Origin of the sequence: Agrobacterium sp. CGMCC 11546 (genome assembly GCF_013365515.1) — a bacterium.
GTDB lineage: Bacteria > Pseudomonadota > Alphaproteobacteria > Rhizobiales > Rhizobiaceae > Agrobacterium > Agrobacterium fabrum.
Genome location: NZ_CP047387.1, coordinates 1243970 through 1300164, shown reverse-complemented (window position 1 = coordinate 1300164; position 56195 = coordinate 1243970). Strand labels below are relative to the sequence as shown.

Annotated in this window: 54 protein-coding genes, 3 tRNA genes and 1 pseudogene (2 of these 58 running past the window's edge); 31 read left to right on the top strand and 27 right to left on the bottom strand. The window is 58.8% G+C overall.

The window, feature by feature from the left end; translation table 11 throughout:
• The 4 genes and pseudogenes from GSF67_RS26285 to GSF67_RS06510 form a co-directional block, all read right to left on the bottom strand.
• A pseudogene (locus GSF67_RS26285) lies at positions 1 to 71 on the bottom strand (RadC family protein) (its annotated part extends 583 nt beyond the left edge of the window); the annotation flags it as partial.
• Positions 72 to 84: 13 nt separating this feature from the next.
• Positions 85 to 918: a type I methionyl aminopeptidase gene (gene map, locus GSF67_RS06520; RefSeq protein ID WP_169539112.1), complete on the bottom strand. Its 834-nt coding sequence runs from the start codon at positions 916 to 918 to the stop codon at positions 85 to 87.
• Between the two features lie 31 nt (positions 919 to 949).
• Complete coding sequence (sfsA, locus tag GSF67_RS06515) at positions 950 to 1669, bottom strand: DNA/RNA nuclease SfsA (RefSeq protein WP_006316347.1); 720 nt, start codon at positions 1667 to 1669, stop codon at positions 950 to 952.
• 31 nt (positions 1670 to 1700) lie between these two features.
• Complete coding sequence (locus tag GSF67_RS06510) at positions 1701 to 3560, bottom strand: alpha/beta hydrolase (protein ID WP_006316346.1); 1860 nt, start codon at positions 3558 to 3560, stop codon at positions 1701 to 1703.
• Positions 3561 to 3598: 38 nt separating this feature from the next.
• Here GSF67_RS06510 and GSF67_RS06505 point away from each other — a divergent pair, with 38 nt between their 5' ends.
• Entirely contained in the window at positions 3599 to 4126 is a 528-nt protein-coding gene (locus GSF67_RS06505; protein ID WP_010972659.1) for a hypothetical protein, read from the top strand.
• A gap of 463 nt (positions 4127 to 4589) precedes the next feature.
• Here GSF67_RS06505 and fnrN read toward each other — a convergent pair whose 3' ends face one another.
• Entirely contained in the window at positions 4590 to 5315 is a 726-nt protein-coding gene (fnrN, locus tag GSF67_RS06500) for a transcriptional regulator FnrN (protein WP_006316344.1), read from the bottom strand.
• Positions 5316 to 5528: 213 nt separating this feature from the next.
• Between fnrN and hemN the strand changes: the two genes are divergently transcribed.
• The 8 genes from hemN (at position 5529) to GSF67_RS06460 (ending at position 13624) form a co-directional block, all read left to right on the top strand.
• Positions 5529 to 6878: an oxygen-independent coproporphyrinogen III oxidase gene (gene hemN / locus GSF67_RS06495; protein ID WP_006316343.1), complete on the top strand. Its 1350-nt coding sequence runs from the start codon at positions 5529 to 5531 to the stop codon at positions 6876 to 6878.
• A 114-nt stretch (positions 6879 to 6992) separates the two neighbouring features.
• Complete coding sequence (locus tag GSF67_RS06490) at positions 6993 to 7277, top strand: acyl carrier protein (protein WP_003495848.1); 285 nt, start codon at positions 6993 to 6995, stop codon at positions 7275 to 7277.
• Between the two features lie 89 nt (positions 7278 to 7366).
• Positions 7367 to 7846, top strand: a complete 480-nt coding sequence (locus tag GSF67_RS06485; protein WP_006316342.1) for a 3-hydroxyacyl-ACP dehydratase FabZ family protein — start codon at positions 7367 to 7369, stop codon at positions 7844 to 7846.
• Positions 7847 to 8054: 208 nt separating this feature from the next.
• Positions 8055 to 9251, top strand: coding sequence for a beta-ketoacyl-ACP synthase (locus tag GSF67_RS06480; protein ID WP_006316339.1), 1197 nt, complete (start codon positions 8055 to 8057; stop codon positions 9249 to 9251).
• Between the two features lie 12 nt (positions 9252 to 9263).
• The gene (locus GSF67_RS06475; RefSeq protein WP_006316338.1) at positions 9264 to 10544 is read left to right on the top strand and encodes a beta-ketoacyl-ACP synthase; all 1281 of its coding nucleotides are present in this window, start codon (positions 9264 to 9266) and stop codon (positions 10542 to 10544) included.
• 142 nt (positions 10545 to 10686) lie between these two features.
• Positions 10687 to 11715: a zinc-binding dehydrogenase gene (locus GSF67_RS06470; protein ID WP_006316337.1), complete on the top strand. Its 1029-nt coding sequence runs from the start codon at positions 10687 to 10689 to the stop codon at positions 11713 to 11715.
• Between the two features lie 5 nt (positions 11716 to 11720).
• The gene (locus GSF67_RS06465; RefSeq protein ID WP_035216790.1) at positions 11721 to 12650 is read left to right on the top strand and encodes a lipid A biosynthesis lauroyl acyltransferase; all 930 of its coding nucleotides are present in this window, start codon (positions 11721 to 11723) and stop codon (positions 12648 to 12650) included.
• Positions 12651 to 12928: 278 nt separating this feature from the next.
• A complete protein-coding gene (locus GSF67_RS06460; protein ID WP_006316334.1) occupies positions 12929 to 13624 on the top strand; it encodes a hypothetical protein in 696 nt (231 codons plus the stop codon).
• A 56-nt stretch (positions 13625 to 13680) separates the two neighbouring features.
• On the opposite strand, the gene GSF67_RS06455 is transcribed toward GSF67_RS06460, so the two are convergent.
• Positions 13681 to 14484 carry a TSUP family transporter gene (locus GSF67_RS06455; protein WP_006316333.1) on the bottom strand — a complete coding sequence of 268 codons (804 nt, stop codon included), beginning with the start codon at positions 14482 to 14484 and terminating at the stop codon, positions 13681 to 13683.
• A 182-nt stretch (positions 14485 to 14666) separates the two neighbouring features.
• Here GSF67_RS06455 and GSF67_RS06450 point away from each other — a divergent pair, with 182 nt between their 5' ends.
• From GSF67_RS06450 to recJ, 5 genes are all read left to right on the top strand, one after another.
• Positions 14667 to 15626 (top strand): nucleoside hydrolase, encoded by a 960-nt coding sequence (locus GSF67_RS06450; RefSeq protein WP_035216786.1) that lies wholly within the window; start codon positions 14667 to 14669, stop codon positions 15624 to 15626.
• A gap of 303 nt (positions 15627 to 15929) precedes the next feature.
• Complete coding sequence (locus GSF67_RS06445) at positions 15930 to 17150, top strand: LL-diaminopimelate aminotransferase (protein WP_035216734.1); 1221 nt, start codon at positions 15930 to 15932, stop codon at positions 17148 to 17150.
• A 61-nt stretch (positions 17151 to 17211) separates the two neighbouring features.
• A complete protein-coding gene (locus GSF67_RS06440) occupies positions 17212 to 18522 on the top strand; it encodes a homoserine dehydrogenase (protein WP_006316330.1) in 1311 nt (436 codons plus the stop codon).
• Positions 18523 to 18731: 209 nt separating this feature from the next.
• Complete coding sequence (locus GSF67_RS06435) at positions 18732 to 18956, top strand: hypothetical protein (protein ID WP_006316329.1); 225 nt, start codon at positions 18732 to 18734, stop codon at positions 18954 to 18956.
• Positions 18957 to 19053: 97 nt separating this feature from the next.
• The gene (gene recJ / locus GSF67_RS06430; protein WP_006316328.1) at positions 19054 to 20862 is read left to right on the top strand and encodes a single-stranded-DNA-specific exonuclease RecJ; all 1809 of its coding nucleotides are present in this window, start codon (positions 19054 to 19056) and stop codon (positions 20860 to 20862) included.
• A gap of 128 nt (positions 20863 to 20990) precedes the next feature.
• On the opposite strand, the gene GSF67_RS06425 is transcribed toward recJ, so the two are convergent.
• The 6 genes from GSF67_RS06425 to GSF67_RS06400 form a co-directional block, all read right to left on the bottom strand.
• Positions 20991 to 21065 (bottom strand) — tRNA-Glu (locus GSF67_RS06425).
• A gap of 451 nt (positions 21066 to 21516) precedes the next feature.
• Positions 21517 to 21591, bottom strand: a tRNA-Glu gene (locus GSF67_RS06420).
• Positions 21592 to 22195: 604 nt separating this feature from the next.
• The gene (locus GSF67_RS06415; protein ID WP_006316326.1) at positions 22196 to 22969 is read right to left on the bottom strand and encodes an amino acid ABC transporter ATP-binding protein; all 774 of its coding nucleotides are present in this window, start codon (positions 22967 to 22969) and stop codon (positions 22196 to 22198) included.
• Between the two features lie 12 nt (positions 22970 to 22981).
• A complete protein-coding gene (locus GSF67_RS06410) occupies positions 22982 to 24139 on the bottom strand; it encodes an amino acid ABC transporter permease (RefSeq protein WP_006316325.1) in 1158 nt (385 codons plus the stop codon).
• Between the two features lie 2 nt (positions 24140 to 24141).
• Positions 24142 to 25338 carry an amino acid ABC transporter permease gene (locus GSF67_RS06405; RefSeq protein ID WP_006316324.1) on the bottom strand — a complete coding sequence of 399 codons (1197 nt, stop codon included), beginning with the start codon at positions 25336 to 25338 and terminating at the stop codon, positions 24142 to 24144.
• 109 nt (positions 25339 to 25447) lie between these two features.
• Positions 25448 to 26470 carry an amino acid ABC transporter substrate-binding protein gene (locus tag GSF67_RS06400; protein ID WP_035216729.1) on the bottom strand — a complete coding sequence of 341 codons (1023 nt, stop codon included), beginning with the start codon at positions 26468 to 26470 and terminating at the stop codon, positions 25448 to 25450.
• Between the two features lie 377 nt (positions 26471 to 26847).
• Here GSF67_RS06400 and GSF67_RS06395 point away from each other — a divergent pair, with 377 nt between their 5' ends.
• Positions 26848 to 28035, top strand: coding sequence for a cystathionine beta-lyase (locus tag GSF67_RS06395; protein WP_006316321.1), 1188 nt, complete (start codon positions 26848 to 26850; stop codon positions 28033 to 28035).
• 9 nt (positions 28036 to 28044) lie between these two features.
• Here GSF67_RS06395 and GSF67_RS06390 read toward each other — a convergent pair whose 3' ends face one another.
• Together GSF67_RS06390 and GSF67_RS06385 are read right to left on the bottom strand one after the other, a co-directional pair.
• Complete coding sequence (locus GSF67_RS06390) at positions 28045 to 29226, bottom strand: FAD-dependent monooxygenase (protein ID WP_006316320.1); 1182 nt, start codon at positions 29224 to 29226, stop codon at positions 28045 to 28047.
• Positions 29227 to 29255: 29 nt separating this feature from the next.
• Entirely contained in the window at positions 29256 to 29501 is a 246-nt protein-coding gene (locus GSF67_RS06385) for a zinc-finger domain-containing protein (protein WP_003495891.1), read from the bottom strand.
• A gap of 170 nt (positions 29502 to 29671) precedes the next feature.
• On the opposite strand from GSF67_RS06385, the gene GSF67_RS06380 reads away from it, so the two are divergent.
• From GSF67_RS06380 to GSF67_RS06370, 3 genes are all read left to right on the top strand, one after another.
• A complete protein-coding gene (locus GSF67_RS06380) occupies positions 29672 to 30448 on the top strand; it encodes an alpha/beta fold hydrolase (protein ID WP_035216782.1) in 777 nt (258 codons plus the stop codon).
• Between the two features lie 200 nt (positions 30449 to 30648).
• Complete coding sequence (gene cysE, locus GSF67_RS06375) at positions 30649 to 31473, top strand: serine O-acetyltransferase (protein ID WP_006316316.1); 825 nt, start codon at positions 30649 to 30651, stop codon at positions 31471 to 31473.
• Positions 31474 to 31593: 120 nt separating this feature from the next.
• Positions 31594 to 31797: a DUF3126 family protein gene (locus GSF67_RS06370; RefSeq protein WP_003502851.1), complete on the top strand. Its 204-nt coding sequence runs from the start codon at positions 31594 to 31596 to the stop codon at positions 31795 to 31797.
• A 58-nt stretch (positions 31798 to 31855) separates the two neighbouring features.
• Here the strand turns inward: GSF67_RS06370 and GSF67_RS06365 are convergent, their stop codons facing one another.
• On the bottom strand, positions 31856 to 33250 hold the full coding sequence (locus GSF67_RS06365) for a cytochrome P450 (protein WP_006316315.1): 1395 nt from the start codon (positions 33248 to 33250) through the stop codon (positions 31856 to 31858).
• Between the two features lie 115 nt (positions 33251 to 33365).
• Here GSF67_RS06365 and GSF67_RS06360 point away from each other — a divergent pair, with 115 nt between their 5' ends.
• The gene (locus GSF67_RS06360) at positions 33366 to 34028 is read left to right on the top strand and encodes a TetR/AcrR family transcriptional regulator (protein WP_006316314.1); all 663 of its coding nucleotides are present in this window, start codon (positions 33366 to 33368) and stop codon (positions 34026 to 34028) included.
• An 87-nt stretch (positions 34029 to 34115) separates the two neighbouring features.
• Here GSF67_RS06360 and fdhA read toward each other — a convergent pair whose 3' ends face one another.
• Positions 34116 to 35306 (bottom strand): formaldehyde dehydrogenase, glutathione-independent, encoded by a 1191-nt coding sequence (fdhA, locus tag GSF67_RS06355; RefSeq protein ID WP_035216779.1) that lies wholly within the window; start codon positions 35304 to 35306, stop codon positions 34116 to 34118.
• A gap of 490 nt (positions 35307 to 35796) precedes the next feature.
• Between fdhA and GSF67_RS06350 the strand changes: the two genes are divergently transcribed.
• Positions 35797 to 36399, top strand: coding sequence for a serine O-acetyltransferase (locus tag GSF67_RS06350; protein WP_035216777.1), 603 nt, complete (start codon positions 35797 to 35799; stop codon positions 36397 to 36399).
• 5 nt (positions 36400 to 36404) lie between these two features.
• Here the strand turns inward: GSF67_RS06350 and GSF67_RS06345 are convergent, their stop codons facing one another.
• Complete coding sequence (locus GSF67_RS06345; RefSeq protein WP_006316309.1) at positions 36405 to 37277, bottom strand: ATP-binding protein; 873 nt, start codon at positions 37275 to 37277, stop codon at positions 36405 to 36407.
• A gap of 207 nt (positions 37278 to 37484) precedes the next feature.
• Here GSF67_RS06345 and yajC point away from each other — a divergent pair, with 207 nt between their 5' ends.
• The 5 genes from yajC (at position 37485) to GSF67_RS06320 (ending at position 42331) form a co-directional block, all read left to right on the top strand.
• Complete coding sequence (yajC, locus tag GSF67_RS06340) at positions 37485 to 37832, top strand: preprotein translocase subunit YajC (RefSeq protein ID WP_006316308.1); 348 nt, start codon at positions 37485 to 37487, stop codon at positions 37830 to 37832.
• An 82-nt stretch (positions 37833 to 37914) separates the two neighbouring features.
• Positions 37915 to 40488: a protein translocase subunit SecDF gene (secDF, locus tag GSF67_RS06335; RefSeq protein WP_006316307.1), complete on the top strand. Its 2574-nt coding sequence runs from the start codon at positions 37915 to 37917 to the stop codon at positions 40486 to 40488.
• On the top strand, positions 40488 to 40880 hold the full coding sequence (locus tag GSF67_RS06330; protein ID WP_006316306.1) for an Mth938-like domain-containing protein: 393 nt from the start codon (positions 40488 to 40490) through the stop codon (positions 40878 to 40880). The genes secDF and GSF67_RS06330 overlap by 1 nt, the downstream gene beginning before the upstream one ends.
• A gap of 23 nt (positions 40881 to 40903) precedes the next feature.
• The gene (locus tag GSF67_RS06325) at positions 40904 to 41749 is read left to right on the top strand and encodes a phytoene/squalene synthase family protein (RefSeq protein ID WP_006316305.1); all 846 of its coding nucleotides are present in this window, start codon (positions 40904 to 40906) and stop codon (positions 41747 to 41749) included.
• A 123-nt stretch (positions 41750 to 41872) separates the two neighbouring features.
• On the top strand, positions 41873 to 42331 hold the full coding sequence (locus GSF67_RS06320; protein WP_006316304.1) for a hypothetical protein: 459 nt from the start codon (positions 41873 to 41875) through the stop codon (positions 42329 to 42331).
• A gap of 11 nt (positions 42332 to 42342) precedes the next feature.
• Here the strand turns inward: GSF67_RS06320 and GSF67_RS06315 are convergent, their stop codons facing one another.
• From GSF67_RS06315 to lipB, 3 genes are all read right to left on the bottom strand, one after another.
• Positions 42343 to 43278 (bottom strand): DMT family transporter, encoded by a 936-nt coding sequence (locus GSF67_RS06315; protein WP_006316303.1) that lies wholly within the window; start codon positions 43276 to 43278, stop codon positions 42343 to 42345.
• Between the two features lie 71 nt (positions 43279 to 43349).
• Positions 43350 to 44417, bottom strand: a complete 1068-nt coding sequence (locus GSF67_RS06310) for an NAD(P)-dependent alcohol dehydrogenase (protein ID WP_006316302.1) — start codon at positions 44415 to 44417, stop codon at positions 43350 to 43352.
• A gap of 66 nt (positions 44418 to 44483) precedes the next feature.
• Entirely contained in the window at positions 44484 to 45215 is a 732-nt protein-coding gene (gene lipB, locus GSF67_RS06305) for a lipoyl(octanoyl) transferase LipB (protein WP_035216775.1), read from the bottom strand.
• A 189-nt stretch (positions 45216 to 45404) separates the two neighbouring features.
• Here lipB and GSF67_RS06300 point away from each other — a divergent pair.
• Both GSF67_RS06300 and GSF67_RS06295 read left to right on the top strand, forming a co-directional pair.
• Positions 45405 to 45489: transfer RNA gene (locus GSF67_RS06300), tRNA-Leu, on the top strand.
• 564 nt (positions 45490 to 46053) lie between these two features.
• Positions 46054 to 46479, top strand: a complete 426-nt coding sequence (locus tag GSF67_RS06295) for a PAS domain-containing protein (RefSeq protein ID WP_006316300.1) — start codon at positions 46054 to 46056, stop codon at positions 46477 to 46479.
• A 71-nt stretch (positions 46480 to 46550) separates the two neighbouring features.
• Here GSF67_RS06295 and GSF67_RS06290 read toward each other — a convergent pair whose 3' ends face one another.
• The gene (locus tag GSF67_RS06290) at positions 46551 to 46718 is read right to left on the bottom strand and encodes a Thivi_2564 family membrane protein (protein ID WP_003502827.1); all 168 of its coding nucleotides are present in this window, start codon (positions 46716 to 46718) and stop codon (positions 46551 to 46553) included.
• A gap of 121 nt (positions 46719 to 46839) precedes the next feature.
• On the opposite strand from GSF67_RS06290, the gene GSF67_RS06285 reads away from it, so the two are divergent.
• Positions 46840 to 47268 (top strand): OsmC family protein, encoded by a 429-nt coding sequence (locus tag GSF67_RS06285; protein WP_006316299.1) that lies wholly within the window; start codon positions 46840 to 46842, stop codon positions 47266 to 47268.
• Between the two features lie 3 nt (positions 47269 to 47271).
• On the opposite strand, the gene GSF67_RS06280 is transcribed toward GSF67_RS06285, so the two are convergent.
• Genes GSF67_RS06280 through GSF67_RS06270 form a run of 3 tightly spaced genes read right to left on the bottom strand, consistent with a single transcriptional unit; the run spans position 47272 to position 50399 of the window.
• Positions 47272 to 47766: a peptide deformylase gene (locus tag GSF67_RS06280; protein WP_006316298.1), complete on the bottom strand. Its 495-nt coding sequence runs from the start codon at positions 47764 to 47766 to the stop codon at positions 47272 to 47274.
• A gap of 16 nt (positions 47767 to 47782) precedes the next feature.
• Positions 47783 to 48082: a hypothetical protein gene (locus tag GSF67_RS06275; protein ID WP_035216770.1), complete on the bottom strand. Its 300-nt coding sequence runs from the start codon at positions 48080 to 48082 to the stop codon at positions 47783 to 47785.
• Between the two features lie 16 nt (positions 48083 to 48098).
• Positions 48099 to 50399: an FdhF/YdeP family oxidoreductase gene (locus GSF67_RS06270; protein ID WP_006316296.1), complete on the bottom strand. Its 2301-nt coding sequence runs from the start codon at positions 50397 to 50399 to the stop codon at positions 48099 to 48101.
• A gap of 392 nt (positions 50400 to 50791) precedes the next feature.
• On the opposite strand from GSF67_RS06270, the gene mgtE reads away from it, so the two are divergent.
• Together mgtE and GSF67_RS06260 are read left to right on the top strand one after the other, a co-directional pair.
• Positions 50792 to 52219, top strand: a complete 1428-nt coding sequence (gene mgtE, locus GSF67_RS06265; protein WP_006316295.1) for a magnesium transporter — start codon at positions 50792 to 50794, stop codon at positions 52217 to 52219.
• Positions 52220 to 52290: 71 nt separating this feature from the next.
• Entirely contained in the window at positions 52291 to 52677 is a 387-nt protein-coding gene (locus tag GSF67_RS06260) for a MerR family DNA-binding transcriptional regulator (protein ID WP_003515319.1), read from the top strand.
• 188 nt (positions 52678 to 52865) lie between these two features.
• Here GSF67_RS06260 and GSF67_RS06255 read toward each other — a convergent pair whose 3' ends face one another.
• Complete coding sequence (locus GSF67_RS06255) at positions 52866 to 53831, bottom strand: heparan-alpha-glucosaminide N-acetyltransferase (RefSeq protein WP_006316294.1); 966 nt, start codon at positions 53829 to 53831, stop codon at positions 52866 to 52868.
• 93 nt (positions 53832 to 53924) lie between these two features.
• On the bottom strand, positions 53925 to 54617 hold the full coding sequence (locus GSF67_RS06250; RefSeq protein WP_010971700.1) for a DUF599 domain-containing protein: 693 nt from the start codon (positions 54615 to 54617) through the stop codon (positions 53925 to 53927).
• A gap of 501 nt (positions 54618 to 55118) precedes the next feature.
• On the opposite strand from GSF67_RS06250, the gene cobU reads away from it, so the two are divergent.
• Positions 55119 to 55640, top strand: a complete 522-nt coding sequence (gene cobU / locus GSF67_RS06245) for a bifunctional adenosylcobinamide kinase/adenosylcobinamide-phosphate guanylyltransferase (protein ID WP_006316292.1) — start codon at positions 55119 to 55121, stop codon at positions 55638 to 55640.
• Between the two features lie 55 nt (positions 55641 to 55695).
• Here cobU and GSF67_RS06240 read toward each other — a convergent pair whose 3' ends face one another.
• Positions 55696 to 56195, bottom strand: partial view of a mechanosensitive ion channel family protein gene (locus tag GSF67_RS06240; RefSeq protein WP_006316289.1) — the 3' portion only. Its footprint extends 1576 nt past the window's final position; only the last 500 of its 2076 coding nucleotides appear in the window; the start codon falls outside the window, past its right edge; the stop codon is at positions 55696 to 55698.

Sequence of the window (56195 nt, the reverse complement as noted above, 5' to 3'; positions counted from 1 at the left end):
TCGCCTTCGCCAGCCTCAAAGCCTGACGTCGGGGAAAGATCGGCGGAAGGCAGGGCAGGGCGTTTTGCCATAGGCGGTCTGGCCTTATGCGAGCGGCGGCAGGCCCGGGCGATCGAAGCCGCCCGGCGACAACGTGAAGATTTCACAGCCGGTGGCCGTGACGCCGACGGCATGTTCATATTGCGCGGAGAGGGAGCGGTCGCGGGTCACCGCCGTCCAGCCGTCGGAGAGAACCTTCACATGCGGCTTGCCGAGATTGATCATCGGCTCGATGGTGAAGATCATGCCCTCGCGGATTTCCGGGCCTTCATTCGGCTGGCCGTAATGCAGGATATTGGGCGTGTCGTGGAACAGACGCCCGACGCCGTGGCCGCAGAAATCACGCACCACGGAGCAGCGTTCCGCTTCCGCATAGGCCTGGATCGCCGCGCCGATCGCGCCGGTGCGTGTGCCGGGCTTCACTGCCGCGATACCGCGCATCAGGCATTCATAGGTCACTTCCATCAGCCGCTCGGCGGCGCGCTTGATCTGGCCGACAGGATACATGCGGCTCGAATCGCCATGCCAACCATCAAGTACATAGGTGACGTCGATATTGACGATATCGCCATCACGCAGCGGCTTTTCATCCGGAATGCCGTGGCAGACGACGTGGTTGATCGAGGTGCAGACGGATTTCGTGTAACCGCGATAATTCAGCGTGGCCGGCAGCGCGCCGTGGTCGGCGCCGAATTCGAAGACGAAACGGTCGATGGCGTCGGTCGTCACGCCGGGCTTGACGATCGCCGCCAGCTCATCGAGGCACCGCGCCGTCAACTGGCACGCCTTGCGCATGCCATCGAAATCCTCAGGGGTATAGAGGCGGATGACGCCCGTGTTCTTGAGGGGGGCGGAGGCTGCGTCGATATAGGTGACCATCATAGTGCTTTCTGTGTCTTTACGTCCCTGTTCATAAAACAGCCGGACGCCATTCGTCCATCTTAACCGTTCCGCTGACCGAAATTTGTGTCGGCGAGACCGCGCATTTCACCGCATAGGCCTCCACACCGCGTGCCATCGCCCGCTGAAACGCCAGTGCATAGATGGGGTCGAGATCGGCGCAGATGCGCATCCGCTCGCAATCGTCGCGCTGGATGAGATAGAGCATCACTGAGCGGTAACCAGCTTCCGCTGCGTCACCCAGTTCCTCCAGATGTTTGGCGCCACGTTTGGTGGCTGTATCAGGAAATTCGGCAAGACCCTTCTCGCGCATGAAATGCACGTTCTTCACTTCCACATAGGCATCCGGCCGACCAGGTTCCGACAGCAGGAAATCGATGCGGGAATTGCGGCCGTATTTCTGTTCGCGGCGGATTGTCGAATAGCCGGCCAGTTCCGGGATGCGGCCATTCAGGATCGCTTCTTCCGCCAGCCGGTTCGGCATGCCGGTATTGATACCGACCACGGTGCCATCGGCCTCGACCATTTCAAACATGTGCCGGTACTTGCGGGTCGGGCTGTCATGCTCGGAGAGCCAGATACGGGAGCCCGGTGTCGTCAGCCCACGCATGGAGCCGGTATTGGGGCAGGAGCCGGTAATCGCCGTGCCGTCCTCCAGAACGGCATCGAACAGGAAACGCTTGTAGCGGGAAATCAGTGTGGCGGGAATGAGCGGAGGCGTGAAGAGCATGTGGCCTGAAAAATGAGAGTGGTGGATGAGATCAGGAAAGGACGTAGGTTCCCGGCGCGTCGCCGAGCACCGGGCGCTTGCCGTCTCCCGGCTTACGCGCCTTCACCTTCTCGGTGCTCTGGCTTTCGATCCAGTTCTGCCAGTGCATCCACCAGGAACCCTTATGGGCCGTGGCGGCCGCCTGCCAGGCCTCGAAGTCTCCTGATGGTGACGGGCCTGTCCAATATTGGTATTTCTCAAGCTGCGGCGGGTTGATGACACCGGCAATGTGGCCTGACGCGCCGAGCACGAATTCCACCGGCCCGCCGAACAGCGCGGCACCCGTGAAGACCGATTTGGCGGGCGCGATATGATCGTCGCAGGTGGCGAGATCATAGACGGGTATGGTGATATCACCGAGATTGATGCGCTTGCCGGCAACGCGCATCAGCCCGCGGGCGAGATTGTTCTCGAGGTAACAATTGCGCAGATAGAAGGAATGACTGGCGGCCGTCACCCGGGTCGAATCGGAATTCCAGTAGAGGAGATCGAAGGGGAGGGGCTCGGCGCCGCGCAGGTAATTATCGACCACATAGGGCCAGATGAGGTCGGAAGCGCGCAACATGTTGAAGACGGTGGCCATGATCGAGCCATCGAGATAACCGACCGCCTGCATGTGCTTGTCCAGCGCCGCCAGCTGGCCTTCATCGATGAAGACCTTGAGATCGCCGGCATGGATGAAATCGGTCTGGGCGGCGAGCAGCGTGGCGCTGCGGATACGCTCATTGCCCTGCTGCGCATGCAGCGCCAGCGCCGAGGATAACAGCGTGCCGCCGACGCAATAACCGATGGCGTTGATTTGCTTCTCGCCGGTGCGCTCCTCGATGGTGTCGAGGGCAAAATCGATGCCCTCATTGATGTAATCGTCCCAGCCCTTGTTGGCGAGGCCGGCGTCCGGGTTGATCCAGGAGACCATGAACACGCTGTGGCCCTGCTCGAGGCACCAGCCGACGAAGGATTTCTGCGGGTTGAGATCGAGAATGTAGAATTTGTTGATCCAGGGCGGCACGATCAGCAGCGGCGGTTTGAAGACCTTTTCCGTCGTCGGCGCATAATGGATGATTTCGCAGAGCGGGCTTTTCGCCACGACCTTCCCAGGCGTGACGGCAATGTTCTGGCCGATGACGAATTTGCTGTAATCGGTCTGGCGCAGTTTCAGATGGCCATTGCCGGCCGCGACATCCTCGGCCAGCTGCGCCATACCCTTGACAAGATTGGCGCCACTGGAGGCCACCGTCTCGCGAAAAACCTGCGGGTTGGTGAAGACGAAATTGGCCGGCGAAAGCGCCTCCGTCACCTGTCGCATGTAGAACAGCGCCTTGGTGCGGGTATGCTCATCCAGCCCATCGGCTTCCGTCACCATCCGGTCGGCGAAACCGACGGTGGTCTGGTAGGCTTTCAGCAGGAAATCGAAGAACGGATTGGTCTGCCAGTCGGCATCGGCAAAACGCTTGCTTCTGCGCTGTGCAGGGCCGCTTTCGGTCGCATTTTCCGGGGGCGAATCGGCGTCATTGGAAAACTGCACCAGCGACTTCGTCCAAAGATCGTAATAGCTGGAGAGAAGATGGGTCTGCGCCTCCAGCGACCGCTTCGGTTCGGCCATCCAATATTCGGCGACATCCGACAGCGTCTTGACCAGATCGGTTACCGGATCGGCGCTTGCCTGTGGAATTTCGCCGCGTTCGCGCGGCGCCAGCCATTCGGAGGCGGCCTTGCCGAGGTTTTCGAGCGCGCGGGCGACATTGATCGCGAAGGTTTCGGGGTCGCGGATCAGGTAGGCCTCGGCGGTACTGGCGTCGAAGCCGGGCGTTTTGCCACCCTTTTTCCCAGCCCCGCCGTCAACACCTGCCATGCACGATCCTCCACCAAATTTGTGTTTGCACATTCTGCATGAAAACGAATACAAGTTCCACCAGCAAGGGGAGGCTCGTAAAGCGCCGAACCGCAGTCGAATTCGATATCGGAAGATATCCTTACAGGCGGAACATGACGATGGGCAAGCAGATGGGCACATTCGGAACATATGCGGAAAATGCCGCGAGAATCGCTGTGCTTTCGCTTTCCTGCGCCATGCTCGCCACCACGCTTGCGGCCTGCAAGGCCCCGGAGCCGATCGTCGCACCCGCCCATATGCGCCGCCCAACGACCGAAATCGTTGGCCCGCGCCCCGTCAGCGACAACGCAGTCAGCCAGAAGCGCGATACGGGCACCTATCCGACCTTTTCCCAGCCGCTGACGGCCGCAGGCAGCCAGATGGGCGATGACGAGGCCTCCAAGATGGAAAAAAGCCTTTCGAACCTTGGTGCGGCACGGCGCAACGGCCAGATTTCGGAAGCCGAATACAAACGCCGGGTGGCCGAGCTGCGGGCGCTTGTCGAAAACCAGAAGCCGGTTGCGACGCCTGCTGCTTCGCAGTGAGATTTGACCGCGCATTTTGAACGGTTCCCGGGACTGCTCCTTGCCGTCCTCCAATACCCAAACGGACCCTTTGTCATGAGCAAGGGGCTGCATATGAAGCGAGCGGGTGCATCCTGTTTCTTCTCCCCGGCGGGGAGAAGAAACAAGCGGCGATGCCGAGCCTGCCATAGCGACATTAAAGGCTAAGGGTGCTGCCGTTCTCGGCAATCCTAACCCCTTCTTTACCCTGCCTCTGAACCATCCGCTTACCCAAGATGTTAAGCGGATGGAGGCGGTTTGTCGCTTAGGATGCGGCCATAACAAACAGGCCGCTGAAACAGCGGGGCACGGGGTGAAATATCATGAAATGCATCGCCGCTTTGCTGGTTCTTGCCGGTTTTGCGCTCGCACCCGCTCAGGCGCGGGCGCCACACATCGATTTCGGGGCATCCGCACTTCACGGGCGGTGAAAGGGCTAGTTTCGTCAGTCGTTACCAGCGGCTTCGCTCAGAACCTCGAGATCCGGCACCGTGATATGGCGGTTGTTCTCGATGCGGATGGTGCCCTCCTTGCGCAACTTAGTCATTTGCCGGCTAACGGTCTCGATGGTGAGGCCGAGGAAGTCAGCGATATCGGCGCGTGAAAGCGGCAGATCGAAGCATGATTTGTCGTCATTTTCCGGGTCGATATGGGTGGCGATCATATAAAGGAAGCTGGCAACCTTTTCCTGCGCCGATTTGCGCCCCAGCGTCAGCATCCAGTCGCGCGCCTCGTCCAGTTCTTTCAGGGACTGGCTGTGCAGCTTGCGTTCCATATCAGGCACTTCGGTGACCATACGGTCGACGATACGGCGCGGAAAAAGGCAGATCTCCACATCGGTCGCAGCTTCCGCCGTCATCTTGCTTTCCGCCATAAACGGGCGGCCAAGAAAATCCGGTGCGAATTGCAGGCCGACGATCTGCTGGCGACCGTCTGACATCATTTTCGAAAGCTTCACCACGCCGTTGAGGATGTTGCCATAGGAGGTGACGAGCTCCCCCTGGCCAAGCAGCTCATTGCCGGCTTCCAGTTTTTTGCGGCTGGAGTGACGGTTCAGGTCGCAGAGCTGCTGCGGCGTCAACGTGCTGCAGAGACCGCCGTGACGCGCCTCGCAGGAGCGGCATACGACGGGATATTCCGAATTGTGGATGGTCTTCTGCAGCGTGTCCATAAGCCTTTTCCAATGCTGGCTTTTAGGGACGAAATGCGACCTTGGATATCAAATCCGGTCTCTTTAAGGGCGTGAGCCATGTAGCCGTCGTCCCCGCGTCTACTTTAGCAAGAACTTATGGCGCAATTTGATTGAAGTCAAAGTTGCAAACTGTCGCAGCCGCTACTGAAAGGAAGGAAATCGACATTTTCTTGATAAAAGGCAAATCCGGTGATGAATACGGAACTTCTTCGCAAATATTCGGGTGCAGTGCCGCGTTACACCAGCTATCCGACCGCTCCGCATTTCCACGAGGGAATCGATGACACGACCTATCGCGGCTGGCTCGGCGCGCTCAACCACAGGAACCGGATATCGCTTTACCTGCACATTCCCTATTGCGACCGGCTCTGCTGGTTCTGTGCCTGTCACACCAAGCACACGCTGAAATACGAGCCGATTGCCGTGTATCTGGAAGCACTTAAGCAGGAGATTGCCGCCGTTGGCGCACTTGTTTCGCCCGATGCGGTGGTGAGTGCCGTGCATTTCGGCGGCGGCTCGCCCACCATGCTCAAGCCTGATGACATGGTCAGCCTGATGGACTGTCTGCGGCGCCATTTCACCTTCGGGCTAGACCCCGAAATCAGCGTCGAGATGGACCCGAACGATCTGGATGACGGCCGTTACGATGCGCTTGCCGCCGTCGGCATGTCGCGGGCAAGCCTCGGTGTGCAGGACTTCGATGACAAAGTGCAAAAAACCATCAACCGTATCCAGTCCTTCCAACAGACGAAATCCGTCGTTGATGCGGTGCGGGCGAGGGGCGTGCACTCGGTCAATTGCGACATTCTTTATGGCCTGCCGTTCCAGACCTGCGAGACATTGAAGAAGACGGTTGGTCAGATCGTCTCTCTCAATCCGGACCGGGTGGCGCTTTTCGGTTATGCCCATGTGCCGTGGATGAAAAAACACCAGTCGCTGATCCCCGAACACGCGCTGCCTGATATTGCCGAACGTTACCGCCAGATGACGATGGCGGGCGAGATGCTGAGGCAGGCCGGATACGGCCAAATCGGGATCGATCATTTCGCCAAGCCGGCGGATACCTTATGCCAGGCCGCCGAAGCGGGTGCCCTGCGCCGAAATTTCCAAGGCTATACGACCGACACGGCCGATGCGCTTATCGGGCTTGGTGCATCATCCGTTGGTCGGTTGCCGCAGGGCTATGTGCAGAACATGGTGGCAACGGGCGAATATCAGCGCATGGTGGGTGACGGCGGTCTTGCTGCCGTGAAGGGTATAGAATTATCGCAGGATGATCATTTGCGCTCGCATGTCATCGAAAGGCTGATGTGCGATTTCTCTATCGATCTTTCGGACATGCAGCACCGTTTCGGCAAGGTGAGCCATTCCGTGAGGGATCAGGCGCAACAGTTTGCCGCAGGCGACAGGGATGGTGTGGTGCGTCTGGACGCCGATGTTTTTGCCGTGACCGAGGTTGGAAAACCCTTCGTGCGTCATATCGCGGCAATCTTCGACACCTATCTCGGCAATGGACGCGGCCGTCATTCGGTTGCTGTTTAGGCAACAGTTTTGGGGCAAATTTCAAAGTTACGTCACGAAACCATTGGCTTTTTTGTGCGACTTGCCTATGTGGTGCGTCAGAAAGAACAATTCATACGAACGACAATAAGGATTATGGGCGTGACAGCTACATTCGACAAGGTTGCCGACATTATCGCCGAAACCAGCGAAATCGACCGCGAAACCATTACGCCGGAGAGCCACACGATCGACGATCTGGGCATCGACAGCCTCGACTTTCTCGATATCGTTTTTGCCATCGACAAGGAATTCGGCATCAAGATTCCGCTCGAGCAGTGGACGCAGGAAGTCAACGAAGGCAAGGTTTCCACCGAAGAATACTTCGTGCTGAAGAACCTCTGCGCCAAGATCGACGAATTGCGCGCCGCCAAGGGCTGATCTGACAATGCCCGCGTCAAGCGGGCATTTCTTTTTCCGAACCCGGCCCTGTTGGGCGGGTCGCAACCGACCAGAGACAGGCCGGACCGATGCTGCTTGAATATTTTCAGATGATCGACAAGGTCGAATCCGTGGATATGGCGACGCGCACGCTGAAGGCGCAGTCGGTCGTTCCGGACCATAGCCCGGTTTTCGAAGGCCACTTTCCCGGCATGCCGCTGGTTCCGGGTGTACTCCTGATCGAGACCATGGCGCAGGCTTCCGGCATGATGGTTCTGGCATTTTCCGATTTTGCGTCCATGCCGTTCCTGATGTCGGTCGATGGCGCCAAGATGCGCACCTTCGTGGAGCCGGGCGCCGTTCTCGACATCGAGGCGGTGCTGGAGCATGACGGTTCGGGCTTTGCCGTTACCAAGGCGAAGATCACCTCTGCTGGCAAGAAGGTCTGCGACGCGCAGCTGAAACTGCGCACCATGCCGTTCAGCGAAATTCCGCTCGGTCCCATCGTCAAGAAGCGGGCCGAGGAAGTTGGCCTGATGGCGGCCATTGCCGCGGACGCGCAGAAATAAGCGCTTCCGCCCGTTTCAAAAGAGGGCGTTTTTTCCGTCGGCCCGGTTTCGATGCATGAAAATCGTGGTCTCGCGACGGCGGATCGGGCCTTCGCCATTGCCAATCCGCATCGCGCGCTTTATTCCGCAACGCATGAAGTGGTTGTTCGCAACCGCTGTGGATAGCCGTGACCGTTTCGGCGGGGCCGGCTGCAAAGGATGACAGACGATGAAATCTGACAATGATGTGGTGATAACAGGGGTCGGCATCGTGACCTGTCACGGCGTTGGCAGCCAGGCGCATGTGGCGCTTCTTTCTGGAGCCGCCGTGCCGGAGCCGGTTGTCGAGACCGAAAAATTCAAACCCTACCCGGTCCATCCCATGCCGGAAATCGACTGGTCGGCACAGATTGCCAAGCGCGGGGACCAGCGCCAGATGGAAAACTGGCAGCGTCTCGGCGTTTTCGCCGCCGGTCTTGCGCTTGATGATGCCGGGCTGAAGGAAAATACCGAAGCCTGCGCCACCATGGACATGATCGTTGCCGCCGGCGGCGGCGAGCGCGACATCAATGTCGACACGCTGATCGTCGATGAGGCGCTGAAGCGCAACGACCGTGAAAAGCTGCTGAACGAGAAGCTGACGACGGAACTGCGCCCGACGCTGTTTCTCGCCCAGCTTTCCAACCTGATGGCCGGCAACATCTCCATCGTGCACAAGGTCACCGGTTCGTCCCGCACCTTCATGGGCGAAGAAGCGGCCGGCATTTCCGCCGTCGAAACCGCGTTCCATCGCATTCGTTCCGGTGAATCGAGCCACGCCCTTGTCGGCGGCGCCTTCTCGGCTGAACGTCCCGACATGATCCTGCTGTTCGAAGCCATCGGCGCACATGCACAGGGCGGCTGGCAGCCGCTTTGGTCGCGTGGCGACCAGGACGGCGGCGGCATGATTTCCGGTTCGCTCGGTGCATTCCTAGTGCTGGAATCGCGCAAGCATGCCAGCGAGCGTGGCGCGCGCATCTATGCCCGCATCGACGCCATTGAGGGCGACCGTGGCAGCCGCGATGACGGCAAGATGGAAAAGCGCATGGAGCGCCTGCTTGCGCCTGCAAAGGACAGCGCTGGGACCGTCGTGTTTTCTGGCGCGAGCGGTTATGACGCGGTAACGGTCCGCGAGAAGGATATTCTCGAAAAGGTGCTGCCAAATTCGGTCATTCGTGGTTTCGGTGGTGTCACCGGCCATGGACTTGAGGCGCAGTTTCCGCTCGGGCTGGCTCTGGCGGCGCTGACGCTTGAAAGCGGCGCGAAGGTTCCTACCTTCGATGCGGCTGCGGAAAAGCCGATGGGCGAAGCGGCCACAGAGGCTGTCGTCACCACCGTCGGGCATGTGCGCGGCGAAGGTGTCGCCGTCCTGTCCCGTGACGTGTGAGGAGAAAAGACCATGACCAATTTTAAGGATCATCTCGGTCGCCCGATCGTTGCCGTGACCGGCATGGGCATCATCACCTCGCTCGGTCAGGGACTTGCCGATAACTGGGCAGCGCTGACATCAGGCAAGTCGGGTATTCACAAGATCACCCGCTTCCCGACTGAAGGGCTCTCGACCCGCATCAGCGGCACGGTCGATTTCATCGATATTCCGGTTCCCAACTCCGTCGAGCGTTCTTATGCCTTCGCCCGAGAAACCACCATCGAGGCCCTGGCGCAGGCGGGTATATCGGGTGATTTCGATGGGCCGCTGTTTCTCGCAGCACCGCCGATCGAGCCGGAATGGAGCGCCCGTTTCGAGCTTGCCGACCGTTCGCCGCCAGCCGCAAAGCCGGGTGACGCTTATGAACGTTTCATGACGGCGTTGCGCCAGCGTCCCGATCCGGCATTCCAGGAAGCCGCACTTTTCGGGGCGATTTCCGAACGTCTTTCCGACCGTTTTGGCACACGCGGTTTGCCAGTCACTCTGTCCACCGCCTGTGCTTCGGGTGCGACTGCGATCCAGCTCGGCGTCGAGGCGATCCGCCAGGGCCGCACGGAGCGCGCTCTGACGGTTGCGACTGACGGTTCTGTCAGCGCCGAGGCGCTGATCCGCTTTTCGCTTCTGTCTGCGCTTTCGACCCAGAACGATCCGCCCGAAAAGGCCTCCAAGCCGTTCAGCAAGGATCGCGATGGTTTCGTGATCGCTGAAGGTGCGGCGACGCTGGTGCTGGAATCGCTTGAAGCCGCCGTCGCCCGTGGCGCCAAGGTTCTCGGCATCATCAAGGGCGCCGGTGAAAAGGCCGACAGCTTCCACCGCACGCGTTCTTCGCCCGATGGCGGCCCGGCGATCGCGACGATCCGCGCGGCACTTGCCGATGCGGGCGTGGCCGAAAGCGACATTGGTTATATCAACGCTCACGGCACCTCGACGCCTGAGAATGACAAGATGGAATATGGCTCGATGCTGGCCGTCTTCGGCGAAGGCCTGAAGAACATTCCACTGTCGTCCAACAAGTCGATGATCGGCCATACGCTGACGGCCGCAGGCGCCGTGGAAGCGGTGTTCTCGCTGCAGACCATGCTGACCGGGACCCTGCCGCCGACGATCAACTACAACAATCCCGATCCGACCATCACCCTCGACGTGGTGCCGAATGTGAAGCGGGATGCGCAGGTGGGTGCGGTTCTCTCCAACTCCTTCGGGTTTGGCGGGCAGAATGCAAGCCTTGTCATGACGCGGGAACCGGCTTAACCGGTTCCGCCACAACAGGAGCGTTTCCAAAAGCACTGCGGAAACGCTCTCGTCTCTTTGATTACGCATTCCAGCCGCAAAACCGTTACAGAGTTTTGCTGGAATGATTTTTAGATAACGCCCTCGGGCGAAGGACTGAAATATGCGCGCTCTTCAACTCGTGGACGACCGGAAGCTCGAAAAAGTGGACCTGCCTGAACCCGATGCTCCGGGTCCGGGCGAGGTGACGCTGCGCGTCAAGGCCGTGGCGCTCAACCACATCGACGTTTGGGGCTGGCGCGGCATGGCTTTCGCCAAGCGCAAGATGCCCCTCACCATCGGTGCGGAAGCCTCCGGCGTGGTCGAGGCCATTGGCCCCGGCGTTTCGAATGTGCTGCCGGGCCAGCTGGTCTCGGTCTATGGCGCGCGCACCTGCGGGCTCTGCAAGCCCTGCCGTGAAGGCCGTGACAATCTGTGCGAACATGTCCAGGGCGTCCATGGTTTCCATCTCGACGGTTTCGCGCAGGAAAAGATCAATATTCCCGCCCGCCAGCTCGTGCCGGCCCCGCACGGCATTGACGCCGTTGCTGCGGCGCTCGCCCCGGTGACTTTCGGCACCGTCGAGCATATGCTGTTCGACAATGCCAAGCTCGAGCCCGGCGAAACCATCCTCATCCATGCCGGCGGTTCCGGCATCGGCACGGCGGCAATCCAGCTTGCCAAGAAGATGGGCTGCACCGTCATCACCACGGTCGGTTCCGACGACAAGATTGAACGGGCGAAGGCGCTCGGGGCCGATCATGTCATCAATTACCGGACCGATCGTTTCGAAGGCGTCGTGCGCAAGCTGACGAAAAAGAAGGGTGTCGACGTTGTCTTCGAACATGTCGGCAAGGATACCTTCGTCGCCTCGATGTTCTCGCTGAAGCGCGGTGGCCGTCTCGTCACCTGCGGCTCCACCTCGGGCGTTTCCACCGAAATCAATCTGATGATGCTGTTCCAGCAGCAGTTGAAGCTGCTCGGCTCCTTCGGCTGCCGCATGGAAAACATGGCCAATGCCATGCAGAAGATGGCGCGCGGCATCGTTCATCCCGTCATCGACACCGAAGTCACCTTCGACGATATCGACCGGGCACTGGAGCGCATGGAAACGCGCCAGGTGTTCGGCAAGATCGTCCTGCGGATGGATTGACCACCTTGAAATTATTTCTGACGCGGATCGTCCTGAAACTGGACCACTTCCGGCAGTGGCTGATCGCGACATTCGCCTTTGGCCTTCTCAACCTGCTGAAGCTTTTTCCGGCCGATGCGGGCATTCGCGCCACGGACCGGCTGGCGCGCTTGATAGGGCCGAAAACCGGCCGCCACAAGCTGATGCTCTACAATCTGGCGCGCGCCTTTCCGGAAAAAACCGAAGAGGAGCGGCTGGCGATCGCCATGGACAGCTGGGCCAATATGGGCCGGCTTGCGGCGGAATATGTGTTTCTCGACCGGCTGTTCGATTTCGACCCGGAAAAGAACGAACCCGGCCGCATCGAAGTCGAGGGTACCTCGACCTTTCTCGAATTGCGCGACAATCCGCGGCCCTTCATCGTTTTTACCGCCCATAGCGGCAATTTCGAACTGCTGCCGGTAGCAGGCTCGGCCTTTGGTCTTGATGTGACGGTGCTGTTCCGGCCGCCGAACAATCCCTATGTGGCCGACAAGGTGTTCAATTTCCGCAAGGAACGCATGGGCAATCTCGTGCCGTCGCATGCCGGCTCCTCCTTCGCGCTGGCGCGGCAACTGGAAAAGGGCGGCGGTGTGGGTGTGCTTGTCGACCAGAAGTTCGGCAAGGGGCTGACGACGAAGTTCTTCGGGCTTGAGGTTCGCACCAACCCGCTGCTTGCCAAGCTGGTGCGGCAGTTCAATTGCGATGTCTATCCCGCCCGCTGCATACGCCTTCCGGACAATCGCTACAGGCTGGAAATAGAGCCGAAGGTTGAAATTCCCCGGGATCAGAAGGGCAATGTCGATATTCAGGCGACGGCGCAGCTTCTGAACGACAAGGTGGAAAGCTGGGTGCGAGAATATCCCGGCCAATGGCTTTGGTATCATGATCGCTGGGACGTGAAGCACCAGATTTGAGGCGATTGCCGTGCGGCCGGGTCTTTTGCTATTTCACAAAAATCGACCGCGAATTCGTGCATTTCGGTATTTTTTTATATTGGTGGAACCTCATTTCTCGTTCATGGATTATCGAAATTGAAAAAATACCCGTGGATGTGATATTTTGAACATCAATCCTCACGGCGTTCCTGCATTTCGTTACGTCATTTTTAAGCGCGCAGACGCTATAAACAGGGGTAATGGGCTAATCCGTTCGCATTGAGAGCGGGTCATATGCCCGTTCAGGGAGAGTTGGGTTGAAAGATTTGATTGAGTTGTTCTGGTTGCGTTATACGGAACTGCAATCTGCCGTTGGTAAGAACGAATCCGACAAGATTGCCGTGCTGGAGCGTGAACTGGAGCTGCTCCTCGAGCGGATTGTTGGACGCAAGACCGAAAGTTCCGAAGATATTCGCGAGCAGTTCCGTTTTGCCATCGATCTCCTCAATCATGAGGCGGAAGATCTTGGCTGCGTGCAGCGCAACTCCGAGCTGCTGCGAACTCTGGTCGATCGTTATGTCGGCATGCCGTTAAAGGCAAAGGTCGTCGGTGACGAGGACGAGGATACGCTGGCGTGGCATCACCGTCATCTGATCCTCGATGAGGACATGCTCAACGATCTGGACGAGCCTGTGGTGATCGTGTCTCCCGGTTACCGTGTTTCCTTCGCCAATGCTCTCGATGCATTTCAGCGCAACGCGCCGGAAGGGCTTATCGGCTGCCACATCGCCGAGCTGGTCGGCGTTCACCGGTTCCAGAACATTCTCAGGGAAAAGCTCGACAATTGCTTCAAGGGCGATACGTCGAAATATACCTATGCGGAAGACGAGAATGGCCGCACGGTCGTTAAGTCGCTGGAAATGTCGCCCTGCTACTCCTCCGCCTACAAGCTTGTGGGCGCGATGGTGGTGATCCGCGAAATCGCCGATCGCAGGCGCCGCGCCGCAGGCTGACCCAGCGGGCGCCTGTCTGTTGCCTGACTGACGGAGAAAAGGCGCTCCACCATCCCTTATTTCGGGAAGATGGTTTCCCAAATCGTGGCGATCGACCAGGCGGAAGATGCATCGACAAGAAGCTTCGTCGCCATGGCGAGACAGGAAACAACAAGAAGCGGGCGGATGATCTTCGCGCCGTTTTTCATCGCGAAACGTGACCCGACCTGCGCCCCGATGAACTGGCCAAGGCCCATGGCGAGGCCGAGCTTCCACAAAACCGCTCCGCCCATCGCAAACACGACAAAACCGCCGAAATTCGAACCGAGGTTTAGCAACTTGGTGTGGGCGGTTGCCTTCAGCATGCCGAAACCCGCCAGCGCCACGAAGGCGAGCATGTAGAAGGAACCGGCGCCGGGACCAAAAACGCCGTCATAAAAACCGATCAGCGGCGCGACCATCAGGCCGAACACGAAGGGTGTGATGCGACGATGGCTGTCGATGTCGCTGAGCTGCGGCTTCAAGGCGAAATAGAGCGCAATCGTGATCAGCAGAAACGGCATGATGGTGCGCAGGAGATCGGCCGGCACGAAGGCGGCCGTCAGTGCGCCCAGCATTCCGCCGGCCATGGCCATCAGCCCCATCGGCAATTGTTCTTTCAGATTGACGTGGCCGCGTCTGGCATAAGCAAGCGTGGCCGAGGCCGACCCGAACTGCGCCTGCAGCTTGTTGGTGCCGAGCGTATCGAGCGGCGCAATGCCCATGATCATCATCGCGGGAATGGTGATGAGGCCACCGCCGCCGGCGATGGAATCGATAAATCCGGCAAAGATGGCGACGCAGAAGAGGACGATAAAAACGTTGAGGGTGATGTCTTGCACTTGATATGTCCGGGCAGGCGGAAGGAGAGGGCTTCTTCTTTCACCGAAAGTGCGATCAAGCAATCTCTTTCTGTGCGTTCGGCTGCGGGCAGGGGGATTGCGGTGTGGCCGCTTATCGTTATGTTTCCGTGGCGCGTCGCCGGAAGGACGGATGGCGCTCGAGACATATGGATGAGGGCATTATGCATAAAGTGATATTCGATACGGACCCCGGTGTGGATGACGCCATGGCGCTTCTTTTCCTGCACCGGCACCCCGATATCGATCTGATCGGCGTCACCACCGTTTTCGGCAATGCCCCCATCGACATCACCACCCGCAATGCGCTTTTCCTCAAGCGGGAATGGCAGATGACCGCGCCTGTTGCGAAAGGCGCTGGCGTGACCTTCGATCCCGCCCGCAAGGAAGGCCACTGGCCAACCTTTATTCATGGCGAAAACGGCCTCGGTGATATCGATATTCCTGAAGCTATCGACCTGCCGCTCGATCCGCGTCCCGCGCATCGCTTCATTATCGAGACCGTGAAGGCCAATCCCGGCGAGGTGACGCTGATCGCCGTTGGCCGCATGACCAATCTGGCGTTGGCATTGCGCGAGGAGCCGGATTTTGCGGCATTGGTGAAGCAGGTCATCGTCATGGGCGGCGCCTTCGATATCAACGGCAATGTTTCGCCGGCGGCCGAGGCCAATATTCACGGCGATCCGGAAGCGGCCGATCTCGTCTTCACCGCCCCGTGGCGCGTGGTGGTCGTCGGTCTCGATGTCACCACAAAAACGGTAATGACCAGCGCTTTCATGGCGGAGATGGCTGAAGCCGGCGGCAAGCCCGTACAGCTGCTTTCTGACCTGTCGCAATTCTACATCGATTTTTACAAGACCCGCACCGGCGATGGCATGGTGGTGCATGACAGCTGCGCCTGCGTCTATCTCGTGGCGTCTGAGCTGTTTACGACCCGCAGCGGCCCGGTGCGCGTCGTCTGCGGTGGCCTTGCCGATGGCCAGACGATCCAGAAGCCGGATGGCCGCGCCTTTCCACCGGGTGACTGGGATGGGCATCCAAGCCAGCTCATCTGCACGGATATCAAGCCGGAGCGCGTGCTTTCGGTCATCCGCGCGGCAATTGTGAAGGGCGAGCGCGGCTGAACGACAGGAATGGCCGTTCTTGAGCATGGCCTGCCTTGCATTTTCCCAGAATCTGGCGTTATGCAAGTTCCTTGATCCCATTACGTGATCCACCTTGCCGAAGGGGCTGAAAAGGCTGTGCCCGAGGCACTGGCGGATGATTGTGATGCCGCGGGGGGCCGAGAAAAGCCTTGTAGGTTTTCGCGTGCTTTGCGCTACAATGAATAACGCCTGTCGGATCGGTTCGTGTCGGCGGCGTTTAAAAACAAAAAACGAACCTTCGTTATGGGCCGGCAGAACCGGTTCATTCCCATGAGGAAAGTGATGGAAGAGTTTCATAAGGTCCGGCGTCTGCCGCAATACGTCTTCGAACAGGTCAACCGTTTGAAAGCGAGCGCGCGAGCGGCCGGGGCCGATATCATCGATCTCGGCATGGGCAATCCTGACCTTCCGACCCCCAAGGCCATCGTCGACAAGCTCTGCGAAGTCGTTCAGGACCCGCGCACCCATCGTTACTCCTCGTCCAAGGGCATTCCCGGCCTTCGCCGCGCACAGGCCGGCTATTATGCCCGCCGTTTCGGCGTGAAGCTGAACCCCGATACGCAGGTTGTCGCCACGCTCGGCTCCAAGGAAGGTTTCGCCAATATGGCGCAGGCCATCACAGCACCTGGCGACGTGATCCTGTGCCCGAACCCGACCTATCCGATCCACGCTTTCGGCTTCCTGATGGCGGGCGGCGTTATCCGCTCGATGAATGTCGAGCCTGACGACAGCTTTTTTGGACCGCTGGAGCGCGCCGTGCGCCACTCCATCCCGAAGCCGCTGGCGCTAATCGTCAACTATCCGTCAAACCCGACGGCGCATGTCGCATCGCTCGATTTCTACAAGGATGTGATCGCGTTTGCGAAGAAGCACGAAATCATAGTGCTCTCCGATCTTGCCTATTCGGAAATCTACTTCGACGACAACAATCCGCCGCCTTCAGTTCTCGAAGTTCCGGGTGCGATCGACGTTGCGGTGGAGTTCACCTCCATGTCGAAGACCTTCTCCATGCCCGGCTGGCGCATGGGCTTCGCCGTCGGGAACGAGCGGCTGATCGCGGCGCTGACCCGCGTGAAGTCCTACCTCGATTACGGCGCCTTCACGCCGATCCAGGTGGCGGCGACGCATGCGCTCAACGGCGATGGTTCCGACATCGCCGAAGTGCGCAGCGTCTATCGCCGCCGCCGCGATGTCATGGTCGATACGTTCGGCAAGGCCGGTTTTGAGGTTCCGCCGCCGGCAGCGACGATGTTCGCCTGGGCGAAGATCCCGGAAAAGTTCCGCCATCTCGGCAGCCTGGAGTTCTCCAAGCTTCTGGTCGAGAAGGCTGATATCGCCGTTGCTCCCGGCATCGGCTTTGGCGAAATGGGCGATGACTACGTCCGTCTCGCGCTCGTGGAAAACGAGCATCGAATTCGTCAGGCGGCGCGCAATCTGAAGCGTTTCCTGTCGAGTGCTGACGAAACGATGCACAATGTCGTTTCGCTCAACGCCCACAGATAAGGGCAACCGAAGGCGGCCGGGCCTCGGCCGCCACCATCACCAGCAAATCAGGAACATACCCATGGCAGATTCATTGAGAATCGGCATAGCGGGGCTCGGCACTGTCGGCGCTTCGCTCGTGCGCATCCTCCAGCAGAGAAGCAACGAACTTGCGATTACCTGCGGACGTGCGATTGAGATTATTGCGGTGAGCGCGCGCGACCGTTCGCGTGACCGCGGCATCGATCTCAAGGGTATTACCTGGTTCGACACGCCCGAACAGATGGCAAGTGAAGCCGATATCGACGTGTTCGTCGAACTGGTCGGCGGTGCTTCTGGACAGGCGGAAAATGCGGTGCGGGCAGCGCTTTCGCGTGGTCTCCATGTGGTGACAGCCAACAAGGCGCTGCTCGCCAAACATGGCGTCGAACTGGCGACCATTGCCGAGGACAAGGGCGCGCTGCTCAATTTCGAGGCGGCGGTGGCTGGCGGTATCCCGGTCATCAAGGCGCTGCGTGAATCCTTGACCGGCAACCATGTGTCGCGCATCTACGGCATCATGAACGGCACCTGCAACTACATCCTCACCAAGATGGAGAAGGAAGGCCTGTCGTTCGAGGCGTGCCTGAAGGAAGCGCAGCGGCTCGGTTATGCCGAAGCGGATCCGGCCTTCGATATCGAAGGCAACGACACCGCGCACAAGCTGTCGATCCTGACCACGCTTGCCTTCGGCAACAAGATCGCTGCCGACGACATCTATCTCGAAGGCATCACCAATATCTCCATCGAGGATATTCAGGCAGCCGCCGAGCTTGGTTACCGCATTAAGCTTCTCGGTGTGGCGCAGGTGACGGACTCCGGTATCGAACAGCGTGTGCATCCGACCATGGTGCCGCTCGATTCCGTCATCGCCCAGGTGGATGGCGTGACCAATGCGGTGGCGATAGAATCCGACATTCTCGGCGAATTGCTGATGGTCGGCCCGGGTGCCGGCGGCAACGCCACGGCGTCTGCCGTGCTTGGTGACATCGCCGATATCGCCAAGAGCCGTCCAGGCGCCCAGCAGGTGCCTGTGCTCGGCCGTCCGGCCAAGTCACTGACGGAGTACCGCCGCGCCAAGATGAAGAGCCATGAGGGCGGTTATTTCATCCGTCTGACGGTGAAGGATCAGGCGGGCGTCTTCGCCTCCATCGCCACCCGCATGGCCGACAATAACATCTCGCTGGAATCCATCGTGCAGCGCCAGCGCGTGCATGTGGAAGGCGCGCCGCAGACCATCATCCTCGTCACCCATGCGACGATGGAAGATGCGATCCGCAAGGCCGTGAAGGCGATCAAGAACGAGAAATATCTCGTCAGCGAACCGCAGGTCATCCGCATCGAGCGGACCTGAAACGCCTGACGATTTGTCCAAAGCCGAGGGCCGTGCTTCCGTGTGGATGCGCGGCCTTTTTTCATCGTGAAACCTCGCGGGGATATCAAAAAACTATTTAGCAGGATGGTGTTTCAGCTGTCATAAAATTTGAGGAAATGGCTTCAGAACAGCTGGAATACGACACGATTCGGCCCTATGGTTAATCATGTTCACCAAGCGAGGGAGGCGTGGCCGTGACATCGATCATCCTGTTCAAGGACAATAAGCGCGCAAGCATGCTGGCTAGCCATCACCGGGCGCGGCCGCACACTGCCAACGACAATATTCGCAGCATGGAATTCGACATTTCCGAGCATGAGCGCAACTGGTGTTCGCTCGCCGTCTTCTCACTGCTGCTGCTGGTCGGCGCTGTGTCGATTGTCAGCCCGTTTTTCTCGATTTTTTCGGTGTGACTCCATCAAGGCGCGTTTTTGCTTGAAAAACGCGCCTTTGCCATTTAGCCCGTTCTAACCAAGGCGCGGAACGCGCACGACAGGATGAAGGGACAGGATGGCAATGTTGGAGCCGGCCGATACCGTGGCCCGCGCATTTCTAAGCGTGGAGCGGTCGGCGACAGAACAGCGCTGGGTGTCGCGGTTGGATCAGGCCGGGCAGAACTGCGCGCTGGCCATGTCCCAGATACACGCCATTCCTGAATTGATTGCGCGGGTGCTGGCGGGGCGCGGCGTCGGTGTCGATGACGCATTGGCATTCCTTGATCCCACCATACGGTCGCTGATGCCTGATCCGCATATGCTGACCGATTGCGAAAAGGCCGCCGAGCGGCTGGTGCGCGCCATCGAGACTGGCGAGAAGGTGGCGATCTTCGGTGATTACGATGTCGACGGCGCTGCCTCTTCGGCGCTGACGTATCGCTTTCTCGCGCATTTCGGGCTGACGCCGGAGATCTATATTCCCGATCGCATTTTCGAGGGCTACGGGCCGAACCCGGCGGCGATGCAGCAGCTTGCCGCCAATGGGGCGACGCTGATCGTGACCGTGGACTGCGGCTCCACCAGCCATGAGTCGCTTCAGGCCGCGAAGGACGCCGGAACGGATGTGGTGGTGATCGATCACCATCAGGTCGGCACGGAACTGCCGCCGGCGGTGGCGCTGGTCAACCCTAACCGGGAGGACGATCTTTCGGGGCAGGGGCATCTCTGTGCCGCCGGCGTGGTATTTCTTGTGCTGGTGGCCACGTTGCGGCTGTTGAAGGACAGACGCAACCGGCAGGCCTTCACGCTCGATCTGCTGTCGCTACTTGATATCGTCGCGCTTGCGACGGTCTGCGATGTGGTGCCGCTGAAAGGGCTGAACCGCGCTTATGTGGTCAAGGGCCTGATTGCCGCGCGGCATATGAACAATGCGGGACTTGCGGCGCTGTTCAAGAAGGCGGGGCTCGGCGGACCTGTCACCCCCTATCATTTTGGCTTCCTGATCGGGCCGCGCATCAATGCCGGCGGCCGCATTGGCGATGCCGCGCTTGGCAGTCGTTTGTTGACCATCGATGATTCCTCGCAGGCCGACTTGATTGCCGAGCGGCTGGATGAGCTGAACCGCGAGCGGCAGGCCATGGAAGCGGCGATGCTGGCGGAGGCCGAAGCCGAGGCGCTTTATGAATATGGCGACGGCTCGGGTGCGGGCGTCATCGTCACAGCGCGCGAAAACTGGCATCCGGGCATCGTGGGGCTGCTTGCTTCACGCCTGAAGGATCGTTTCCGTCGTCCGGCTTTCGCCATTGCCTTTGATCCTTCCGGCAAGGGTACCGGCTCAGGCCGCTCGATCAACGGCTTTGATATGGGCCGCATGGTGCGCGCCGCCGTGGAGACGGGATTGCTGGTCAAGGGCGGCGGGCACGCCATGGCGGCGGGCCTGACGGTGGAGCGTGCCAATCTCGGCAAGCTCAGGACTTTCTTTGAAGAAGCGGCCGCAAAGACGGTGAACGAACTGGTGGAAAGCAGCGTGCTGAAGATCGATGGCGCCATCGGCGCTTCGGGCGCGACATTGCAGCTTGTCGATCAGCTGGAGCAGGCCGGTCCCTATGGTTCGGGCCATTCGCAGCCGATCTTTGCCGTGCCGGCGCATCGCCTGCGCGATGTGCGGCTTGTGGGCACGGCACACGTCAAGATCACGCTGGAGGCCATGGATGGCTCGCGGCTGGACGGTATCGCCTTCCGCGCTGCCGAAGCCCCTCTGGGGCAGATGCTGCTGAATGCGCGTGGCAGGAATATCCACGTTGCAGGCACAGTGGGTGCCGATCTCTGGCAGGGCCAGAGGCGCGTTCAACTGCGCGTGCTGGACGCGGCTTTCGCGCCCTGACGGACTTACGAAAAGACCTGAACTTTATGGAAACATTGCCCTGAACGGGCACCTCAAATCTGCGCGGGCGTCTTTACGCGATGCGTTAACATCTCGATGCAGGCTATTGATTTTCTGGGAGAAGCAAGTGGCACGCCCTAGGGGAGTCGAACCCCTCTTTTCAGAATGAAAATCTGACGTCCTAACCGATAGACGAAGGGCGCGTGCGCTTGTGGTGTGGCGCCCTTATAGTCAGGCTCCCGAAGGTCTGCAAGCGGAAAAATTGATTTTTTCCGCTTCGAGACGAGTTTTTTTATAGACGCTGAAAGGGCTGTGGAAAACTGCGGCGGACCTGGTCAAGACCTTGAAATATCGCCCCTATCGCCGTGAACCGGCAATGCGCTTGCGTCTCGTACGACACCGGGGAGGCGGCTTCCCAACCCTTAGCTGGCATCAAGCTGCAGTCCGAGACGAACAGGCGCTGTGATCGAGGTGAGGGGAAAGGCAAGCCGGTTGATTTGACCGATGGCATTTCGTCCGGCTTGCCTTCCATCGGGGGGACTACAATCTAACGTGTCGCCCGGGAATCGGTTCCGCAGCAATGTTGACGCGCGACAAATTCGCGACGTAGAAGGTTGGGTTCAAATCTTTTAAGATGGAGGACACGAAGGCAAGTGGCACGCCCTAGGGGAGTCGAACCCCTCTTTTCAGAATGAAAATCTGACGTCCTAACCGATAGACGAAGGGCGCGTGCGCTTGTGGTGTGGCGCCCTTATAGTCAGGCTCCCGAAGGTCTGCAAGCGGAAAAATGCATGATTTGACAAAAAAATGACATGGGTGGCCGGAAGCCTTGGAAAACAAGGATTCTTGTTGCGTAACAAATGGTTAAATGGTTGGGCTGCGTTTTTTCTTTTGCAATATGGCGCGGCTTCGACCGCCTTGTGAAACATGTCGTTTCTCACGAGGGCAGCTCGCGAAAATCAAGTCAGGTATTTTCCATATATCAGCAGGCCCGAGAGTATTATTATGAGTGCATTGATCGCGTATGCTATCCACCGCACGAAATTTGATTTTGGGGGACTGCCGGATACCATGCCACTCAATACATCCCCCAGAAATACAAGCAAACTATCCATCGCAATATGTCCAAAGCAGCGATCAATTTTTCGCCACGAATATATCAGGTTGACCAATTAGAAATTCAAGCATTGCTGCTTCGGTCAGGAATAAAATAATCAATATCTCCGTTTCTACTTTCGGCTCTCTGTTTCAGTCTCAAAAAAGAAACGGGACCGTGAGGTCCCGTTTCTGAGTTCGCAATTGAAAAACGTCCGCCCCAGACGCCTGTCTACGATCAATGCAGAATCTGGCTGAGGAACAGCCGTGTGCGCTCGTGCTGGGGATTGTCGAAGAATTCGGCGGGCGAATTCTGTTCGACGATCTGGCCCTGATCCATGAAGATGACGCGGTTTGCGACCTGGCGGGCAAAGCCCATTTCGTGGGTCACGCACAGCATGGTCATGCCGTCTTCGGCAAGGCTGACCATGGTGTCGAGCACTTCCTTGACCATTTCCGGATCGAGCGCCGAGGTTGGTTCGTCGAACAGCATGATCTTCGGCTTCATGCAGAGCGAACGGGCGATCGCCACACGCTGCTGCTGACCGCCGGAGAGCTGGCCGGGGTACTTGTGCGCCTGCTCGGGGATCTTGACGCGCTTCAGATAGTGCATCGCCACTTCTTCGGCTTCCTTCTTGGGCATCTTGCGAACCCAGATTGGCGCCAGCGTGCAGTTTTCGAGGATCGTCAGATGCGGGAAGAGGTTGAAGTGCTGGAACACCATACCGACTTCACGACGCACTTCGTCGATCTTCTTGAGGTCGTTGGTAAGCTCGATGCCATCGACCTGGATCGAACCCGACTGGTGTTCTTCCAGCCGGTTGATGCAGCGGATCATGGTCGACTTACCCGACCCGGAAGGACCGGCGATGACGATGCGCTCGCCCTTCATGACCTTCAGGTTGATGTCGCGCAATACGTGGAAATCGCCATACCACTTGTTCATGCCGGTGATTTCGATTGCGACGTCCGTTGTCGAGACGGCCAGTTTTTTTGCTTGGTTTTCTGCCATTTTGAGCGTCCCTTATCGTTTATGCCCGGTGTCGAGGTGCCGTTCCATGAACAGCGAATAACGCGACATGCCGAAGCAGAATATCCAGAATACGAAGCCTGCGAAAATATAGCCAGTCATGGCGGTGACGGGCGTCGCCCAGTTCGCATCCGCTTGGTTGAGTGTGACAATACCGAGCAGGTCGAACATGCCGATGATCGAGACCAGCGACGTGTCCTTGAACAGCCCGATGAAGGTGTTGACGATGCCCGGAATGACAAGCTTCAGCGCCTGCGGCAGCACGATCAGCCTCGTCTTCTGCCAGTAGTTCAGGCCGAGTGAGTCAGCACCTTCATATTGCCCCTTCGGAATGGCCTGCAGACCGCCGCGGATCACCTCCGCCATATAGGCGGACGAGAACAGCGACACACCGACAAGCGCGCGCAGGAACTTGTCGAAGGTCCAGCCGTCGGGCAGGAACAGTGGTAGCATGATGCTGGCGAAGAACAGGACGGTGATCAGCGGGATGCCTCTGATGACTTCGATGAAGAGCACGCAGAGCATCTTGATGACAGGCAGGTTCGACCGCCGCCCGAGCGCCAGAAGAATGCCGAAGGGCAACGACACCGTGATCCCGAAGAAGGACAGGATGAGCGTCACCATGAGGCCGCCCCAGAGCTGCGTTTCCACCTTAGGCAGGCCGAAGACGCCGCCGATGAGCAGGAAAAACGCAATAAAGGGCAGGATGATGAAAAGCGCCAGCGCGTTGAGGCGCTTGAACGGCGCTTTGGGGATAAGCATGGGCACGAGCAGGATGGCAAATGTCACCATCACAAGGATGGGACGCCAGCGCTCATCGATCGGGTAGCGGCCAAAGACGAACTGCCCGAGCTTGGCGGACACGAAAGCCCAGCATGCGCCGGACTGGCCATCCGGCAGTGCGCCACCCTGCGAAACGGTCAGGCAGGCGAAACGATCGCTGCCGGTCCACACCGCATCGATGAAGAGCCACTTGATGATGGGCGGAACCAGGTAGGCGAGCAGGGCAAGGGCGATCACCGTCAGGACAGTGTCCTTGGGTGTGGCGAAGAGTTTGGTGCGCAGCCAATGGCCGAAGCCGACCGCACTCGAGGGCGCGGGTCTGGCGTCCTCTATGGTCTGTCGCACGAAAGCGTGATTGCTTATTGTCATCGTTATCTCTCCACCAGGGCCATTTTCGCGTTGAACCAGTTCATGACCAGGGCCGTGAGCAGGGACAGCGAGAGATAAATGACCAGCCAGATCGCGACGACTTCAACCGCCTGTCCCGTCTGGTTCAGGATCGTGCCGCCGACGGAGACGATGTCGGCGAAACCGACAGCGACCGCAAGCGAGGAGTTCTTCGTCAGGTTGAGAAACTGGCTTGTCAGTGGCGGGATGATGATGCGCATTGCCTGCGGCACGACGATCAGGCGCGTCGTGGTGCTCGAGCGAAGTCCTAGCGCGTCCGCAGCCTCCGTCTGCCCCTTCGCCACGGCCTTGATGCCGCCGCGAACGATCTCGGCGATGAAGGAAGCGGTGTAGAAGGACAGGGCCAGGAACAGCGACATGAATTCCGGTGCCACGACTGAGCCGCCAGAAAGGTTGAACCGTCCGGCAATCGGGTAATCGAATGTCAGCGGTGAACCGAGTGCCAGAAATGTCGCGGCCGGAAGGCCGATGATGAGAAGTGCGGCCGTGATGCCGGTGCGGAATTGCTGGCCAGTTTGTTCCTGTCGCGCCTTTGCCCAGCGATAAACGAAAAAGCTGATGACGATTGCGACCAGAAAGGCGAGCGGTATCAGCCAGGTGCCTTCTCCCCAGAGGGGTTTGGGGAAAAAGAAGCCGCGATTGTTGAGATAGCTTCCAAGCGGCAGCTCCAGCGAATCGCGCGCCTGCGGCAGAACCGAGATGACGCCCTTGTACCAGAAGAAGATGACGAGCAGCGGCGGGATGTTGCGGAAGATTTCCACATAGGCCTGCGCGAGCTTCGAGATCAGCCAGTTATTGGACAACCGCGCGATACCGACGATAAAACCGATGATCGAGGCGGCGATGATGCCGAAAAATGCGACCTGGATCGTGTTGAGAATGCCAACGATCAAAGCCCGGCCATAGGTCGAGTCGCTCGTATAAGCGATCAACGACTGGCCGATATCGAAACCGGCTCTTCCATCGAGGAAGCCAAAGCCGGACGAAATGTTTGACCGTTGAAGATTGGTGATCGTATTCGTCACGATGACCCAGACGAAGGCGGTCAGGATGACAACTGTCAGAACCTGATAGAAAATGCCGCGAATGCGTGGATCGTAGATAAGTGACGACGCGCTTTGCGCGCGCGATCGTTGCGAACTGACCGCGTTGCCTGCCATAGGCACCTTTCCCTTTTATATGCTCTTTGCGAGCTTATTTATATAATTCTAAAATGGAGGCCGGGCGTTGCCCAGCCTCCCGTCGTGATCTAGCCGATGATGGGGCCGATCAACGGACCGGCGGTGCGTATTGCAGGCCGCCCTTGGTCCACAGCGCGTTCTGGCCGCGCTCGATCTTCAGCGGAGAGCCTGCGCCGACGTTGCGGTCGAAGACTTCGCCGTAATTGCCCACCAGCTTGACGATGTTGTAGGCCCAGTCATTGCCAACGCCGAGATCGGTACCGATCTTGGTGCCTTCTTCCGTGCCGAGCAGACGCTTCACGTCCGGGTTGGCGCTGGTCTTCTGTTCGTCGACGTTCTTGGAGGTGATGCCAAGTTCTTCGGCGTTGACCATGGCATAGTGAACCCAGGTCACGATGTCGAACCACTGGTCGTCACCCTGGCGGACGGCTGGGCCAAGCGGCTCCTTGGAGATGACCTCAGGCAGAACGATGTTGTCATCAGGGTTCTTCAGCTTCAGGCGGATTGCATAGAGACCCGACTGGTCGGTGGTGTAGACGTCGCAACGACCAGAATCATAAGCAGACGTCGCGTCGGATTCCTTTTCGAAAACCACCGGATTGTACTGCAGATTGTTGGTCTTGAAATAGTCGGCGAGATTGAGTTCGGTGGTGGTGCCGGTCTGAACGCAGACGGCGGCGCCGGAAAGCTCAAGGGCGGACTTCACGTTGAGGCCCTTCTTGGCGATGAAGCCCTGGCCGTCATAATAGTTGACGGTACGGAAGTTGAAGCCGAGCGACGTGTCGCGGCTGATGGTCCAGGTGGTGTTACGGGTCAGAACGTCGACTTCACCGGACTGGAGAGCCGGGAATCGGTCCTTGCTCGAAAGAGCGACAAACTTCGCCTTGGAAGGGTCACCGAAAACCGCTGTGGCAATACCACGGCAATAGTCCACATCGATGCCGGACCATTCGCCCTTGTCATCGGGATTGGAGAATCCCGGAATGCCGGCGCTGACGCCACAGGTGACGAAACCTTTGCCCTTCACATCCTGAAGCGTCGCAGCCGAAGCGACCGAGGCTCCTCCCAAAACTGCTGCGCCGATAGCGGCCGACAGAATTGCCTTTTTCATTTTTCCCAACCTTTGTTTGTTATCGTCGATGGAAGAGGACCGGCATGTTTTGTTTTACCCCAGCTCCCCCTTCAGCAAGACCTTTTCGATCCGCTTTTTCTATCACAATCGCAATTGGCAGCGGGGTCAAGACGTGGGGACAATAATTGTGCCTATAAAACGGAATTTTACAAATTTTGGTCGGGAAGTGTGCAAAGGGTGAAAATATAAGCATATTTTTGCGAGAAATTGCACTTGCACGAATTTTGTATACTTCTTGTATGCTGTTTCATGGTGGATCAATTGGCCCGCCCTTGAAGCTAGTTGCGGGACTTGACCTTGCGGCGTGCTCTTAGCATTGTCGCACGCGTCACTGTTCCTTCGAAAGCTGATCTGAAATGACCAAGACTAATGACCTGCTTTCCGCCGCAGGTGTGAATACGCGCCTGACCCATGGCGGCAACGATCCCGCGGACTGTTTCGGGTTCGTCAATCCTCCCATCGTGCGTGGCTCGACCGTGCTTTTTCCCGACGCGGAGACGCTTTCGACCGAAAACCAGAAATACACCTATGGCACCCATGGTACGCCGACGACGGACGCGTTGTGCAATCTGGTCAACGAGCTGGAAGGTTCTTTCGGAACCATTCTCGTACCGTCGGGCCTTGCGGCGATCACCGTGCCGTTCCTTGCCTATCTCGGTGCTGGCGATCATGCGCTGATCGTTGATTCCGTCTATTTCCCCACCCGCCGTTTCTGCAACACCATGCTGAAGAAGCTGGGCGTGGAGGTGGAGTATTACGATCCCGCGATCGGGGCTGGCATCGAGGCGCTTATCCGACCGAATACGAAGCTTGTGCATCTGGAAGCGCCGGGTTCCAACACCTTCGAGATTCAGGATGTCCGGCTGATCACTGACATCGCTCACCGGCATGATTGCGTGGTGACCATGGACAATACCTGGGCGACGCCGCTTTATTTCAAGCCGCTCGATTTCGGCGTCGATGTCTCCATTCACGCCGCCACCAAATATCCCTCGGGCCATTCCGACGTGCTGATGGGCTTCGTTTCGGCCAATGAAAAGTACTGGAAAGCGCTTTATCAGGCCAATACCAATCTCGGCATCTGCGTCACCCCTGACGATGCCTATCAGATCCTGCGCGGCATGCGCACCATGGGGATCAGGCTGGAACACCATCAGAAAAGCGCGCTGGATATCGCTCAATGGCTGGAGGGTCGCGACGACGTTGTGCGCGTGCTGCATCCGGCCTTGCCGAGCTTTGCCGGACATGAACTCTGGAAGCGTGATTTCAAGGGCGCGAGCGGTGTCTTCTCCTTCGTATTGAAGGCGGAAGAGGGCAAATACAAACAGACGGCATCTGCCTTCCTTGATGCGCTGACGTTCTTCGGGCTCGGCTATTCCTGGGGCGGGTACGAATCGCTTGCCGTATCGGTATCGCTCGTCGACAGGACGATTGCGAAGGGCCCGTCGGAAGGACCGGTCATCCGTCTGCAGATCGGGCTCGAGGATGTCGCCGATCTCAAGAAAGACCTCGAGGCCGGTTTTTCAGCCGCGGCCGTGGTCTGAGCCCAACTCTCAGCCCCTGGCGTGATAGCCGTAGAGCCAGTCGAAGTCCTTCAGGAACGCTTCTGAGGGACGGGTGGAAAACACCAGGTCCCGTGCGATGCACACCGGGCCTCTGGCATGATAGGCAAAACGATTGAGAGAGGCCCGCTTGCGGGCCTTTTCTATGCGCGGCAGGCGCAGCGCCTCGAAGGCGGCGAGGGCCTGCGGCATGGGCAGGGGCTTTTCGCCGTTACTACCTGCCATCGTTCCCGCAAGTTCGAACGCATCCTCTATTGCCATGGCCGCACCCTGGGCGGCGAAGGGCATCATGGCGTGTGCGGCATCGCCGATCAGCACCGTGTCGCGGCCATTGTGCCAGCGGCCGGGGCCGGCCTGGTAGAGCGGCCAGAAGGTCGGTTTTTCAGATGAATCGAGCAATCGGACGATGTCAGGGCTGAAGTCGCGAAATTGCTCCAGCAAAAGGGCTTTCTGCCGCCCGCTCGATTCCGCCCGCCACGTCGCACCGGGATCGGCACCGAGCGCGATGGCGACGATGTTGAAGCCACCGACTTCCCTCAGCGGATAGGCAACGATATGGCCACGGGAGCCGAGATAGGCCGTGACGGCGGTTTTGTTGAAGGCGGACGGCACCTCTTCTGCGGCGACGGTGAAGCGCCAGGCGACATTGCCCGAGAAGGTGGCGGTGGGTGCCGCCGGCACGGAGAAACGGGCCGCCGACCAGACGCCATCGGCGCCGACGATCAGATCGTGATCACGAAACGTCGTTGCGGCAATGACATCGGCGGTGGCGTTTTCGATACGTTTGCCGAGATGCAGCCGGCAGAGGGGATTGCGTGTCACCGCCTGGAGAAGCGCGCTTTGCAGCGTCGAGCGGTGTAGCACCCCATAGGGTGCGCCCCAGCGGCTGCGGGCGACCGCGCCCATTGGCAGGGAGAGCAGCGTGGCCAGCGATTTTCCCGAGGCGAGGTCGACGCTGACCGGTTCGGTCCAGCGCGCCTCGATGTCAGGCAGGACGCCTAGCGTGGCCAGAATGCGGGCGGCATTGGGGGAAAGCTGCAGGCCGGCGCCGACTTCCGCCAGCTCGCTGGCCTGTTCGATGATGTCGCAGTCTATACCGTGCCGGGCAAAAGCAAGGGCAGCGGTGAGACCGGCAATGCCGGCACCGATAATGGCTACGGATTTTATGGGCATGATGCGCCCCGATCAGGAAGAGTGGAAGGTCAGGCGGCCTTCACATGGAAAACACAGCCCGGAGGATTGGTCTGCTCGGCCTTCAGCGAAGGGTTGTAACGGTAAAGGGTGGAGCAGTAGGAACAGACCTTCTCATTGTCGTCGCCCATATCGATGAAGATATGTGGATGATCGAAGGGCACGGAAGCGCCGGTGCACATGAATTCCTTGACGCCGATCTCGATCACGCTGTGTCCGCCATCGTTCTGGAAGTGGGGAATGGAATGCCCGGCCATGTTCGTCTCCAAATGCAATATCGTTATCGAGCCGCAATCCGTCTTCTCGCATCGGCTCGTCGTTGCGGATATGTAGCCTCAAACGCATTGCATCTCCATAAAAATCGTCAGCAAAACATGTTCAATCTTGCGCTTTCCTGCCATATGGTCCGGCAAAAAGGATGTCCTTGATGAATCTCAACCTGCCGCAATTTTCCGATTTTTCCCATGACGGCCTTCGCCTTGCCTATTTCGACGAGGGCGATCCGACGGGTGATCCGGTTTTACTGATTCACGGTTTTGCCTCTAGCGCCAATGTCAACTGGGTGCATCCCGGCTGGGTGAAGACGCTGGGAGAGGCGGGCTACCGGGTGATTGCCATCGACAATCGCGGCCATGGTGCAAGCGACAAGCCACATGATTCCGAGGCCTATTACCCGTCGGTCATGGCAGGGGATGCGGTGGCGCTGCTCAATCATCTCGGCATCGCGGAAACGCATGTGATGGGCTATTCCATGGGCGCACGGATTTCCGCCTTTCTGGCCATGGCTCATCCGGAACGCGTGCGTTCGCTGGTGTTCGGCGGGCTCGGCATCGGCATGGTGGAAGGTGTGGGCGACTGGGATCCGATCGCGGAGGCGCTGCTTGCCCCTTCGCTCGATGTGGTCACCCATGAGCGCGGCCGCATGTTCCGCGCCTTTGCCGACCAGACCAAAAGTGACCGGCTGGCGCTTGCCGCCTGCATCGAGACATCGCGGGTTCTCGTCACGCGCGAACAGGCACAAAAGATCGATGCCCCGACGCTGATCGCGGTTGGAACGAAGGACGACATCGCCGGATCGGGTGCGGAGCTGGCCGCGATCATGCCGCATGCGCGGGCGATCGACATCCCCGGCCGCGACCATATGCTGGCCGTTGGCGACCGGGTGTTCAAGGCGGCGGTGCTGGAGTTTTACCGCTCGCTTTGATGTGGGGCATGTCCAGCAAAACCGGAGCCCGGTTTTCCGTCCACAAATGCGGCAACGCGGAGGATGGCAAGAAACGGTTTTTTATGCTGCATGAAGAAAAACTGAAGCATTGCCGTCTTTAAAGTCGTCATTCGAATCCCATTTCTAATGCGCGTCTTTTTTTGTATAAAGAACGACCAATGCAAACGAGGAGACCATTCATGGTCGCACGTACTGAGGCCCGTCAGCCTGAACAGCTGGCGATCGTTGATCCGATCTGGGGCAGCCTGCTGAATGAGGCCCGAAGCGCTGCGGCGCAGGACCCGCTGCTGTCAGCCTTTCTCTATTCGACGATCCTCAATCACCGCTCTCTCGAAGAATGTGTGATCTACCGTATCTGCGAGCTCCTTGATCATCCCGACATGCAGGCCGTTCTTCTGCGTCAGACCTTCCAGGACATGCTGGAGGACTGGCCGGAATGGGGAAGTGTGCTGCGCGTCGATATCCAGGCCGTTTACGACCGCGACCCCGCCTGCACGCGCTTCATGGAGCCGCTGCTTTATTTCAAGGGGTTCCAGGCTATCCAGACGCATCGCCTTGCCCACTGGCTGCTGCAGAAGGGCCGCAAGGATTTGGCGCTTTATCTGCAAAGCCGCTCGTCGAGCATTTTCCAGACGGATATCAATCCGGCCGCGCGCATCGGCAAGGGAATCTTCCTCGACCATGCCACCGGGCTGGTGGTCGGCGAGACAGCGGTTATCGGTGACAACGTTTCCATCCTGCATGGCGTGACGCTTGGCGGCACCGGCAAGGAGGGGGCAGACCGCCATCCGAAGATCGCCAATGGGGTGATGATCGGGGCAGGCGCAAAGATTCTTGGCAATATCGAGATTGGCAGCTGCTCGCGTATTGCCGCCGGATCGGTGGTGCTGAAACCCGTTCCGCCGAAGACCACGGTTGCCGGCGTGCCGGCGCGGGTGGTGGGAGAAGCAGGGTGTTCGGAACCCTCGCGTCTGATGGACCAGCTCATTGGGGCCGATATCTGAGAGGCCGTGAATATTGCACTCGTCCATGGGAAAGACATGGGCGATGTGCCGCTTTCACTTTACTTTCGCCTTTGTCCCATGCCAAAAGCGGCCCAACCCGAACCGCACAGGAGAATAGTGGTGAAAGCCGACGAAATCAAAAAACTCGACGCCTATTTCAAGCGCACCTTCAACGAGAAGATGATCGTCAAGGCGCGTCCGCGCAAGGATGATTCCGCCGAAGTGTATCTGGGCGAAGAGTTTCTCGGCGTCGTCTACATCGATGACGAAGACGGCGACCGCTCGTACAATTTCTCCATGGCGATCCTTGACGTCGATCTCTGATCATCACCATCCGGTGACGGATGGGTTTTGCATTCAATAAAACAGTCGCCCGTGGTGGTTACACCGCGGGCGATTTGTTTTGTCGCTGGGTGATTTTCATCATCAGCCGCTCCTGCGGTCGCAATGTCACCCGCATCAGCGGTTCCGCCGACGCCATGGTTCTGTTTTCGAGGTGGTTCTTCTGAAGGATGACGGCAAGGATCGCCACGGCCTCCATCATCGCGAAAGCATTGCCGATGCAGACGCGCGGCCCGGCGCCAAACGGCATATAGGCGTAGCGATGGCGCGCTTTCACCTTTTCGGGTTCGAAGCGTGACGGTTCGAAGCGTTCTGGCTCGTCCCACAGCGCCGAGTGCCGGTGAACGGCATAAATCGGAATGTACAAAACGGTTCCGGCCGGGATATCGTGTTCGCCAAGCCGGAAGTCCTGCAGCGCGGTGCGCGTGATGACGGGGGCAGGCGGGTAAAGCCGCATCGCCTCCGAAAACACCTGTCTGACGTAGGCGAGATTGGCGATATGTTCGGCCGCGACCGGCTCACCGCCGGTAACGGCCTCGATTTCCTCGACAACTTTTCTTTCCGTTTCCGGGTTCTGCGACAGAAGGTGGAAGGTCCAGGCAAGGCCGAGCGCCGTCGTTTCATGGCCGGCGGTAATGAAAGTCAGCAGATTGTCGATGATTTCCTCATCGCTCATCATGCGGCCGGTTTCCGGGTCTTTGGCTTCCAGCAGCATGGAGACGAGATCGGGTCGGTCGGTCGGGTTTTTCCGCCGGCCGGTGATCACCGTCGCAAGGCTGGCGCGCAGATAATCGACAGCGGCGCGGGATTTTCGCCGGCCGGGATGCGGCAGCCATTCCGGCGCACCCAGCATGGCTAGTGCGAAGGTCCAGCCTGTGGGCTTCAGATAATCGGTAATGCTCTGTTCGACACGCGCAATATCGATGCCATATCCGCCGGACATCATGGTTTCGACGATGATGTCGAAGGTGGTCCGCATCATTTCATGGCCGATATCGATGTCGGCGGTGGAAGACGAGCGCCAGCGTTTTTGCGTGCGCCGCGCCGTCTCAATCATGACGGGTAGCAATTCCAGCAGTTTTTCATGGCGGAAGGCGGCGGCGACGGATTGTCTTTGCCATTTCCAGTGATCGCCATCGGCCGTCAGAAGGCCCTGGCCAAGCGCGGGGCCGAGTGCCCGGCGCACATCCTCACCCTTGCCGAGCAAAGCGGCATTCTTCACCAAAGCCTCGTGGATCAGCACCGGATCGGCCAGATGAACCCGCATGACACCGCCGAGGCGGTTAAAGACCGCCGGTTCGCTGAAAATCTCCGGCGGCAATGCCTTCAACGGGTTGCGGATAAGGGAAAGGGCAAGACGTGCCGTGGCGAGTTTCGATACGGGTTGCGCCCCGGTCGTATCGGTGGACGGGGTGCGAAAGCCGATTTCGGTCATCTTCAGGTCCTTTATGCCCGTTGAACAATGGCAACTTGCTGTTAAGGTGCATACCTTATTTTGACTGATTTAAGGTGAGTACCTTAAATTTCAATAGCGGGATGCGATTTCGATAATGAGCAATGATGTGAAACGGCCGGTGCGCGCTCGATTCTCCACGCGCGACAGGATTCTGGACGCTGCTCTCGACCTCTTCAACGGGCGGGGGCCAGACCGTGTGACAACGGCGGAGATTGCCGAAGCGGTGAAGATCAACGAGGGCAATCTCTATTACCATTTCCGTACCAAGGAATTGCTGGTTCTTGCCCTGTTTGCGCGTTTCGAGGTCGATGCGGTGGCGTTGGTCGCAAGTGTCGATGGGGCGGATGAAGGGGCGGCGGAAACCTATGCCGGTTTCCTGCGGCAATGGTTCTCGCTGGTTTGGAATTACCGCTTTCTGTTTCGTGATCTCGTCGGTCTGCTTGCGCTCGCGCCGGGGCTGGTGGAGCCGGTGAGGACGATAAGTGCTGCGATGCGGCTTGCCGTCGGAGACATTATCGGGCGCATGCAGAAAGCGGGGCTCATAACTATTCCCGAAAGCGAGCGCGATGCTGTTTTGACCAATCTGTGGATCGTCTCGACCTATTGGGCCGCCTATCTCACTCTGCAGGAAGGTGTCAGCGAATTTGGACCGCAGCAACTGGAGTGGGGCTTGCGGCAGGTCTCAAGCCTGTTCAGGCCTTACCTCTCAGCGGACGCCATCGCCGCGCTCGAAGCGCTTGCCACAAGCGAAGCGTAATATCTCCAGTCGGAGACAGAAGACAAAAAACACCCGCGGCGAGTTTGCCGCGGGTGCCTTCATTCCCTGGAAAAATTGTCGGTTATATCAGGCTGCCTTCAGCAGATCGCCATGCGGATCAAGCACGAACTTGGTGGCTGCGCCCTGATCGAAGCTTTCATATCCCTGCACGGCATCATCAAGGGCGATGATCTTGGCGTTGACGATATCGGCAATCGGCAGGCGGTCGTGCAGGATGGCCTGCATCAGCTGACGATTATATTTCAGCACCGGTGTCTGGCCGGTGTGGAAGGATTGCGCCTTCGCCCAGCCAAGGCCGAAGCGCAGTGACAGGGCGCCCTGCTTTGCCGCATTGTCAACCGCGCCGGGGTCTTCGGTGACGTAGAGACCGGGAATGCCGATGGAGCCGGCGGCGCGGGTAATCTCCATCATCTGGTTAAGAACGATGGCCGGCTGTTCGCCGCCGGAATGGCCGCGAGCTTCGAAGCCGACGGCGTCGATGGCGCTGTCCACCTCGTTGGTGCCGACGATTTCAGCAATCATGTCCCCCAGCCGGTCGCCCTTGGAAAGATCGACGGGTTCAAAGCCGACTCTTGCCGCATGGGCGAGACGATCCTTGTTGAAATCGCCGACCATGACAACGGCCGCACCCAGAATGCGGGCGGAGGCGGCGGCGGCAAGACCGACCGGGCCGGCGCCGGCGACATAGACCGTGGAGCCGACGCCGACACCTGCCTTAACCGCGCCATGGAAGCCGGTCGGCAGAATGTCTGATAGCATGGTGAGGTCGCGGATCTTCGACATCGCCTTGTCGCGATCGGGGAATTTCAGAAGGTTGAAATCGGCATAAGGGATCGTGACATAACGGGCCTGTCCGCCGATCCAGCCGCCCATATCGACATAACCGTAAGCGCCGCCGGCGCGTGACGGGTTCACCGTCAGGCAGACGCCGGTATCCTGCGACTTGCAGCAGCGGCAACGGCCGCAGGCGACGTTGAACGGCACGGAGACGATGTCGCCGACCTGCAGCATTTCGACGTCGATGCCTTTTTCGATGACTTCGCCGGTGATTTCATGGCCAAGGACGAGGCCCGGCATCGCGGTGGTGCGGCCGCGCACCATGTGCTGGTCGGAGCCGCAGATATTCGTGGAAATCACCTTGAGAATGACGCCGTGCTCGATGCGGCGGCCATCCGGCGCCTCAAGCTTCGGGTCGTCGATGTCGCGGACTTCGACCTGGCCTGGTTTCAGGTAAACGACGCCTCTGTTCCTGCTCATATCCATCTCCTCCGTGGTTTGAACATCAATGCCGGCCCGCTCCTCCGCGGGCATAATTTTATCGAAATGCACTTCAACCGTTCCGACGCGAAATCCCGCGTCGAAGGATGTGCGAGATTTTGAGCTGTAAACTCAGTTACCCGGATAGCCTCTCAATCATCGCATCGCGGCCACCGAAATGTTGCGGAGGTCGGTTATCTGGCTGACAACTCCTCCTCGGCCCGTACATCGCCAACAAACCATGGGAAACGCAGTTTGTCCTTCGGAAATACGACACGCCGTGTGGTCGCAACGACACGTAATCCGACATATTCGTTCTTCACTCAGCAGACGAAAGCCTTCATGATAATTTGTCTGGATCGATGGCGAAATCGGCTACCGGCAGGAATAACCCAAAGCAGCAAAGAGGCTTGGGAAGAATGGCGGCCGCTCTTTGCATAAAATTTATATTGTAGTCGATAAATTGCACTGTGTGTTTTTGGAGTTTAATATGCCTTTATTTAAGAAAATATATTTTGCTTTATCCGCATTTATTGTTGCTCCGCATATTTTTTTACTTCTGTCGTCGCGGGATGATAATCCAATATTCAGAGACATAGAAGTGTGGAGCGAAAAACTTCTTGGAAAGAAGGTAAGTGGGCGATCAGGCCTCGTCGCAAGTGTGGTAGAGTTGTTGTCTCTGGCGCCGGAATTTCGTAATCTTTTTTATTATCGCGTACCGCGAGCGCGTTTTTTTAAGTTCCTGTCCCGCCCTGAAAATACGCTGCACATTCACACCCGGACCATCGGCCCCGGCTTTTTTATTCAGCACGGCTTCGCCACAATTATCTCTGCGGAGTCGATCGGCGCAGATTGCTGGATCAACCAACAGGTAACGATCGGCTATGTCGACTCGACCGGGGCACCTAAAATAGGCGACAACGTAACGATCAACGCAGGCGCGAAAGTGCTCGGGAACATCGTTATTGGCGACAACGCGAAAGTTGGTGCCAACGCTGTTGTCGTCAAAAATATTCCGGCAGACTGCGTTGTTGTCGGGGTTCCCGCCCGTATTATAAGGCGTGCCGGAGCAAGGGTCGACGAAGCGCTGTAGAACGCCTATCTGTCGAGCGGTTTCCTGAGGCGGCCCGCGGCATCCTGGATATATTGCCATGCCACGCGACCCGAGCGCCCGCCACGGGTCGTCGCCCATTCCAGGGCTTCGTGATGCAGGGTGTCGCGGTCGAGACCCAGGTCGAAATGCTCTGCATAGCTGTCGATCATCGTCAGATAGTCTTCCTGACTACATTTGTGGAAGCCGAGCCACAGGCCGAAACGATCCGACAGCGACACCTTTTCCTCGACCGCTTCCGAGGGATTGATGGCGGTTGACTGTTCGTTCTCCATCATATGGCGCGGCAGGAGGTGACGGCGGTTGGAGGTCGCATAAAAGAGGACATTGTCGGGCCGCCCTTCAATACCGCCATCAAGGGCCGCCTTCAACGATTTGTAGGCCGTGTCGTCATGATCGAAGGAAAGGTCGTCGCAAAACAGAATGACGCGCTGATCCGAGATTTTCAGTATGTCGAGCAAAGCGGGCAGGGTGTGGATGTCCTCGCGGTGCACTTCCACCAGCTTCAGGGAAACGCCGCTTGCGGCGCGCACATCTTCGTGAACGGCCTTCACCAGCGAGGATTTTCCCATGCCGCGCGCGCCCCACAGCAGCACGTTGTTGGCGGCAAAACCTTCCGCGAAACGCAACGTGTTTTCGTGCAGGATGTCACGCACATGATCGACGCCGCGAATGAGTTTCAGTGCGATGCGGTTGGGGCGGGGAACCGGCTGAAGGAAAGAGTTCAGTGGCGCCCAGACGAAACAATCCGCCGCATTCCAGTCGTTTGCAGCGGGCGCCGGTCCGGCAAGCCGCTCCACGGCGTTGGTGAGCCGGCGCAGTTCTGAAAGAAGCAGGGAGGCCGTTTCTTCTCGAATCATGGTGTTTCTTCCGCTTGTCTGGTGTTCAAAACTCTGTTTTGCGCCCGGCCTAGCATGGTGTTTCCGGCCCATAAAGGTTAAGAGGTCCGGAATCGGTACGGCGAGGGCCCTGCATCTGTTGCAATCCCGGCGTTCCCCACTATATTCCGGCGGCTTGAAAGCTGGGGCGGCATACGAGGTCGTGCCGTAATCGTTGAGGAGTTTTATATGTTTTTTAGTCAAGCTTTTGCCCAGGACGCATCGGGCGGCGCATCGGGCTTCGGTTCCGGCCTTGAAATGCTTTTCCTGTTTGCGCCGCTTATGGTCGTCTGGTACTTTTTCCTCATCCGCCCGCAGCGCGCGCAGATGAAGAAGCGCCAGGAAACGCTGACCAGCATTCGCCGTGGCGATCAGGTCGTTCTTGGCGGCGGCATCGTTGGCAAGGTGACCAAGGTCATTGACGACAATGAACTCGAAGTCGAAATCGCCGAAGGCGTGAAAATCCGTGCTGCCCGCGCTTATATTGCCGAAGTGCGTGTGAAGGGCGAAGTGGTCAAGACGGAAGCCGCTTCCTGATCCTGCCGGACAACCGGACGCCCGATTGCGAATTTTGACGGGTTGCGCTGTCCGTGCAACCCCAACCCTGACCGAGATCGAAATGCTTCATTTTTCCCGTTGGAAAACAGTCTTCATCTGGCTGCTTGTGCTGGCAAGCGTCTTCATCGCCTCTCCCAACCTGTTTTCGGAAAAGCAGCTGGAGAGCATGCCTGCCTGGTACAAGGACAACAAGGTAACGCTCGGTCTCGACCTTCAGGGCGGCTCGCACATCATGCTCAAGATCGAGCGTTCCGACATCGTCAAGGAACGGCTTGAGACGATCGTCGGCGATGTGCGCACACAGCTTCGCGACGCCAACATCCGCTATTCGGGGCTCACCGGTAACGGCCAGCAAATTCAGGTTCGCATCAGCGATCCCGCGCAGATGGAAGCCGCCAAGACTGCACTTCGTGATCTGACGCAGCCGGTGTCTGCCGGAACGCTGGTCGGCGGTTCCATTACAGAAGTGACGATGAATGACGGCGGCGACAGTCTGCTGCGTCTCAACCTGACGGATGAGGGCATCGATTACCGTCTGTCATCGGCCGTTTCGCAGTCGATCGAAGTCGTGCGCCGCCGCGTTGACGAAGTCGGCACGACCGAGCCGCTCATCCAGCGGCAGGGTTCCGACCGCATCATCGTGCAGGTGCCGGGTCTTCAGGATCCGCAGCGCCTGAAATCGCTCCTCAACCAGACTGCAAAGCTGTCCTTCCGCATGGTAGACACGACCATGCCGGCGCAGGAGGCCATGAACGGCCGTCCGCCCGCAACCTCGGAAGTTCTCTACTCGCAGGACGATCCGCCGGTTCCCTATCTGGTGGAGCGTCGCGCACTCGTGTCCGGCGACAATCTCGTCGATGCACAGGCAAGCTTCAACCAGCAGACCAACGAACCCGTCGTCACCTTCCGCTTCGACAGCCGCGGCGCGCAGCGCTTTGCGCAGGCGACGCAGCAGAATGTCGGCAAGCCTTTCGCCATTGTGCTCGACAATCAGGTTATTTCCGCGCCTGTCATCCGCGAGCCCATCATCGGCGGTTCGGGACAGATTTCCGGTAGTTTCTCGGTGCAGGGTGCGAATGATCTCGCGGTTCTGCTGCGAGCCGGTGCACTGCCGGCCACGCTAACGGTCGTTGAAGAACGCACCGTCGGTCCGAGCCTCGGTAACGACTCCATCACCGCCGGCCTTACGGCCAGCGCCATCGGCGCCGTTGGCGTCCTCATCTTCATGTTCGTCTTCTACGGCTTCTTCGGCCTGCTGGCGAATATCGCGCTTATCGTCAACGTCGTAATGTTGATCGCGGTGTTGAGCGTCATCGGGTCGACGCTCACCTTGCCCGGTATCGCCGGTATCGTCTTGACGATCGGTATGGCGGTGGATTCCAACGTTCTGATCTATGAGCGAATACGCGAAGAGGTGAAGAGCGGCAAACCGCTGATCCAGGCGCTGGATAATGGTTTTACACGCGCCTTTGCGACCATCATCGACGCCAACCTGACGACGCTGATCGTGGCGAGCGTGCTGTTCTACATGGGCACTGGTCCGGTCAAGGGCTTCGCCGTCACGCTTGCGGTCGGTATCATCACCACCGTGTTCACGGCCTATACGCTGACGGCCTGGATGTTCGGCTACTGGGTTCGCCGCAGCCGTCCGAAGCACCTGCCGAAGGGTGTACGCACGGCCATGTTCGATGGTCGCGATATTCCCTTCATGCGTTATCGCCGCGTGGTTTTCATGATCACCGGTGTGATCATGCTCGCCTGCGTCGGCGGTTTCGTCGCCAAGGGTCTGAACCTCGGCATCGATTTCCAGGGTGGCTCGGTCATCGAAGTGCGCGCCAAGCAGGGTGAGGCAGATCTTGCTGACATCCGCGAGCGTCTGAACCAGCTCAACCTCGGTGAAATCCAGGCTCAGAACTTCGGCTCGCCGCAGGATGTGCTCATCCGCATTCAGGCGCAGGACGGCGGCGAAAATGCCGAGCAGTCGGCCATCACGCTGGTTCGCGGCGAACTTGAGGACAAATACGACTTCCGTCGCGTGGAAGTCGTTGGTCCGGCCGTCTCCGGTGACCTGACCGTTACTTCCACGATCGGTGTCCTGCTCGCCATGGCGGCGATCATGGTCTACATCTGGGTTCGCTTCGAGTGGCAGTTTGCACTCGGTGCGGTCATCTCGATGGTGCATGACGTGGTCTTCACCATCGGCCTTTTCGTCTTCCTGGGTATAGAGTTCAACCTGACCAGTATCGCGGCGATCCTGACGATCATCGGTTATTCGCTGAACGACACTGTCGTCATCTACGACCGTGTCCGTGAAAACCTCCGGCGATACAAGAAGATGCCGCTTTCGATGATCATCGACGTATCGCTGAACCAGACCCTGTCGCGCACGATCCTTACCGGCCTGACCGTGCTTCTGGCACTGCTGGCACTGTATCTCTTCGGTGGCGAGGTCATCCGTTCCTTCACCTTCGCCATGTTGTTCGGCGTCGGTATCGGCGTGTTCTCCTCGGTCTATATCGCGGCTCCGGTGCTGATCGCCTTCAAGCTGCGTCCTGACAGCAAGGATGCGGAAGACGAAAAGGACGACAAGAAAGAAAACAACACCGGCGCCATTGGCGGCAAGCCTGCCGTCTGATGGCCGGCGGGATCGAAATACGCCCGGCCCACTTTCCCGGCCGGGCGCCCCTCGATGCTTATGGCAATGGCGGCTTCCGCTTTGCCGACATGTCGCATCGCGGCTCTCTTCTGCTTTTGCCCTCGGGCATTTACGGGTGGGAACCCATTGATGCGAAAGAATTGACCGTCGAGCATTTCGAAAAGGTTCTGGCGGAAGCGCAGGATATCGAAGTGCTGCTGATCGGCACGGGTGACGGCATGCGGGTCCTGCCGAAAGAATTGCGTGCGGCTTTTAAGGAGGCTGGCATTTCGATCGATCCGATGAGCACGGGTGCCGCGGTCCGGACCTATAATATCATGCTTTCGGAATCGCGCGCCGTAGCCGCGGCGCTGATTGCCGTCGAAGGCTGAGGGCGTTTCGCGCGCGGGGAACCATGGAACCCACAGAAAATCTCGACGTCTGCCTCGCGACGCTGCGCGACACCGATCGTGACCGTTATCTCGCCTGCCTTTTGTCGCCTGCCGACAAGCGCAATGCTCTGGCTGCCCTTTACGCCTTCAACGCCGAAATCGCCCGTATCCGCGATTCCGTGCGCGAGGCGCTGCCAGGTGAGGTGCGTATGCAATGGTGGCGTGACCTTGTCGACGGCAATCCGCACGGTGACAGCCAGTCTCATCCGGTGGCCGCAGCGCTCCTGACGACGATCGAACACTATCGCCTGCCGCGCCCGGTGCTCGGCAATATGATCGAGGCGCGTATCTTCGATCTCTATGACGATCTGTTCGAGGATCGCAATGCGCTGGAGGGGTATGCCGGCGAAACCGCCTCGGCCCTGATCCAGCTCGCAAGCCTCGTGCTTTCCGCTGAAGATGCCGCTCATAGCGCGGAAGCGGCGGGACATGCGGGCGTGGCCCAGGCGATGGCCGGCATGCTGCTGCTCATGCCGCTTCACCGGCGTCGCGGACAGGTCTATATTCCCGCCGACATGCTGGCCGCGGCTGGTCTTGATCGTGAAACCTTTGTTGCAGGTCAGGACAGGCAGCGTATCGGCATCGCAGTTGAAATTTTCGCTGCCCATGCGCTCGATCATATCGAGAAGGCAAGACGCGCGACGATCTCGAAAAACCTCTTTGCCGCCTATCTGCCCGTCGCTTTGTCCGGCCCGGTCATCGCTGCCGCCAGGAAGGCGGGGGCAGGGGTGTTCGACGGCGATCTGCAATTGTCGCAGCTTCGCCGGCAATGGTTGCTTGCGAAGGCCTCTTTCCTCAAGCGTTTCTGATCACAGGGCGCCTGTCACCAGGAGCCACACTTCACGCAAGCCTCGAGCTTTATGAACCCAGATTGGGTTCGTGTCGTTTCGAGTCGCGAATCGAAGGGTTTCGGTACTGAGGGAGCGTCCCGGATGAATTTGGCGATCTGGATTATCGTTTTCGTGCTGCTTTCGGTCTTTGCCGTTTATGCCTGGCGCATGTCACGGGCGACCGAAGACGACAGCAGCCATGATGTGGGGCAGGCGATCATGGATTTCGCCCGTGCCTTTCCCAGTGAGGCGATCAGAAGCCTGCATATGACGGCGGATGGCGGCGCGGCTTTCGTGCGGCTGCATGATAACAAGGCCGGTTTCATGCGCAATATGGGGTCCCACTATGTCTGTGTGATGATCGATCCCGAGCGCATCCGGGTCGAGAGCCTGGAAACCGGCGATGGTTTCGTCGTCACCTTCTTCGACATGCCGAAATATAGCGGCTCATACCGCTTCAAATCTCCCGGAGAGGCGGCCGAGGTTTCGCTGTGGCTGCTTGGCAGCCTTGTGGAGGCGCAGGATCATCACGATGAAGGGCCGCTGCCCTCAGGCGCCTGATCCCGCCTGCGTCATTGCCCGTCAAGCGGCGGGGTTGAGGCGGGCTGCTGGCGCTCGCGCCAGATGATGAACAGGCCGGATGCGACGATGATGAGGATGCCGAGCCATTTCGATGGGGTGGGGAAGTCCGAAAACAGCGCATAGCCGAGAATCGTCGCCGAGATGATCTCGAAATACTGGAATGGCGCCAACAAAGACAGCGGTGCCAGCCGGAAGGCCCTGACGATCAGCAGGTGCATGTAGCCGGATAACGATCCCAGCAGAACCAGCAGGACAAGCGCAAAAGCGGATTGGGGAAGCGAGACAGCGAAGTCCTTGTCTCCCAGCGCATCGCCGGCAAAAAGTGCTGCCGCCATGAACAGCGTGCCGGCGATTCCGGACATGGTCTGCATGACAAGCGGGCTGTCGGCATCACCAATGGCGCGGTTCAGGAACAGATAAAGCGTATAGAAAAAGGCGCAGGCGACCGGCAGGAGCGAGGTCCAGCCGAAGATTTCGAAACTCGGCTGGATGACGATCAGCGCGCCGCCGAAACCCACCACGATCGCTGTCCAGCGCTTCCAGCCCACCTTGTCGCCGAGAAAGAGGGCAGACATCATCGTCAGCATGAAAGGCTCGACGAAATAGATCGCGAAGACATCGGCAAGCGGCATGTATTTGACGGCGGCGAAGAACATCAGGCTGGCGGACGCATGCAGCACGCCGCGCAGGCAGTTCATCCATGGCCTTTTGGCGCTGAAAAGCGCCCCGGGTGACACCACCAGCAGCAGCGGCAGGGTGCACAGGACCTGAAAAAAGAATCGGTAGAAAGTCACCTGCGCCGGCGACATGCCGCCGCTCACTGCCATGTATTTTGCGATCGCATCCATGACCGGCAGCACCAGCATGCAGCCCGCCATGATGGTCATGCCCTTGGCGATGTCGTTGAAACCGGTCTGGCTGGTCATGGGTCAGGCTACGCTTTCGACCAGTAGGTCTAACGGGAGGGGACGTCCGCAAGGCCGCCCCCTTCCAAAGGTCAGGCGGCCTTCTGGCGCGGCAGGCTCTTCATATCAATGACGAAACGATAACGCACATCGCTTTTTATCATGCGTTCATAAGCGTCATTGATCTGATCGATATCGATCATCTCGATTTCGGCGGCGATGCCTTTTTCGGCGCAGAAATCCAGCATCTCCTGGGTCTCGGGAATACCGCCGATCATCGAGCCGGCAAAGGTCTTGCGTCCGGGGATGAGGCTGAAGGCCATCACCGAAAGTGGCTTTTCCGGCGCGCCCACCTGCACCAGCGCGCCATCGCGTTTCAGCAGCGCCAGATAGGCGTCGATGTCGTGGTCGGCGGCGACAGCATCGATGATGAGATCGAGGCTTGAGGTAGCCTTCTTCATCTGCTCCGCATCGCGGGAGATGATCACCTCGTGTGCGCCGAGTTTTTTGGCATCCTCCGCCTTGCCGGGCGAGGTGGTGATCATCACGACAGTCGCACCCATGGCATTGGCGAGCTTGACGGCCATATGGCCGAGGCCGCCCAGACCGACGACGCCGACGCGTTTGCCGGGGCCGGCATTCCAGTGGCGCAGCGGCGAGTAGGTGGTGATACCAGCGCAGAGCAGCGGTGCTGCTGCCGCCGGATCGAGCCCTTCGGGAATATTGAGCACATAGCGGTCATCCACCACCACATGGGCGGAATAGCCGCCAAGCGTATGCGCGCCGCCGCCCATCGCCTTGTCAGGGGAGTTATAGGTGCCGGTCATGCCGTTTTCGCAATATTGCTCCAGCCCTTCGGCGCAGCTTGCGCATTCGCGGCAGCTATCGACGATACAGCCGACACCGACGCGGTCACCCGTCTTGAACCGGGTAACTTGCGCGCCCACCCGACCGACACGGCCGACGATTTCGTGGCCGGGGACGCAAGGGTAGAGGGAGCCCGGCCATTCGCTGCGGGCCGTATGGATGTCCGAGTGGCAGACGCCACAGAATTCTATCTCGATTTCGACATCGCGCGGACCGGGATCGCGGCGCCTGATGGTCGCGAGCTTCATCGGCGAAGAGCCGTCATCGCAGGCATAGGCGGACGTTGTGAACATGGTCGTTCCTCCTCTTGTGGTGATCGATGCATCAAACACCGGCCTGCGACAAAGGTTGCGGTGGGATCAGCCGCCTGCGCCGGTTTCGGGCACTGCCGGGCCAAAAACCTCCTCAAAGGCCTCGCGCAGCAGAACGTCGACGTCGCCGATCATAACCGGCAATCCAAGATCGACAAGGCTGGTGACGCCATAGGCGCTGATGCCGCAGGGAACGATGCCCGAGAAATGCGAGAGGTCGGGATCCACATTGATCGACAGTCCGTGAAAGCTCACCCATTTGCGCAGACGAATGCCGAGCGCTGCGATCTTGTCCTCTGCCATGCCGCCATCCGGCAAAAGAGGTTTTTCCGGCCGCCTGACCCAGACACCGACGCGATCCTCACGTCGCTCGCCACGGACATTCATCTTGTCGAGCGTGCGGATGATGACATCCTCCAGCGCCGCCACATAGGCGCGCACATCCTGCCGCCGCCGTTTCAGGTCGAGCATGACATAAACAACCCGCTGGCCGGGGCCGTGATAGGTATATTCGCCGCCGCGACCCGTGGCGAAGACGGGAAAACGGTCCGGCTCGATGAGGTCGGCTACATCGGCACTGGTGCCGGCGGTATAAAGCGGAGGATGCTCCAGCAGCCAGACGAGTTCGTCGGCCTCGCCGGCGGCGATAGCGGCCACCTCACGCTCCATCTCCTCGACAGCCTGCCCGTAAGGGACGAGGCCTTCCGAGATTCGCCAGCGAACGGGTGGTGATCCGGCGGCGGGGAACATATTTGTCTCGATATCCGTGCGTGTGAGCATGAAAAAGTCCTTTCCACAGCCTTCTCGCAAAATGGCGACAAGGCCGCAACCCCAGCATTTCCGGGCTTCCTGCATATAGGATGGTGCAGTGCGATTTTTAATTTCAAAAAACTGTCACGACGCTCTTGTGCACCCAAAATCCTTTTGCTACATGCACCCCCGTCGGCGCAAGTCGACGCCTACCACGATGCGGTCGTGGCGGAATTGGTAGACGCGCAGCGTTGAGGTCGCTGTGGGGCAACCCGTGGAAGTTCGAGTCTTCTCGACCGCACCAAAGAAACCCGCTCCGGCGGGTTTTTTCTTTTTTGGCCAATCGGTTAGCTTCCTGCTTCCTGGAAGCGTGCACGCTCGTTGCACTGAACTCCAAGCCACCGTCATGCCGACGAGACATTCTCCGCAACTGTGTCGGGGCGGCAAATCATTGGGATTGCCGCCACCCCGGCCCGTCGTGGGCTAGCGTCGAATAACATTAGGTGACGTGCCGTTTTCATGATGGTTGCCATCGCCAACGCGATAGGGATCGCCGTCCATAACCTGATCCATCCGCCATCCGCTTCCGCGATATGGGCTCTCCCACGTTTGGCATCCCGTGAGAGCGACAGTCACAACCATCAATCCGAGAGCGAGAGTGGTTTGTCGCATATTGACCTCCTTTGAAATTCTTTCGCTCGATTATGTAGGAGCAGGTTTCTGATTTTGCGATATCTCTTCGAAATTTATCGGTGGTCGAACGGCCATGCGGATCAAACCGCGAATAAATTTCGGTGGATATCGATGCACGCTGCAGTAGTCGGACGGTTCCCCCTACAAAAACAAGGGGTGGAATATTAGAGGTCTGATGTTAGCTTTTGTCAGGAAAAAATGTCTGGAGGTTTTCGTGCTGGGGGACAAGACGGATTCAGACAATGCGCTCGGCTATTACATGTGGAGCATTTCCGACAACCGGCTGATCATGGATGCGGTCACCGCGGAATGTCATGGGTTTTCCCAAGAGGTTGCGTCACGCGGGGTGACGATCGAAGAGATTCTCGAGAGAATCGATTTCGAAATGCGCGATCAGGTGGCGCAGGCAATTTTTGAGAGCATCACGACAGGGGTATTTTTCGATCAGCGTTACAAGGTTCATCTGCCTGATGGTTCGAGCCGGTGGATCGTGGCGAAGGGCAGGGCGATTTTCGATGCTGACAATACGCCGTTTCTCGGCATTGGCAGCGTCCGGGATATTACCGTCAAGAAAGCCTTTCAGTTCGAGCCTCGCCAGTAGCGATCAGGCCAGTGACAAATGCGCAAAAAAGGCGGCTTTCGCCGCCTTTCTCGTTTCGCTCCGCCGGGACATCAGAATACGGCGAGATATTTCAATAGCGAAATAATGCCGATGATGATGACGATCACCTGGGCGATCTGTTTTGCGCCGCCGCCGACCGGCAGTCGCGCGATGAGCCACAAGACGAGCACGATCACCAGGAAGGTGATCAGAATGCTGACGAGCGTAGATGTAACCATATGTCCCAGCTCCCTGTATAATAAAGGTTCAACGGTCGTTCACCGTCGTGTGAATAAAAAGCGCCAGACGGTTTTTTGTTCCATACGGTTGGTTGCGCGCGATTAAATTTGGATTCTCTTGATGGTGGATGGTGCAAAAGTGAAATTGAGGCCGGTGGGCGCCAGGGCAAAAGTCGGACGGATTGGCCGGCCGATGATGTCGACGGTGACCGGCGGTGCTCTGGAGATCGTGACCGGTGTCTCGGAGCCGGGCTTCAACCCAATCGATCTTCTTTATTCGTCGCTTGCCGCGTGCCTTGCACTGAGCGCCCGGATTGCTGCAAGCCGGTTGGGGATGCTTGACCGCTTCGAAGGTGTTGCCGTCGACGTGTCAGGGGAAAAATCCGCAGACGAGCCGTATCGTATTCTCCGTTTCGATATCAGGATCGAGATTACGGGCGATTTCGATGAAGCGACCCGCGCCGCAATAGCTCATGCGGCGGAGGATATCTGCACCGTCAGCAACACGCTGAAGGGCAATGCGGAATTTGCACTGTCGACAACCGGCTGACCGTCACGGATTTCGGGATTTTTCCCACTTCTTCACCAGCCGGTCGCGCTTGAGCCTGGAGAGGCGCTTCAGCCAGAAGATACCGTCAAGCTGGTCGATCTCGTGCTGGATACAGATGGCGTGGAAGCCTTCGGCGGTCTCTGTCTGTTCAGCGCCAGTTATATCCTGAAACCTCACCTCGACCGTAGAAGGCCGTTCCACCTCGTCGGTGAAGCCCGGCATCGAGACGCTGCCTTCCACATGCCGGATTGTCTGCGGAGATTGGCTGGTGATTTCAGGATTGATGTAGGTCAGGATGGTTCCCGGCGTCAGTTCAAGCACGAAGACGCGCTGCATCACGCCGATATGGGCCGCTGTGATGCCGACGCCGGGTGCGGCGCGCATCGTGTCGATCAGATCGGTGGCCAGTTCCCGCAGATGATCGTCAAAAGCGGCAACCGGCGCGCAGATCCCGGAAAGACCGGCGTGGGGGTAGGGCAGGATCGGCCTGATTGCCAAGGAATGCTCCTTCGTTTCAAATCCGCGAGGATGAGGCGGCGAGCGCCTGTCCTTCCCCGGTCGCCTCCAGAAAGCTGCGCTGGGTGCGGGCGTCGCGTTTCGTCACCCGCAGGAAGCGGGGCGACAGGCTCGTGATTTCGCGCAGAACGAGGGCATGTGCAAGCCCCAGCCGGTTGGCGATGCTGCGGCTATCGGTTGCGATGTCCTGATGGATCGCAAGCAGGATTGCTGCTCCCGTCACCGTCAGCGCTGGCGAGGATTGCTGGATTTTTTTCACAGCCACCAGAAAAGTCGCTGCGGATCGTTCCTCATCCATCAAGCGGGCATCCGGCTCATCTAGCATCGGCCAGCAGGCGGACCGAAACCAGCACCGATTTTGATGTCGGCGTGAAGCTGCCTTCGCCGTAGCTCGACAGCGGCACCAGCACGTTCAGTTCCGGATAATAACCGCCAACACTGCCGCGCGGGATATTATAGGGCACCAGACGGAAATTCCTGGCGATGCGCTCCACCCCGTCGCCATATTCACTGATGACGTCAACACGCTGACGGGAATGGGCGCCAAGCGCCTCCATATCCGCAGGGTTCATGAAAATGACCTGGCGCTCGCCATAAACACCACGATAGCGGTCATCCATGCCGTAGATCGTGGTGTTGTACTGATCGTGGCTGCGGAAGGTCTGCAGCACGAAAAGATTGTCGCGCGTCAGAGCCTGCTGGTGCTCGGTTTTCTCGGGCAGGGGGCCGCTATAGAAGGTGGCCTTTTTCGCCGGCGTGTTCCATTGCCGTTCGGCAGCGGCGTTGCGCAGATGAAAACCACGGGGAATGCGGATACGTTCGTTGAAATTGTCGAAACCCGGAATAACCCGCTCGATCATGTCGCGGATGAGATCGTAGTCATCGGCGAGCGCCTTCCAGTTCACATTGACATTGCCGAGCGTGGCTTCAGCGATGCCGGCGACGATGGCGACTTCCGAGCGAAGTGCATCCGAGGCTGGCGGATTAATGCCGCCGGAACCATGCACCATGCTCATGGAATCCTCGACGGTGACGATCTGCGACCGGCCGGCCGAATTGCGGTCGATTTCCGTCCGGCCGAGGCAGGGCAGCACGAAGGAGGTTTCGCCCGGCACCAGATGCGAGTGGTTGAGCTTGGTGGCGATGTTGACGGTGAGCTTCTGCTTTTCGAACGCCTTGACGATCAGCGGACTGTCGGGGGTTGCCCGCATGAAATTTCCGCCGAGCGCGATGAAGGTCTGAGCCTTCCCATCCAGCATGGCGGCCACGGCCTCAACGGTATTGTGGCCGGGCTTGCGCGGCATGGGAACGCCGAGTTCTTTTTCCAGCGCGTCGAGAAGCGCCGGCGGTGCTTTTTCGTCGATGCCGACGGTGCGGTCGCCCTGCACGTTGGAATGACCGCGCACCGGGCAGAGGCCGGCGCCGGGACGGCCGACATTGCCCCGCAGCAGCATGAAGTTGGCGATTTCGCGAACGATCAGGACCGAGTGCCGGTGCTGGGTGACGCCCATGGCCCAGGTGGCGATGACGGAGCCGGCATTCATGTAGATGCCGGCTGCTTCTTCGATCTCGGCGCGGGTCAGGCCGGACTGGTCGAGGATGCTCTCCCAGCTCGTTGCATCGACCGCGGCGCGATAGGCTTCGAATTCGGTGGCATGGTCGGCAATGAAGTCATAATCGATAATCGCGGGCTCGCCCGCTGCCCTTGCGGCATCGTCTGCCGCGAAGACCGCCTTGCTCATGCCGCGCACCGCCGCCATGTCGCCGCCCTGGCGCGGCTGGTAATAGTTGGTGGCGATCTTCGTGCTGCTGCCGGTGATCATTTCGATCTTGTCCTGCGGGTCGGCGAAGCGTTCCAGACCCTTTTCCCGGATGGGATTAAAGACGGCGATCCGGGCACCGCGAAGGGCGGCGCGGCGCAGGTCGCCCAGCATGCGGGGGTGGTTGGTGCCGGGATTTTGCCCGATGACAAAAATGGCGTCCGTCTGTTCGAAATCCTCGAGCAGCACCGTGCCCTTGCCGACGCCGATCGATGCATTGAGGCCAACGCCGCTCGCCTCGTGGCACATGTTGGAGCAATCGGGGAAATTATTGGTGCCGTAAAGCCGCACCATCAATTGGTAGAGGAAGGCCGCCTCGTTGGAGGCGCGGCCGGATGTGTAGAATTCGGCCCGGTCGGGGCTGTCGAGGCTGTTGAGGATACGGCCTATCTCGGCAAAGGCATCGTCCCAGGAAACGGGCAGATATGTGTCGCTCGCCCGATCATAGCGCATCGGATGGGTGAGGCGGCCCTGTTTTTCCAGATCATAGTCGGACCAGCTGTGCAGTTCGGAGACCGTGTGGCGGGCGAAAAAATCCGGCGGAACCCGTGCCTCGGTCGCTTCCCATGACACCGCCTTGACGCCGTTTTCGCAGAACTCGAAGGAGGAACCATGTTCGGGGTCACCCCAGGCGCAGCCCGGGCAGTCGAACCCGTCTGGCTGGTTGGTCTTCAAAAGGGTGCGGGCGCCGGAAATCGGCGCCCCGGATTCCAGCAGGCGTTTGCCAACGCTTTTGAGTGCGCCCCAGCCGCCCGCGGCGGTCGACGCCTTGCCTATGAAATCCGTCTTGCTCATGGTTCTTTTTCCCGGAAACTGTCTTCTCGTGCCTGGCTGTCGGCGTTTGCCGTTTGTCAAAAACATCTTCAGAAGCCCCGATCCGGGCCTGCTGTCAATGTCTTAATTGTGCATTGCGGCAGAACCCTTATTCGCTGTTCGACAATTGAAATGGGAACGGCGTAAAGGGGGTGGACGTTGTCGCAAAACAAGCCACAAAGATTGGCTAAACATGCTTGTTGCCGCCGGCTTAGGTCCTCCCGGCGGATAGGAAGAGGAATGTTGAATGGATTTTTCGCTGCGGCCGGGAAGCTTGTGTATCTGCAGCTATCCGGTTGTTGACAATATGCTTTTTAACGCCATTCTGCCTGCGCATCCGTGCACTGCGGCATTTGAATACGAGGGGACGCCAGATGACAGACCGTGACGACGATCCTGTCGCGCCCGACGACGTGAAGCCGGCAGAAGCGCTCTCCGATATTTACGCGGAAGATGGGTCCGTCCGCTCCGATTTTCTGGCGATGGTTGGCGCTGCGATCGCCGATCGCGACCTGCTTTTCCTGCGCAAGAATGTTGCGCGGCTGCATGAGTCAGAGCTCGGCGACGTGCTCGAATCCATCCTGCCGGAACAGCGCCACGCGCTGGTCAGGCTTCTGGGTTCCGATTTCGACATGACGGCACTGACCGAGGTGGATGAGGGCATCCGTCTCGATATCGTCGACCAGATGTCGAACGAGCAGATCGCCGCCGGTATCGGCGAACTCGATTCGGACGACGCGGTCTACATTCTCGAGGACCTAGACGACGAGGACCGCGAGGATATTCTCTCGCAACTGCCGTTTACCGAACGCGTGCGGCTGATGCGGGCGCTGGATTATCCGGAAAGCTCGGCCGGCCGCCGCATGCAGACGGAATTCGTCGCCGTTCCGCCGTTCTGGACCGTGGGGCAGACCATCGACTACCTGCGCGAAGAAGAGGAACTGCCCGAATCCTTCTCGCAGATCTTCGTCATCGACCCGACCTTCAAGCTGGTCGGTGCGCTCGATCTCGACAAGGTGCTGCGCGCCAAGCGTCAGGTGAAGATCGAAACGATCATGCACGAGACAAACCACTCCATTCCGGCCGAGATGGACCAGGAAGAGGCAGCACAGCTTTTCGAGCAATATGACCTTCTCTCCGCCGCCGTGGTCGACAATAACGGCCGGCTGGTCGGCGTTCTCACCATCGATGACGTGGTCGACGTCATTCAGGAGGAGGCGGAGGAGGATTTACTGCGTCTCGGCGGTGTGGGTGACGAAGAACTGTCGGACAGTATCGTCAGCACCTCGCGCTCGCGGGTGCCCTGGCTTGCGGTCAACCTGCTCACCGCCTTTCTCTCCGCGTCCGTCATCAGCCTGTTCGATGCGACGATCCAGCAAATCATTGCGCTCGCAATCCTGATGCCAGCGGTGGCTGGCATGGGCGGCAATGCCGGCTCGCAGACCATGACCGTATCGGTGCGAGCACTCGCCACCAAAAGCCTCGATATTCACAATGCCGCCCGCATCATCCGGCGTGAGGCGGGGGTGGGTATCCTGAACGGCATGCTGTTCGGCTGCGCCATCGGCATCGTCGCCGGGGTGTGGTTTCAGGATATCCATATTGGCGGCATCATCGCCACGGCCATGTGTCTCAACATGCTGGCGGCGGCGCTGGCAGGCATTCTCATACCGCTGGTTCTCGACAAGTTCGGCGCTGACCCCGCCGTTTCCTCCGCGGTCTTCGTGACGGCGGTGACCGACATTGTCGGCTTTTTCGCCTTTCTGGGAATCGCGACCTGGTGGTACGGTATTTCCGGATAGGTGAAGTGGGCAAAAATTGACTTTTACGTGAAGGTCAAATAATATCTTCCGACCATGAATCGGATAGGCCTTTGGACAAGTATTATAGCATAACCGAACTGACACGCGAATTCGGTGTTTCCACCCGCACCTTGCGATTTTACGAGGACGAGGGGCTGATTCACCCTGAGCGTCGCGGGCGCACACGTCTGTTCAGGTCTGCCGACCGCCGTCTCATTCAGGAAATCCTGCGCGGCCGCCGGATCGGCTTCACCATCGCCGAGATTCGCGAGATTATTCATGTCTACAAGGAGCCGCCGGGCGAATCGGGTCAGCTCGTGTTGCTGATGAAGAAGGTCGATGAAAAGCGTGCCGATCTCAGGCAGAAACGCAAGGACATCGAAGAGACGCTGGCTGAACTCGACAATGTCGAAGAAGCCTGTCTGACCCGGCTTGCCGAAATCGGCGTGGGGACTTGAGCGAAGATTTGGTGAGATATTCGCAGTAGGTCATCGGTTAAGAATTAATATTTCTCCTCCGTCATCCTCGGGCTTGTCCCGAGGATCTGCAGCGGTATGATTTTATGCAACGTGGATAGATCCTGGGGTCAAGCCCGAGGATGACGCCGAGTCTGACGGGAACGCTCGCCGGTCTCGCAGACCAACGGCTACTGCGCCTCGACCGTACACTGTTGCGCCACTTCGCTGACCTTCGTCTGTTGATCCGCGCTGAGCTTGCCTTCCATCATCGTATCGAACAGGTTTTCCGCCTGCAGCTTTTCCAGCGTGCAGCCGCAGAAACGCTGGCAGAGTTCCGCCCCTTTCGGCTGCTCGACGCAGCTTTTTTCGCAGCTTGATTTATAAAGCTCGACCTGATCGACCGGCGGAGGCGGGGCGACGAGGGAGAGCGTATAAACGAGGCCGATCAGCACCGGCTGGTGGATGAGGTAGAAGGCGAGGCTATGGCGGCCGGCGCTGGCGACGAGATTGCGCGGCGCGCTTGGATTGCGAAAACGATCAAGCCAGCCGCGCGGCGTGACGAATTGGGAAACCGCAAGGCCGCCGAGGAAAGGCGCAAGCCATGGCAGCAGCGGCACGTAATCATTCGAGCGCGGCGGCATGGTGGAAAAGCCGATCCAGGCCAGCCATTTTGCGTTGAAAAGATCGGACTGCAAATATTGCGGCAGGATGAACGCAACGATCGCGAAAAGCAGCGTCACGGGCGCGGGCGCCCGCAGGAACAGTAGCCCGACGAGGCTTGCGGCGGCGATATTGTGCAATATGCCGAAGAAGATGAAACTGTCCGGAAAAGCGAAATAGGTGGCGACGGTGATGAGCAGGGCTGCGCCGGCCACCATCGCAAAACGTTTGCCGAAGGACTGCCAGTTCAGACCCTTGCCATGGGCGAGAAACAGGCTGAAGCCGGCAAGAAACAGGAACGAGCTGGCGATGCCGCGCGCATAGAGCTTCCAGAGACCCGTGGTTGCCGTGCCGGGTTCGAGATAGCCGAAATATTCCAGATTCCATGTGAAATGGTAGGACGCCATGGCGAGGAGGGCGAGCCCCCTGAGGGTATCCAGCCCGCCGATGCGACCTTTGCGGCGGTTTTCATTTGCGGCTGCGTCTGTGTCCATGTTTTCCGCTTTTTTTCAGCTTTTCGAGGGGCCGGCATTCACTTGGATATGCTTGAAATGACGTGTGGGCTTGGCCCTTTAAGTGCGGCTATTTCAAGGCCGGTTTTCTTCCATGATGGCGCGGCGGGCCTCTGAAAAGAACTGGCGGCGCAACAGCGCCACGATGATGATGACGGTGCTGGCGATGAAGACATAGGGGCTGATGAACCAGCCGAGATAACCGATGGACAGAAAGATCGTCCGCAGGCCGTCATTGAAGTTCTTAGCAGCGATGATGTTCATCTTTATGACGTTTTCGGCCGCACGCTCTGCTGCCTCACGGTCCGTACTGACATCGTGGACCATGGGAATGGCACCGAACAGGATGGTGCAATAGTTGAACAGGCGATAGGACCAGCCGAATTTGAAGAAGGAATAACCGAACAGGCAGGTGAGCCCGATGACCTTCAGTTCAAAGGCCGTGCGCCCGGCATAATGCACGAAGGGCATGTCGCGAAACACCGATTCGACCTGGTCCGTTGCGCCCAGCAGGGCGAAACATCCGCCGATGGCGAAGATGGAGGTGGAAGCGAAAAAGGCGGTGCCGTTCTGCAGGCCGGCCATGATCTGCGTATCGATCATCTTCAGGTCGCGTTTCAGCGAATTCAGGATCCAGTCGCGACGGCGCTCGGCCATGGCCTGATTGAGGCTGGCGCGCGAAAACAGCCGCTTTCTCGTCGTGATATGGCTGTAGGTAACCCACAACAGGATGAAAACGACGATCGAAATATAGTCCATGACGGTCATCACGGGCAGGGCACCTTGCTGTTTGCGAATCTTTGAAAGCATATTGATTTGAAGGCTATGGCAAGGCAATGGCGGCGATTGCCGTCACCGGATATTCTCTTGTGGCGTTGCCGCCGCACCATTCGGATTTTCGCTAACGTTCCGGTAACCAAGTCGCTTTATCAATCACTTCGCGGACGACAGGTCTGCCGGTTCCGGGTGAGGTTTTGCGTACCGGTTCCGCGTCATTTTCCGGCACGGCCGCCCGCGATTGACAGGATGGTCTTTCGCACATAGCCTTTTATCAGGACCGGTGTTTCCGGCATCCGGGGTAATCAGGGCTTTTGATGTCCCGCATCCTGCGGGCAGGTCTTGTTTCTCCGATCCGGTATCAGCGGCAGTCCGGCATGAGCAACCGGGGGACGCCTTTTTCTACGAATCGTTCCCTTCATGGCCGTCTGTCCCTGGCTTGCGACACCGCAAAGATGCCGGTCCGCTTCATTCTTTCCTTTCAGGTTTTCCATGACAGATAAAAACCGCTCCGTTTTCATTCTTGGCGGCGCGCGCTCCGGCAAGTCGCGTTTTGCCGAAGAGCTTGCGGGAAAAGCGGGCGGACGCCTGCATTATCTCGCAACCGGCCGGGCCTGGGATGACGAGATGCGGGATCGTATCAGCCATCATCAGGAACGGCGCGGCGGGGAATGGACCACCCATGAAGCGCCGGTCGATATTGCCACCGTGCTGCAGCGGCTCGACAGCCCTGACAGTGTCATCCTCATCGACTGCCTGACATTGTGGCTCACCAATCTGATGATGGAGAATGCCGATATGGAGACGGCCTTCGCGGAACTGGAGGCGGCGATTGTATCGACGCGTGCAAAGCTGATCCTCGTCTCCAACGAGGTCGGCCTCGGCATCGTACCGGAAAACCGCATGGCGCGCGAATTCCGCGATCATGCCGGCCGTCTGCACCAGCGCGTCGCGGCGATTGCCGGTGAGGTCTATTTTGTCGCCGCCGGGCTGCCGCTGAAGATGAAGGGCTGAAGCGGGAGCCGGCCCCGAGCCTAACGTTTTCGGGGGCTGTTCGGTCTATTGTCCGCTAGGGCCTGAAATTATCGGTCATTTCCGATGGCGGCTCCTCAGGCGGTTGCGGACCTGACTTTGGTTTTCCGGGAGAGGTGCCGCTCATCGTCGCGAATTCGATCCCGTTTTGCTCAAAGGCATCCTTCAGCATCGAATAGGCTTTTCGGCGGATGATCGATTGCTGACCGTTTGGTTTCACCATCATGCCGAAGCCGAGCGTCATGCCGTATTCTCCGAACTGTTCGACACCCTTGAGCTTGACCGTATCGATGAGCATCGGCCCGAATTCCGGGTCATCCTTCAATGCCTTGCCTATTTCGCGGGTGATCGATTTCACTTTTGTGAGGTCCGTATCGAAGGCAACGGTGACGAGAAACTTGTCGATCGACCAGTCGCGGCTCATGTTTTCGACAGCGCCGAGCGATCCGAATGGCACGGTATAGATCGGTCCGCGATGGTGCCGCAGTTTCACCGAGCGAATGCTGAAGGACTCCACGGTTCCCTTGTATGAACCGC

Excerpts from the sequence above, each read along its gene's own strand:
- map (WP_169539112.1), bottom strand. The coding sequence starts at position 918 with ATGGTCACCTATATCGACGCAGCCTCCGCCCCCCTCAAGAACACGGGC.
- sfsA (WP_006316347.1), bottom strand. The coding sequence starts at position 1,669 with ATGCTCTTCACGCCTCCGCTCATTCCCGCCACACTGATTTCCCGCTAC.
- GSF67_RS06510 (WP_006316346.1), bottom strand. The coding sequence starts at position 3,560 with ATGGCAGGTGTTGACGGCGGGGCTGGGAAAAAGGGTGGCAAAACGCCC.
- GSF67_RS06505 (WP_010972659.1), top strand. The coding sequence starts at position 3,599 with ATGAAAACGAATACAAGTTCCACCAGCAAGGGGAGGCTCGTAAAGCGC.
- fnrN (WP_006316344.1), bottom strand. The coding sequence starts at position 5,315 with ATGGACACGCTGCAGAAGACCATCCACAATTCGGAATATCCCGTCGTA.
- hemN (WP_006316343.1), top strand. The coding sequence starts at position 5,529 with ATGAATACGGAACTTCTTCGCAAATATTCGGGTGCAGTGCCGCGTTAC.
- GSF67_RS06490 (WP_003495848.1), top strand. The coding sequence starts at position 6,993 with ATGGGCGTGACAGCTACATTCGACAAGGTTGCCGACATTATCGCCGAA.
- GSF67_RS06485 (WP_006316342.1), top strand. The coding sequence starts at position 7,367 with ATGCTGCTTGAATATTTTCAGATGATCGACAAGGTCGAATCCGTGGAT.
- GSF67_RS06480 (WP_006316339.1), top strand. The coding sequence starts at position 8,055 with ATGAAATCTGACAATGATGTGGTGATAACAGGGGTCGGCATCGTGACC.
- GSF67_RS06475 (WP_006316338.1), top strand. The coding sequence starts at position 9,264 with ATGACCAATTTTAAGGATCATCTCGGTCGCCCGATCGTTGCCGTGACC.
- GSF67_RS06470 (WP_006316337.1), top strand. The coding sequence starts at position 10,687 with ATGCGCGCTCTTCAACTCGTGGACGACCGGAAGCTCGAAAAAGTGGAC.
- GSF67_RS06450 (WP_035216786.1), top strand. The coding sequence starts at position 14,667 with ATGCATAAAGTGATATTCGATACGGACCCCGGTGTGGATGACGCCATG.
- GSF67_RS06445 (WP_035216734.1), top strand. The coding sequence starts at position 15,930 with ATGGAAGAGTTTCATAAGGTCCGGCGTCTGCCGCAATACGTCTTCGAA.
- GSF67_RS06440 (WP_006316330.1), top strand. The coding sequence starts at position 17,212 with ATGGCAGATTCATTGAGAATCGGCATAGCGGGGCTCGGCACTGTCGGC.
- recJ (WP_006316328.1), top strand. The coding sequence starts at position 19,054 with ATGGCAATGTTGGAGCCGGCCGATACCGTGGCCCGCGCATTTCTAAGC.
- GSF67_RS06415 (WP_006316326.1), bottom strand. The coding sequence starts at position 22,969 with ATGGCAGAAAACCAAGCAAAAAAACTGGCCGTCTCGACAACGGACGTC.
- GSF67_RS06410 (WP_006316325.1), bottom strand. The coding sequence starts at position 24,139 with ATGACAATAAGCAATCACGCTTTCGTGCGACAGACCATAGAGGACGCC.
- GSF67_RS06405 (WP_006316324.1), bottom strand. The coding sequence starts at position 25,338 with ATGGCAGGCAACGCGGTCAGTTCGCAACGATCGCGCGCGCAAAGCGCG.
- GSF67_RS06400 (WP_035216729.1), bottom strand. The coding sequence starts at position 26,470 with ATGAAAAAGGCAATTCTGTCGGCCGCTATCGGCGCAGCAGTTTTGGGA.
- GSF67_RS06395 (WP_006316321.1), top strand. The coding sequence starts at position 26,848 with ATGACCAAGACTAATGACCTGCTTTCCGCCGCAGGTGTGAATACGCGC.
- GSF67_RS06390 (WP_006316320.1), bottom strand. The coding sequence starts at position 29,226 with ATGCCCATAAAATCCGTAGCCATTATCGGTGCCGGCATTGCCGGTCTC.
- GSF67_RS06385 (WP_003495891.1), bottom strand. The coding sequence starts at position 29,501 with ATGGCCGGGCATTCCATTCCCCACTTCCAGAACGATGGCGGACACAGC.
- GSF67_RS06380 (WP_035216782.1), top strand. The coding sequence starts at position 29,672 with ATGAATCTCAACCTGCCGCAATTTTCCGATTTTTCCCATGACGGCCTT.
- cysE (WP_006316316.1), top strand. The coding sequence starts at position 30,649 with ATGGTCGCACGTACTGAGGCCCGTCAGCCTGAACAGCTGGCGATCGTT.
- GSF67_RS06365 (WP_006316315.1), bottom strand. The coding sequence starts at position 33,250 with ATGACCGAAATCGGCTTTCGCACCCCGTCCACCGATACGACCGGGGCG.
- GSF67_RS06360 (WP_006316314.1), top strand. The coding sequence starts at position 33,366 with ATGAGCAATGATGTGAAACGGCCGGTGCGCGCTCGATTCTCCACGCGC.
- fdhA (WP_035216779.1), bottom strand. The coding sequence starts at position 35,306 with ATGAGCAGGAACAGAGGCGTCGTTTACCTGAAACCAGGCCAGGTCGAA.
- GSF67_RS06350 (WP_035216777.1), top strand. The coding sequence starts at position 35,797 with ATGCCTTTATTTAAGAAAATATATTTTGCTTTATCCGCATTTATTGTT.
- GSF67_RS06345 (WP_006316309.1), bottom strand. The coding sequence starts at position 37,277 with ATGATTCGAGAAGAAACGGCCTCCCTGCTTCTTTCAGAACTGCGCCGG.
- yajC (WP_006316308.1), top strand. The coding sequence starts at position 37,485 with ATGTTTTTTAGTCAAGCTTTTGCCCAGGACGCATCGGGCGGCGCATCG.
- secDF (WP_006316307.1), top strand. The coding sequence starts at position 37,915 with ATGCTTCATTTTTCCCGTTGGAAAACAGTCTTCATCTGGCTGCTTGTG.
- GSF67_RS06330 (WP_006316306.1), top strand. The coding sequence starts at position 40,488 with ATGGCCGGCGGGATCGAAATACGCCCGGCCCACTTTCCCGGCCGGGCG.
- GSF67_RS06325 (WP_006316305.1), top strand. The coding sequence starts at position 40,904 with ATGGAACCCACAGAAAATCTCGACGTCTGCCTCGCGACGCTGCGCGAC.
- GSF67_RS06320 (WP_006316304.1), top strand. The coding sequence starts at position 41,873 with ATGAATTTGGCGATCTGGATTATCGTTTTCGTGCTGCTTTCGGTCTTT.
- GSF67_RS06315 (WP_006316303.1), bottom strand. The coding sequence starts at position 43,278 with ATGACCAGCCAGACCGGTTTCAACGACATCGCCAAGGGCATGACCATC.
- GSF67_RS06310 (WP_006316302.1), bottom strand. The coding sequence starts at position 44,417 with ATGTTCACAACGTCCGCCTATGCCTGCGATGACGGCTCTTCGCCGATG.
- lipB (WP_035216775.1), bottom strand. The coding sequence starts at position 45,215 with ATGCTCACACGCACGGATATCGAGACAAATATGTTCCCCGCCGCCGGA.
- GSF67_RS06295 (WP_006316300.1), top strand. The coding sequence starts at position 46,054 with ATGTTAGCTTTTGTCAGGAAAAAATGTCTGGAGGTTTTCGTGCTGGGG.
- GSF67_RS06290 (WP_003502827.1), bottom strand. The coding sequence starts at position 46,718 with ATGGTTACATCTACGCTCGTCAGCATTCTGATCACCTTCCTGGTGATC.
- GSF67_RS06285 (WP_006316299.1), top strand. The coding sequence starts at position 46,840 with ATGGTGGATGGTGCAAAAGTGAAATTGAGGCCGGTGGGCGCCAGGGCA.
- GSF67_RS06275 (WP_035216770.1), bottom strand. The coding sequence starts at position 48,082 with ATGGATGAGGAACGATCCGCAGCGACTTTTCTGGTGGCTGTGAAAAAA.
- GSF67_RS06270 (WP_006316296.1), bottom strand. The coding sequence starts at position 50,399 with ATGAGCAAGACGGATTTCATAGGCAAGGCGTCGACCGCCGCGGGCGGC.
- mgtE (WP_006316295.1), top strand. The coding sequence starts at position 50,792 with ATGACAGACCGTGACGACGATCCTGTCGCGCCCGACGACGTGAAGCCG.
- GSF67_RS06255 (WP_006316294.1), bottom strand. The coding sequence starts at position 53,831 with ATGGACACAGACGCAGCCGCAAATGAAAACCGCCGCAAAGGTCGCATC.
- GSF67_RS06250 (WP_010971700.1), bottom strand. The coding sequence starts at position 54,617 with ATGACCGTCATGGACTATATTTCGATCGTCGTTTTCATCCTGTTGTGG.
- cobU (WP_006316292.1), top strand. The coding sequence starts at position 55,119 with ATGACAGATAAAAACCGCTCCGTTTTCATTCTTGGCGGCGCGCGCTCC.